Here is a 56,204-nt window from a genome sequence, read left to right as displayed (position 1 = left end):
CCTGGTCGCGCTGCGCGCGCCGGAGCAGGGGCCCTACGGGGCGCGGGCGCGCAACCTCACCGTGGGCGTGCTGATCGTCGCGGTCGGCGCCGGGGTGGGCGGGCTGCTCAGCGGGCATCTGTGGCCGGCCGTGATCGTGGTTCCGCCGCTGGTCGCGCTCGGCGTGGCGGTGCCGCGGATCGGGTCGACGGCCGGGCTCGCGGTGCTGCTGAGCGCCGTCCGGCCACCGTCGGCGGACGTGCTGAACATCGGGCTGCTGGAGCTGATGGGCGGGCTCCTGACCGCGGTGCTGCTGCTGGCGCCCTGGCCCGCGCGGCGGCTGCGGCCGCTGCGCGAGGCGCTGAGCGAGTCCGCGGACGCGGTCGCCGAGGCGCTGGACGCCGTGGCGCAGGACGTGGGCGCCCACGACGCCGGCCCCCTCGACGCCGTCGAACTGACGAACCCGGACCTGCTGGCGGTCACCCGGATCCCGGACTGGGAGGCCAAGCGGCGGGCGGCGTCGGAGTCGCTGACGGCGGCGCGCGCCACCTACGGCCTGTACCGGTCGGGACGCGCGGGGAACGAACCCACGCGGCCTGAGCGACTCATCGACGCGCTGGGGCGCGTGCTGCACGAGACGGTGACGCTCCAAGCCGTCCTGGAGGCGGCGAAGAACTATCCGCCGGACCGCGAGTGGCAGATGGAGACGCAGACGGCGATCTCAGCGCTGGCGGCGCGGCTGCGGCTGCTGGCGGGCGCGATCGCCACGGCGGGGGAGGCGCCGCTCGGCCGCGAGGAGTCCGCCGCCGTCCGGCGGATGGGCCGGGCCGCCGAGCAGATCAGGCGCGCCGGGCTCGCCGGCGACGAGGACCTCGTCGCGGTCGCACTGATCGGCCAGGTGCGGCGCTCGATCGACCGCATCGCCGGCGAGGTCGCCTCCACGCGCCGCCTCGTCGCGGGCGGGCTGCGCCTCAGGTTCGCGGCGCCGCGGATGCCGGGCACGCTCGACCCGATGCCGGTGTGGGACCGGATCCGCCGCGCCGTCCGCACGCGTTCGCCGACGTTCCGGCAGGTGTCGCGGGTGTACGTGGTGGCGGTCGTGTCGATGGCGCTCACCGCCGCGCTCGAGATCCCGCACGGCCACTGGATGACGATCACCGCGATGCTGAGCCTGCGCGCCACCTACGGCGAGACCGTCGACCGGCTCGTCCAGCGCGTCGGGGGCACCGCGGCCGGGGCCGCGGTCGCCGCGGTCATCCTGACGCTCGCGCCCGGGCAGCCGACCGTCGCGGTGATCGCTTTCTGCTTCGCGGGGGCCGGGTTCGCGATGCGGCCGGTGAACTTCTCCTACTGGGCGTTGTTCGGGACGCCCCTGGCGATGATGCTGCTGGACTTCTCCGCGCCCGCCGACTGGCGCATCGCGGGCGAGCGGATCGGGCTGACGCTCGCCGGAGCGCTGACGGCCTACCTCGCCGTGCTGCTGCTCTGGCCCGCCGGGCACCGCGAACGGCTGCCGGGCCAGCTCGAACGGCTGCTGCGCACGCACGCCGGTCTCGTCCGGACGACGGCGGACGTGCTCTCCGGGGAGCAGGTCCGGTTGCCGCACGACACGATCGTGTCGGCGGAGCGGGCGGCCGAGTCGGTCGCCGAGGCCCGCACGCGGATCGGCCACGAGCGGGTCCCCGACCTCGAGCTGATGGACCGGCTGCGCAGGGCCGCGGCCGCCGCGCACCGCGCCCGCGACCACCTCATCGCGGTCGCGAAGATGTCCAGGGAGCAGGCCGTGGACACCGGGCCGATCCCCGAGATCCTCGACCGTCTCGCCGACCAGCTCGAGGAGGCGGCCGGCGTGCTGGAGGAGCCGGGAGCGCGCGGCCCGGACGCCGGCGCGCCCGTGGAGGAGCTCGGTGCCGAGCTCGCCGAGCTCGACTCCTACCTGGCCACGCTCACGCGGCGCCGCCGCGCGGAGATCAAGGAGGGCGTCGGACCGGACGAGCTCACCCCGCTCCGGCACGCCCTGCTCCAGGTCTCGGGGACCCGCTACACGATCAGGGAGCTGCGCCGGGACGTGAACCAGGTCATCGAGTCGTCCCTGGAGGCCGCCGAGCCGCGCCGGTGAACCGTCAGTCCTTCGGGGTGTGGACGGTGCGGAGCGCGCCGAGGCCGGGCCGGACGTCCGTCCACTCGCCGGGAGGGAGGCCGATCACGGCGAGGGCGCAGGTGGGGAAGGCGTCGGGGGCCTCGCCGGTCAGGTCGTGGACGAGCTGGTGCACGGACGGATTGTGCCCGACCAGCAGGAGCCGGTCGGTCTCGTCCGGTACCTCGCGGATGAGGGCGAGGAGCCCTTCGGGTTCGTTGTCGTAGATGCCGGGCTCGAAGCCGGCCTCCGCGTCCAGCGCCAGGCGGGCGAGGGTCTCCCGGGTGCGCGCGGCGGGCGAGCACAGCACGCGGTCGGGGACGAGGCCGCCGGCGCGCAGCCAGTCTCCGGTAGCGGCCGCGTCGCGGCGCCCGCGGTCGGTGAGGACGCGGTCGATGTCGGGCTTGCCGAAGCCGGCCTCGGCCTTGGCGTGGCGGAGCACGATGAGCGTGGGCATGGCCGCCACATTAGGGGGCCGCGAGGGCCGCCAGGGTCCAGAGCACGAGCATGATGCCGAGCATTCCGCCGATCACGATGGCGAAGCCCTTGGGCCCCGACATCGCCCGCTTGCCGCCGCTCGCCACGGCCGCCTCCCGAGTCCGATCCGCCTGCGTCGGGGACGGCACGTCCCCGCTCTCCCGTACAGCGTACGACCAGCCCGGCGCGTTCGGGACGGCACCCCCGAAGACGCGCACCGGTCGGCGGCGAGGCGGAGAGCCCCCGCAGGGACGGGAAGCCCCCGGAGCCGCGGACGAGCCGCTGAAGACGCGCAACGGACCGCTGGAGACGAGGAAGGGGCCGGTGGCGCGTCGCCACCGGCCCCTCCCCTTTCAGACGGTCAGGACTTGCCTGCGGACGACTCCTCGGTGTCGGGCTCGGCCTTGGCCCCGGTTCCGCTCCCGGTGCCGTTGCCGGTCGGCTCGGCGGCGACCGCGGCCTCCTCCTGGCCCTTCTCGAGAGAGCCCGCGGGCTCACCGCTCTTCGCGGCGCCCGGCTCCGGCTTGCCGCCCTCGACGGCCGGATCGCCGGACGAGCCGCCGATCGGGTCGGCGCGCCGCTTGGAGATCACGACGGCCGCGACGACGACGGCGACGGACAGCAGGGTGACCCCGACGCGCAGCGCGGTGTTGCCCGCATAGGTCACCACCGCGTCCGCGATCAGCAGCGCGACCAGGTTCATCACCTTGATCAGCGGGTTGATCGCGGGGCCGGCGGTGTCCTTGAAGGGGTCGCCGACCGTGTCGCCGATGATCGTGGCCTCGTGCGCCTCGCTGCCCTTGCCGCCGAGGTGGCCCTCCTCGACGAGCTTCTTGGCGTTGTCCCAGGCGCCGCCGGAGTTGGCGAGGAACACCGCCATCAGCACGCCCGCCGCGATGGCGCCGCCGAGGTAGGCGCCGAGGGGCGCGTACCCGAGGCCGAAGCCGACCGCGATCGGCGTCAGGATGGCCAGCAGGCCCGGGGTCGCGAGCTCGCGCTGCGCGTCCCGGGTGCAGATGTCCACGACCCGGTCGTAGTCGGGCTTCTCGGTGTAGTCCATGATCCCGGGCTTGGTGCGGAACTGCTCGCGCACCTCGACCACGACCCGGCCGGCCGCGCGCCCCACCGCCATGATCGCCAGGCCGGAGAACATGAACACCACGGCCGCGCCGATGATCAGCCCGATCAGCACGTTCGGGCTGGCGATCGACAGGTTGAAGTTCAGGAAGTCGGCGCCGATCGCGTCCTTGGCCCCCTTCGAGGCGTCGGCGAGCGCCGCGATCACCGTCGTCCGGAACGAGCCGAACAGCGCGGTCGCGGCGAGGACCGCCGTCGCGATCGCGATTCCCTTGGTGATGGCCTTGGTGGTGTTGCCGACCGCGTCCAGCCGCTCCAGCACCGCGGCCGCCTCGCCCTGGACGTCCCCGGACATCTCGGCGATGCCCTGGGCGTTGTCGGAGACGGGCCCGAAGGTGTCCATCGAGACGATCACGCCGACGGTCGTGAGCAGCCCGGTGCCGGCCATCGCCACCGCGAACAGCGCGACGGTGGTGTTGCCGAAGCCGAGCAGGAACGCCCCGTAGACGGCGGCGCCGATCACGAGCGCGGTGTAGACGGCCGACTCCAGGCCGAGCGAGATGCCCGACAGGATGACGGTGGCGGGGCCGGTCCTGGCGCTGTCGGTGACCTCCTTGACCGGCTTACGGCTGGTCTCGGTGAAGTAGCCGGTGAGCAGCTGGATCGCGCTGGCGAGCACGATGCCGATCAGGACGGAGCCGAGCGCGACCCAGCGCGGGTCGGCGTCCAGGCCGGCGATGGCCTTGTCGCGGACGCCGTCCAGCTCCGAGAAGGACGAGGGCAGGTACACGAACGCGGCGACCGCGACGAGGACCGCGGAGATCGCCGCGGAGATGAAGAAGCCCCGGTTGATCGCGGTCATCCCGGAGCGGTCGCCGGAGCGGGGCGCCACCGCGAAGATGCCGATCACCGCGGTGATCACGCCGATCATCGGCACGATCAGCGGGAACACCAGGCCCTGGTTGCCGAACGCCGCGGTGCCGAGGATCAGCGCCGCGACGAGCATGACCGCGTACGACTCGAACAGGTCGGCGGCCATGCCGGCGCAGTCGCCGACGTTGTCGCCCACGTTGTCGGCGATCGTCGCCGCGTTGCGCGGGTCGTCCTCGGGGATGCCCTGCTCGACCTTGCCGACCAGGTCGGCGCCGACGTCGGCGGCCTTGGTGAAGATGCCGCCGCCGACACGCATGAACATGGCGAGCAGCGCGGCGCCGAAGCCGAAGCCCTCCAGCACCTTCGGCGCGTCGCCCTGGTAGGCCAGCACCACGACGGCCGCGCCGAACAGGCCGAGGCCGACGGTGAACATGCCGGCGACGCCGCCGGTGCGGAAGGCGATCCGCATCGCGGTCTTCTCGCCGCCCTCCTCGCGCGCGGCCGCGGCGACCCGGACGTTGCCCCGGACGGCCAGCCACATGCCGGTGAACCCGGTGACGGCGGAGAAGATCGCGCCGATGACGAAGAAGACGGACCGGCCGATCCGCTCGCCGGTGGAGTCGGCGGGCAGGAGCAGCAGGACGAGCGGGATCAGGACCACGAAGATCGCGACCGTCCGGAACTGGCGTTTCAGGTAGGCGCCTGCGCCCACCTGAACGGCGCGCGCGATCTCTTGCATCTTGTCGGTGCCCTGGCCTGCGGCCAGGACATCGCGTACGAGACCCGCGGCGACGGCCAGTGCGAGCAGTGCGATCACGGCGACGACGACGACCAGGGAAAGGTCGCCGCCGCCGAGATCCACTTCTGCGCTGGCCGGGCTTGACAGGGAAAACCCGGGCATCCGTCCTCCTCGACAGGGGCGTTGCGATCGCGACCGAGATAAAAGCGATCTTTACCGCGTACCCCACGAGTCATGATTTCGAACGCCTCGCACGGCAACGCGGGTGCCGGGAGTCTACGCACGCGTAAGTCGAATGTTAAGGCCGCGACGCCCTTCATGAAGATGTCGCCGAAATGAAACATGCGATACGCCGGAAATTGACCCATTGGCCTGATCAGACGACATCGCCCCAGGTCAGACCGGGCCATGCGCTTATTACCCCGCCGATACCTTGACGGGCACAGCGCATGGCCGGAACGTCGCCGCCACCACCGGCGTCCGCAATCAAGCTAGGCATTAACACGGAATATGTCCAGACCCAAATCGGATCCGATGCCCGACGATCACAAGAGAATCTCACACCACCCGCACCACCAGCCCCGCCTGCTGCTCACACAGCCCCGGCCCACTTCGCTCGCCTGGCGGCTGTGTTTCCGGCAGTCCCGGCCCACTTCGCTCGCCTTGGGGCTCGCTACGTGACCGTGCCTGGGCGAACGCGGCATCGCTTCGCGATCTGCCCGGTTCCGCTCGCCTCCGGCTTCGCTCCACCGGGCAGGTCACGCGTTCGCGTGCGGGGCCGAGGCGGCTTCGAGACAGGTCCCAGGCCCCCAGAACTCCAGGCATCGCAGCCACACTCCAGCAGGGGTGGCGTTCGCGACGCTCCGCGGCGGCGCCCGCTAGGAGTTCCGACCTGCCCCGGCGGTCATCTCATCTGCGGGTCCGCCATGAGCACTACGCGGTCGGCCGCGGGATCGAACCCGAGGACCGGGTTGCCGTAGTCGCCTTCGGGCGTCATGACCACCGGCTTGCCCAGGCGACGCCCCACAGCGGCCAAGAACCGGCAGAGGACGCCCAATCCTTCCTGGCCCTGCAACTCGCGCAGGTCGACATCGAAGTCGATCTCCCCTGCGGACATCGGGCGGAAGATCACCAGCACGCCCGGGACCGGCCAGACCCGCAGAGCGGTCGAAGAAGTTCCTGACGTCGCCCCACCCCAGATCCGGCACCCCGCCAAGACCGCGAACGCAGCCGATTCTCGATGACCCGCATAGGGAGACACCCCCGCAGCCTCCGCCGCCGGGAAGGCCGGAGAGGAAGTGCGCTGAGCAAGCCCAGCCGCCCACTCCCGGACCGCGCCGCTCTCAGCCGACGCAGCCCACCGAACAACAACCTCAGGATCGCGACCGCGTCCGAGGGAGGCTTCAAGCCCACAAGAACCAGCTAACGCAGCGAGCCCGCCAAGGCAAGCCCGGCGCACCACCCCGCACCCACTACTGCAACAACCTCAGCCCACACCGCAACCACGCGACGACCTCAATGGCCGCGATCGCGTCCGAAGGCAGGTTCAAGCGAAGCAAGAACCTGATCGCGCAGCGAGCCGCAAGGCGAGCCGGAGCGATGCCAGCGATCGCCGCAGCGCTCGACGATGGAGGGCCGCCAGGCCCGAAGGAGGAGAGCACTGCAATAAGCACAGCAGTGTTCTCCTTTCAGGCCCCGGAGGCCTGAAAGGAGAACACGGCGATGAACACCTCTAGATGGTCGCCTCGGCTTCGGCGGGCCAGCTCATGCGGATCTGGACCCCCTTCGGCGTGTTGGCGATCTCCACGTCGTCGGCGAGCCCGGCGATGACGGCCAGACCCAGTTCAGCGGTGCCCTCACCCAGGCCGTACTCGAACTCGTCCACTCCCTCGTCCAGGGCGGTCGCGGGGAGCCCCTCCGGGGGGAGGTCGCCGGGGACGGTGTCGCTCACGATCACCTCGAAGCGGCCTTTCTCGCCGCGCAGTTCGAGACTGACTGGTTCGTCCGGGCAGTGCCGGCGGTGCGCCTCCACGGCACGGGAGCACGCCTCGCCGACCGCGAGCCTCACCTCGTCCAGCAGAGGCTCGGCGACACCGCTGCGGCGGGCGACGGCGGTCACGATCAGCCGGGCGGTCCTGACGTGGACGGGCAGCGCGCTGAAGGACAGTTCAACGGTCGACATTTCAGCCGCGGGCCGCCTACTTGGCGCCCTTGCGCTTCTCCTCGGCCTCGGCGATCGAGTCGTGGATGCCGAAGACCTTGGTCAGCCCCGTGATCCGGAAGATCTTGAGGATGCGCTCCTGGGTGCAAACGAGCTCCAGGGAGCCGTCGTGGGCCCGCACCCGCTTCAGCCCGCCGACCAGGACGCCGAGCCCGGTCGAGTCGAGGAACTCCACCTTCTCCATGTCCACGAGCAGGTGGAACTTGCCCTTGTTTACCAGATCGATGAGCTTCTCGCGAAGCTTCGGCGCCGTGTAGACGTCGATCTCGCCCTCCACGTTGATGACGGTGAGGCCATCGTCGGTGGTGTAGTCGTTAACCTTCAGATCCACAGATCCTCCACGCGCCATGCAGCACTATCCGATCCCGCCGTCCGACCCCTTCGGAGGGCGGCCGAACGCCGAGACTTCGCCGTGATTCAACCACGCTCCGGCGTCGCGTACGCACGTAATCGCCCACACGGGCGAAAGTTCGCGCCATCCCGCCTGACCTGCTGATCTCAGGGTCAGAGCAGGGGGAACAGGCCCTCCGGCGCCGGGGCGTTCCCGTAGTTTTGCCCCGGCTGGCACACTGAAAACCTGATGGGCGCCCAAAGATCCTCAACTCCCCTGGACCGGCTGCTCGCCGACCCCTCACGGCGCGAGCGCATCACGCATGTAGAGCGCGTTCCCGCACGTCAGGGCCGCCCGGCGGCGTGGCCCGACTGGTCACCGCCGCTGCTGGTGGAGCGACTGGCCGCCGCCGGAATCGAGTCGCCGTGGACGCACCAGGCCGCGGCGGCCGAGCACGCCCACGCGGGGCGATCTGTGATCATCGCCACAGGAACGGCCTCCGGCAAGTCCCTGGCCTACCTGCTGCCCTGCGTCGAGGCCATCTACGCGGGTGAGGAGAACCCTCGCCAGGAGGGCACGGTCCTCTACCTGTCGCCGACGAAGGCCCTGGCCGCCGACCAGCTCCGTGCTCTGCGCGCGCTGCGGCTCACGCGCGTGCGCGCCGCCACCTACGACGGTGACACGCCGCAGGACGAGCGGACGTGGGTCCGCCAGCACGCCAACTACGTGATGACCAACCCCGACATGCTGCACCGGTCGATCCTTCCCGGGCACACCCGTTGGTCGTCCTTTCTGCGCCGGCTCCGCTATGTCGTCATCGACGAGGCCCACGGGTACCGCGGCGTCTTCGGGTCTCACGTCGCGCAGGTTCTGCGCCGCCTCCGCCGGGTGTGCGGGCGGTACCACTCGTCCCCCACGTTCATCCTCGCTTCGGCCACCGCGTCGGAGCCCGCCGCGGCCGCGTCCCGTCTGACGGGTCTCGACGTGGTCGCAGTGGACGAGGATGCCTCTCCACGCGGGCCCGCCACGTTCGCCCTTTGGGAGCCGCCCCTGACGGACCTGCGCGGTGAACAGGGCGCCCCCGTCCGCCGCACGGCCACCGCCGAGGCCGGCGACCTCCTGGCCGACCTCGTCGTCGAGGGCGTGCAGACGCTCGCCTTCGTCCGGTCCCGGCGAGGTGCAGAGTCGGTGGCGCTCAGCGCCAAGCGCGCTCTGCACGACGTAGCCCCCGGCTTGGCCGAGCAGGTCGCCGCCTATCGCGCCGGCTATCTGCCTGAGGAACGGCGGGCGCTGGAGTCCGCCCTGCGCTCTCGCTCGATCATCGGTTTGGCGAGCACGAACGCCCTGGAGCTCGGTGTGGACGTCTCCGGGCTCGACGCGGTCCTGGTGTGCGGCTGGCCGGGCACCCGCGCCTCCCTTTGGCAGCAGGCGGGACGTGCCGGACGTTCCGGTCAGGCGGCCCTGTCCGTCCTGGTGGCCCGTGACGATCCGCTCGACACGTTCCTCGTCCACCACCCGGAGGCGATCTTCGGGACGCCGGTCGAGGCGACCGTGCTCGACCCCGACAATCCCTATGTCCTGGAGCCGCACCTTTGTGCGGCGGCGTCCGAGATGCCGCTCACCGAGGACGATCTCCCTCTGTTCGGCCCCGCGACCGCCGACCTGCTCCCGGACCTGGTGCGCCGCGGCTTCCTGCGCCGCCGCCCCGCCGGCTGGTACTGGACGCGACGCGAGCGGGCCTGCGACCTGGCCGACATCCGTGGCGCGGGCGGCGCGCCGATCCAGGTCGTCGAGGCGTCCACCGGACGGCTCCTCGGCACCGTAGACGAGCCGTCCGCGCACACCACAGTGCACGAGGGCGCCGTCTACATCCACCAGGGAGAGTCCTTCATCGTCCAGACCCTGGACCTGGACGACTCCGTCGCGCTCGTCGAGGCGGCCGATCCCGACTACTCGACCACCGCCCGCGACGTCACCGACATCAGCATCGTGGAACGGCTCCGCTCCGTCTCCTGGGGCGAGGCCAAGCTCAGCTTCGGAACCGTCGAAGTCACCCGCCAAGTGGTCGCGTACCAGATGCGCCGCATGCAGACAGGGGAGATGCTCGGCGAGAAGCCCCTGGACCTACCACCCCGCACCCTCCGCACGCGAGCCGTCTGGTGGACCCTCTCCGAAGCCCAGATCTCCCGCTTGGACGACCTGGACCTGGCAGGCGCCGCCCACGCAGCGGAACATGCCTCAATCGGCCTGCTTCCCTTGTTCGCCACGTGTGACCGCTGGGACATCGGCGGCGTCTCTACGGCCGTCCACCCCGATACCGGCCTTCTCACCGTGTTCGTCTACGACGGCCATGAAGGCGGCGCCGGATTCGCCGAACGCGGCTACGGCGACGCCGCAGCCTGGCTAAGCGCAACCCGCGACGCGATCGAGTCCTGCGAATGCGACTCAGGCTGCCCGTCCTGCATCCAGTCCCCCAAATGCGGCAACGGCAACGACCCCTTGGACAAACAGGGCGCCCTAGACCTCCTAGCCGTCCTCCTAGCCGAAGCCCCCGAACAGCCCACCCCCTGAACACCCACGGGCCCCTGCCCCACCACGCCCCCAAGAAGGCCCCGTCCCACCCCAACCCCCGCTAAGACGCCGACCGGAGACCACCCTTGCCACCGAACGCCCTCCCCACCAGCCAACGCACCCCAGCCCGCCGCAGCCAGGGTCCTCCGGACGCGGAGCGGCAACCGAGCGCGGCCTAGCCAGTTGGGTTAGCTCGGCCACTGCTCACAACTCAGGCCGCGGACACGACGCAGAAACGGGCACGGCGCAGAAACGGACACGGCACGAGCAACGGACACGGCGCGGAAACGGACACGGCACGAGCAACGGACACGGCACGAGCAACGGACACGGCACGAGCAACGGACACGGCGCGAGCAACGGACACGGCGCGAGCAACGGACACGGCGCGACAACGAAAGCAGCTGGGCCAGGACGGAGACGGCCGACCAACCGGGTCAGCCAAATCACCGGGGGCAAGGCCGGTCTGCTAGGGACGCCCGATCAAAGTTGGGGGAGGTCAGCCCCGTCAGCGGGCATTTCGGGTCAGTTGGGTGCGACGCGCTGGGCCGGGACTGAGGCCTGATCATCCATCCCACGCCGTGCCTGGGCCAGCGCCTGCTGCAGCCTGCGCCGCTCCATCTCCAGCGTGTGCAGGGACTCCTCGTGCTCGTCCCGCAGGTCCCGCAGTTCCCGCCGCATGTTCATCGCGCGCCGGAACCCCAGCGTCGCGATCATCATCCCCGCCGTGAACACGATGGCGACCACCGCACCGGCCATGAACACCTGCCACTGCGACGTGATCCCCGGAACCTGGTCGCCGAACAGGGTCAGCCTGGCCGGACCCGCGTTGTCCAGCACCACGGCAACGCCGACCGCACCGGCGGCGAGCGCGACGAGCACTCCCAGGAAGATCATGCGGAGGGTCTCCTCTCCATCGGGCCTGACCGCCCGCACGGGGCCAGGCCGAGAGCTCGGACGACAGAACACGTTGCCGGACAAGCCAGACGATCCGATTGGCAAGGCAGCCTAGACCGTGCCCAGACCACCCGCCAGCCCCTCCCCCTCACCCGCCCCCGACACCCAGCGCCCCCGAGGACCTGAGGACCTGAGGCCCTGAGGCCGCGAGGGGCGAGGGGCGAGGCCGCGAGGGGCGAGACCCCCGACGGGCGAGGCAACCCCGGCCACACGGACAAGACGCCAACCAAAACGCCGCCATGCCGCACCTATATCCGTCACGACCAGCCACCGCCGTACGGCCCCCGCCGCCGCACGAACCCACCACCGCACCAACCCACCACCGTGCGGGCCCCGCCGTCGCACGAACCCACCGCCGTACGAACCCACCGCCGTACGAACCCGCCGTCGTACGGACGCTCAAGGGAGGGGGGACGCTATCGGTTCGCCGACGAACGCGACTGGTGGTTACTTGCGGCGGCGGCCGCGCTTGGGCTTCGGGGGCGCGCCGGGCTTGGCGAGGCGGACGTTCACTCCGCTGGAGGGCTTGCCGAGGGTCGCGGGGCGACGGCCGGCCTTCGGCTTCGAGTCGAGGACGGCCGTGCCGGAGGCCCGCTTGGACGAGCGGGCGCCCTTGGCCCTGGCCGCGACGACCGGGGCGGTCTTGGCGGCCGCCTCGGCGCGCGCGATCTGCTCGCGTGCCTTGCTCACCCGTCCACGGCCGGTACCGCTGCGTGCGATGCGGGCAGCCATGCCGTTGCTGCTCGTGCCCGCCTGAGCGACGCGGAGGCGCCGGGTCCAGGTCCCGAGGTGCGCGGCGACGATCAGCAGGACCAGCGCGATGCCGACGCTCTTGCCCCACTGGAGCCGGTCGGTCGCCGCGACGTTCTGGGCCTTCGGCGAGTCCGTGGCGATCTGCGGTGCGGGGTAGGTGAGGCCGGGTGTCGCACCGTCCGGCTGGACGGACGGCAGGGTCACCGGCGAATCGTTGTTGAACGGCGTCAGCGGCGTCCCGCTGCTGGGAACCCCCGAGCCGCCGGACGGAAGGCTCGGCGCCGAGCCGCCGGGCTGGGAACCAGTCCCACCTCCGAGCGAGGCGGTCGCCGAGGCGGTGCTCGAGTAGAGGGAGCCGCCCGTGCCGGTGGAGCGCCGCGCGCGGACGCCCACGGACACCGCACCGCTCGACTTGGTCAGCGAGAGAGTGGTGGAGCAGCTCGTCCCCCGGCAGAGCGAGCCGAGGGAGCCGGCCCTGGACTTCACGCCCGAACCGGAGAGCGCGTAACCGGTGAGATCGTCTTCGAGACCGCGGTTCCACTTCACGACGAGCTTGCCGCCGGACGCGCTGGCGGACACGCCGGTGGGGGCCGCCGGCGCGATGCGCACGGTGAAGGTGTTGGAGTCGTAGACGTGGTTGGTCTGCTTGCCCTTCAGGTAGACCTTGTAGCGGCCATTCCTGCTGATCGAGAAGGTCCCGGACATATCCCCGGAGAAGTCCTTCTCCTGGAGGAACGTGTCGCCGATCCCCGGGCCGTCCACTCGCAACTGCATCGTGATCGCGAAGTCGAAGTGGGCCTTGGCGGTCAGCTCGGACCCGCTGCTGATGACGGCGCCGTCCGCCGGTGTGATGACGCTCGTCGTGGCCGCCTGCGCAGGCAGGGCGGCGAGTACCGGGAAGCTCATCGCAAGGGGTGCCGCGAGTGCGATCGCACCGATCCTGCGAATGATGGTCACGGCCTCAATCCCTTCGACAGCTCGCGCCGGTCTCGTCCCGCCGAGCGCACCGCGCCTGGCGATAACTATGGGCTTACGGCAGCGTAACGTACCACCGGGTAGCAAAAGTCACAGGAGGATGACAAAGAGGAACGTGTTTTCACTCTCCGCCACCTCCTACCTCTATTGACACTCAGTGCAACGAGGCATGTGGCGTTAGGGTACGCCGTCCTGCTCCACAGGACCAGCCCTCGCCCGAGAAACGATCCGCCGACCCTTCAGTCCCGTGGGCATCACGATGTCGACGGCCACGGAGACGTCGACGACCTCGCCCTGCACCCGGCACCGCAACACCTGTGCGCGTGATTCGACCGCGATCTCCTTGGCCCTCGCACATGCCACCGCGCCTCCGTCGGCGACCCGCGCGGCGCCGGCCAGCGCAGCCATGTCGGCCGCCGCCTCGCCCCGATGCCGCGCGCCGCGGACCCCGCCGACCAGGATCGCCGCCACCCCCACCACCCAGACGAGGCCCGCGAACGCCAGCACCCAGACCGTCCCCGACCCTCGATCCCCCGGTCGCGGATTCATCGCGCTCCCCAGCTTCGCTCTACTCCTGCGAAGCCCGCCGACCGCATCGGACGCGGCCGTCACAGATCTCGATGCGCGCCCTCGGCGGACGTATCGTGCCGCGGCTGCGACACACAGGCACCTAGGAGCACTGCCTCGCATGGCCTCTCCAATCCATTGACATGACGAGCTGGGGCACCTCGTTCTGGCATGCCGTGACCAGCCTGGGAGCATGCTGCGATCCATTGCTCCTGCCGGCTCGGCCTACGGGTTCCACTGGTGGCGCGCTCACGGATCGGTGGTGGGTGGAACGCCGGGTTCTGCCTCGGCGGCCGTGTGGGCGTGGACGACGAAGGCCGGTAGGCCGATCGCGGATGCCGTGGCGACGGAGGCTGTGATGTCCACGCGGACGGTGGCCTCGTCGCGATCGACCCGGACGATCGCCCCCTCGGGGACGGCCTTCACCACCAGGTCCCGCACCGCGGTGAGGGACTCGCCTCTGGCCGCTGCACGGGCGCCGCTGCGGGCGGCGTCCGTACAGGCGAGCTGCACGGACACCACCCTCACGCCCCACAGCACGATCGCAGTGATCAGCACCAGGGAGGGGAGGGCCACCGCGATCTCCGCCGTGACCGTCCCGCGGTCTCTCAGCCCGCCAGGTTGAGGGCCTTCTCGATGATCTGTAAGAGCATCGTCTTCACCTGCGAGCTGGTCACGATCTTGAACAGCAGGCCGGCGAAGGCCGCCGCGGCGATGGTGCCGACCGCGTACTCGGCGGTGGACATCCCGCTGTCCTTGCAGGCTCCGGACCATCGCCGCACCACCGTTTTCCACGCCCTCATCGGGGCTCCTTTCGCTCGTGGTCGATTCAAGACTGCCGAGGTGCGACACCGGCTGAAGGGTGAACCGCGTTCTGTGGATAACCCGCTCACCAGGGCAGGAGGATCGTCGAGGCGATCCCGGCGATGGCAGGGACGACGCCGAGCAGGACGAAGGCGGGAAGGAAGCACAGGCCGAGCGGGGCGAGCGCCCGAATGCCCGCGGACCGCGCCCTGGCGGCGGCCTCCGAACGGGCCACCCGGCGCTGGTCGCGAGCGAGACGGCTGAGGGAGGGTGCCAGCGCCGCTCCCGTGGACGACGCCCGGACGGCCGCCCGCGCCAAAGGCGCGAGCATCGGCTCCTCCGTCAGGGCCAGCCAGGCCCCTGCCGGGTCGGCACCCAGCCGGATCTGGACGGACACGCCCCGCAACTCTTCGCCGAGCGGGCCTCCCACCGCGTCCGCGACCGCCGCGACCGCCTCATGCCAGGGCGCACCGCCGCGCAGGCAGGCGGCGAGGAGATCGACTGCGACGGGAAGGTCCGCGACGAGCCGCGCCCGTCTGCGGCGGCGGTCGCCACTGCCGAGACGGCTGAAGGACAGCCAGACGGCCACCGCGACCAGGACCCCGATCACACCGCCGGCCAGGCCGCCCAGTGTCAGCGCGGACAGGACCCCCGCCGCGCCCGCCGCCACCCGCCGGAGCATGACATCGCGGGGTCCGGTCCCCTCTGCGGGCCCATCCCGCTCCTTCACCTCCGCGGCCCGGACGGACGTCGCTCCTGAACGAGCACGATTCATCCCCCACCGGGGCCGCCGTTCGGAACTCGCATGTCTTCCCTGGGGCCCACCGAACCGACCGATCAGCCTCCGCGTGGCCGCACTCGTCTCCCTGGGAAGAAGGAAGCCCGATGCAGCTGCGCAGAACATGGCCATCAGCGCCGTCATCACTTCACCTGCCTCAAACTCGACTCGCCCGCCCGCAGCCCGCCAACGCCCGCCAAGACACCGCCGGAAGCAAGGCGTCAGATCAACCTCCACGCCAGAGCGCCTTGCCACGCTCAATCAAGCGCCCCGCACACGACCGGTTCGTTGTCTCGCAGTTGCGCCGGCCCCAGGCGAGACCCCGCTCCGGCGTGGCTGCACCGCCAACCACGGGACGCCCGGCGAGACCACCCGCACCCCGCACCCACGCGCCGCCCCGCCGCCGGCACCGAACCCGGCACCTCAGCCCCCAGCACGCCAGCCCTCAGGCACGTCGGCCGCCCCCGGCACGTCGGCCCCCGGCACGTCGGCCGCCCCCGGCACATCGGCCCCCGACACGTCGGCCGCCCCCGGCACATCGGCCCCCGACACGTCGGCCGCCCCCGGCACATCGGCCCCCGACACGTCGGCCGCTCCCGACACGTCGGCCCCCGGCACGTCGGCCCCCGGCACGTCGGCCGCCCCCGGAACGTGGGCCCCCGACACGTCGGCACCGGCGTCGGCGGGCCGCCCCGGCAACCCTCCTCATGGCTCGTCTTCGACTAGCTGCCCCGTGTACGCGACCGACTCAGCCAAACCGCCACAACGCGCAGGGATGGCGCCGCGTCGGCCTTGTCGGGCTGGCACGCACCGCGGCGCCTGTTGGACGCCTCTGCCACGGATTGGTCTTCCGCTTGCAGGTGGTGGCGGCCTTGCGGTTGGTGAGCGGCGCGAGCGCTTCCGGATGCCGGGGTCAGCGCGGGGATTCGGCGGATTTGGCCAGGTGGCGGGTCCAGTAGAGGCCGGTTGTGTTGAGGGCAACGCCCGCGATCAGGCAGGCGAGGCCGGGGAGGGTGGTGCAGAGGAACGGGATGGGGCGGGCGCCCAGGGCGGCGGCCATGGCTATGCCCAGGAGTGGCAGTGCGGCCAGGAGGCGGGCCGTCGCTCGGGGACCGGCGAGCTGAACGGAGACGTCCTGGCGTTGGGCCTCCTCGTCGCGAAGGGCACTTGCCAAGCCGTCCAGGACGGTGGCCAGGGTGCCACCGCGCTCGGAGCCGACCCGCCAGCAGGCCGCCAGGAGGCGCAGGCCCTCGGCGCCGGGCTGCGCGGCCAGTTCGTCCAGGTGGTCGGGAGGTGGGCGGGGCAGACTGAGCAGTTCCTCGGACACGTGTGGGTCGAGGACGGTTGCGGCCGCTGTGAACGCTTCGTCGGGGGTCCGGCCTGCGGAGAGTTCGGCGGCCATGGCATCGCAGAGTTCGATGATCGAGGTCCGGCGGCGTTGCGGAAGCGTCCGGCGTTCCTTCAGGTTCTCAAGTCTGGTGCGTAGTGGGCGTATCGGGTCGGCGGGTGGAGGGGCCAGCAGGTGGTCCAGGCGGTGCGCCGCTGGCGTGGGTGCCAGGTAAGTCCAGGTGGCCGTGGCCACACAGAGGACGGCCAAGGCGATCAACACAAGGCACCTCGCGGTCGGTCTCGATGGTGGAGTGCCATGGCTGGTGGCACGTAGGTCCATTCGGCAGCGATCGCACAAGGCCCGACTGCGACCGTCACAAGGCACCTCGCACGTGCTCTGGATGGTGGATCGGTGGGGCAGCGATCCCACTCAGCGCGACTGCGACCGTTACGGGGCAACTCACCCGCGGTCTAGATGTTGGAGCCCTAGGGCGGGGCAGCGGGGGCGTAGAGCCACCCAGCGCCAGCGCATGCGGGGCGGCTGCGATTGTCACGCGGCACCTCGCGAGTGGTCTGGGTGGGGGGCTTCTGGTGCGGGGGCAGGCCGGTTTGCACGATGGTGGCGCCCCGCGGCCCCGGGATCGCCTGCCAGAGCCCCGACATAGACGAGACCCCGACATCGCGAATTCGCCGGTCTGGCATGGAGTGACAGGAGGCCTCACGGGGTGCCTCGCAGGCGGGTTGTGAGGGCGTTTGCGCCCGAGGAGTGGATGACCTCACCGGAGGCTGTGAACGAGACGGCGGGGACGACGCCGACCAAACCGTCTGGGGCTCGTTGCAAGAGGCAGATCTCCGCTACCCGACGGCGGCCTCCGCCTGGATCGCGGACCAGGTGGACCACGATGTCCAAGGCGGCGGCCAGTTGGCTGTGGACGGCCTCCCGGGTCAGGCCCGCCGCGCAGGCCAGGGCTTCCAGCCGGGCAGGGACATCTGCTGCCGTGTTCGCGTGGAGGGTGCCGCAGCCGCCCTCGTGGCCGGTGTTCAACGCTTGCAGGAGAACCACGACTTCAGGGCCCCTTACCTCGCCTACGACCAGTCGGTCAGGCCGCATGCGGAGGGCTTGGCGCACCAGGTCGTTCAAGGTCACGCCTCCGGCGCCCTCCGTGTTGGGCGGACGCGCCTCCAGCCGGACGACGTGGGGATGGTCGGGCTTGAGCTCGGCCGAGTCCTCTACGAGGAGGAGGCGCTCGGACGAGTCGACCTGGGAGAGGAGGCTGCTCAGCAAGGTGGTCTTGCCTGTGCCGGTACCGCCGCTGATCAGGAAGGCTGCCCGGGACTCGATCAGGGCGGCCAGCAGGTCGGCGCCCTCGGGTGGGACGGTGTGGGCCGTGACCAGCTCGTCCAGCGTGAAGGCCCGGCGGCGGGGGAGGCGCAGGGACAGGCAGGTGCCGGTGGCGGCAACCGGGGGAAGGACGGCGTGCAGGCGCACGCCGCCCGGGAGACGGGCGTCGGCGTAGGGGGAGGCGTCGTCGAGGCGGCGGCCGGCGGCGGCTGTGAGGCGCTGGGCCAGGCGGCGGAGGGTCGCCTCGTCGGGGAAGCGCACCGCGGTTCGGACGAGGCCGGAGCCGGTGTCGATCCAGACCTCGTCGGGGCCGTTCACCAGGACGTCGGTGACGTCCGGCGAGCGCAGCAGTGGCTCCAGAGGGCCGGCCCCGACGAACTCGGCGCGTAACTCGTCGGCGAGGGCCAGTACCTCGCGGTCGCCGAGCAGCCTTTCCTCCGCGCGCAGCGCCGCGGCCACGCGGCCGGTCGTGGCCTCGCCACCGGTATGAGCGAGGCGGTCGCGGACGGCGCTGGAGAGATGTCCGGTCACGCGGCCTCCCGGTAGGCGTAGGGCTGGAGGGCGAGGTCGGCCAGGACGGTGGCGCAGAAGTCGGCCAAGGGGCCGCGGCGGCAGGCGCGTTCGAGATCGCCGCCGTCAAGGGCGGCGGGGAGGCGGCGGTCGCGGTCGAAGGACCCGGCGGACGGGAGAGCGAGGACGCTCGCGACCGCGTCGGGGGTGAGACCGCCCGGGGCGGGGCCCTGGACGACCAGGCGCAGGTCGGTGGTGTCACGGCGGAGGGCCGTGGCGAGGCCGTCGGCCGCCACGGTGGCCCGGACCTCGGCGGGGACGAGCAGAAGCGTGACGGCGGCGGCGCGCAGGGCGGCGCGGCCGAGGTCGCCTGGATGGCGGGGAACGTCGACGACGACGAGGTCGAACCCGCGGGCGGCGGCGTCGAACAGGGAGCGGATCGCCTCCTCGGAGATCGGGACGGGCTCGCCGCGCCGCCAGGAGAGCACGGAAAGGTCACCCGAGCTGGGCAGGGTCTCGCGTAGGGTCGCGGCGCTCAGGCGACCGCGGCGTTCGGCGAGGTCGTGCCAGCGGACGCCCTCGTGCGACTCCAGGCCGAGGACGAGGTCGATGCCGCCGCCGTACGGGTCGGCGTCGACCAGGAGGGTGCGTAGGCCCTGGCCTGCCGAGGAGAGGCCGAGCGCGGTGGCGAGGACGCTGGCGCCCGCTCCGCCGCGGGCGCCGACGACGCAGAGGGTGGTGGCCCAGCCGCCCTCGGGTTCGCAGGCGGCGGCGAAGGCGTCGATCAGCCAGTCCTCGTGGTCGGGCAGGGCGACGACGTCCTGCGCGCCTGCCTCCACTGCCAGCCGGTATGCGTCGGGGCCGGCGCCACTGGCGACGAGGACGACGCCGGGGCGGCGCTGGAGACCAGCGGAGGCGAGGTCCTCGGCGATGTCGGCGCCCACGAGGATGAGGGCGGGCCATGTCCAGGCGGGTCTCGCCTCATCGGCGCTGTAGGCGACTTCGGCGTGGGCGTCCGCGGCGGCGGCGAGGCGGAGGAGGTCGTCGGCGAGGGTGTGGTCGCCGGTGACGATCAGTGCCGCAAGGTTCATCGGATGCTCCTTCGACGTTCGGTTGGCTCCACCTTGCGGGCAGCGGGGAAGGCGGCGAGAAGGATCCGCCAACTGTGGATAACTTCGCCGCGCACACGGTCCGGGCGGCGGCGAAGGCCCACACGCGAACCGACCGACCGCGGGGCCTCAGACGGGCGATGGCGCGGATGGCGCGGATGGCGTCCAAGCTGCCGGGCGCGGGCCCAGGCGATGCCAAGGGCAGGCGACGACTCGCGGACAACGCCGCGGGCCGGAGATGACGCAGGCAGGCGGTGACGGCGACGCACGGGTGGCGGAGATGATGAGACGCGCGGGTGGTGATGCCGGGAAGGGCGGCGGGCGGGCGGTGGCTCGGGGAGGGTTCCCGGGGGCCACCGCCCGGCCGCCTCACGACAAGGCGACCCCCGCCGGGGGGGAGAGCGGGGGTCGCCGGCGGTCCGGCTCCGGGGGGGTAGAGCCGGCCCGCTTTCCCAGAAAAGTCTCAGGGAGTTCGGGCTAAGCCTCGTGTAAGTCCGCCCTATGGAAGAGGCAAACTCACCGACTCCAGTCTAGGCGGATACAACATATGCTGCCCGATCGTCGAGAGTTCCGTCGAGGCGCAAACTCGCCCGGCACATGGCGATTTTTCGCACCCGACGGCGACGATCCGCCGGGGCGACCGGCGCAGGGCGCCGCCCGGGCCCGGCAAGGCCCCCCGTTCCGGCGCACACGAAGTGCATCGGGACGGGAGTGGGAGCGTACAGCAGAACTAAAGATCTTTCCCGTGCCCCGGCGTGATCGGCGAGCAAATGGCGGCGATTACCCTGAGTGATCAATTTCGCGATCCGGACGATGGTTACGGAAGTCCGGAATATCCCTACATGGCCTCAGGAAGCACCGGAGTCCCGTCCGTCGCCGTCCCCGCCGCCGCGGCGCGCTTTCCGAATGGGGGCTTGTCAACTGGGCGAATGAGGCGTAGACAGGTCATACGGACCCAGTGTCCGGGCACGGCAGCCGGGTACCCACGCGCGATCAGCCGCGGGAGGCGCGTCGAGACGGGCTTGACCCGATCCGACGGATAAAGGTGCACGCTTGGTAACCCGGTGTGACGTGCTTAGTGGCGGCGCTCCAGTACGGGGCGCCGTTCGCTTGCGCCGCGCGCCTCGCCCCACTCGCGGACGTCCAATCCCAGCGCCGTCGCGAGGACGACCGCCTGGTACGGGTCGATCACCGCGCCCCGCAGTTCGACGGTGAGCGGGTCTAGCGACGACAGATCGCTGCCGCGCAGGTCGCAGTGGGACAGGTCGGCCTTGTGGAGCGCCGCCCCCGACAGGTCGACCCCGCGCAGTACCGCCCCGGCGCAGCGGGCGCCGGTGAGGTCGGCTTCGCGCATGCGCACGTCCGTGAACGACGCCCGCCGCAGGTCGGCGCCCGGCAGCCCGGTGAACGACCAGTCGCCGCCCTCGACCTTCATCAGGTCGTAGGTGCAGCCGTCGAACACGCTCCCCACGAGCTTGCACCCCGCGAAGGTCGCGTCGAAGAAGCCGCATCGGACGAACGTGCAGTTCAGGAACGCCCCGTCCCGGTGGCCGGACGCGTTGAAGCGCACACCCCGGAACGTGCAGCCGGTGAAGACGGCGCCGGTGCCCTCGGCCTCGGTCATGTCGACGTCCACGAACAGGACGCCGTCGTGCCGCTCACCGCTCAGATCACGCGAATCCCAGTTCGCCGACGAGATCGTGGTCTTCGTCGGCACCGCAGGGCGTCCGTACATGCGATCGGCCATGTGACCAGCATGGACCCACCGGGTGACAGTCTCAGCCGCGCATGAACGCTTCGCAGATGGCCTGCGAGTCGCGCGCGGCCGCGGCGATGGCCGAGGAGCAGTGGACGATCCACCGCGCCACGCCCTCCGCCGTGCCGGACGTGTAGGCGCGAAGGGCCTCGGCGTACTCGTCGGCCAGTTCGAGGTGGCCGACCTCGGGCGCGACCAGGGACTTGGGGTCGAGCCCACGGGCGACGAGGGTGAGCCGCTGGGCGCCGCGGGCGACGACGCCGTCCCCCCAGCCGAACGGGCGCAGGGCCAGGAGCTCGCCGTGCACGACCGACGAGACCACCATCGCCGGCGCCTTGGTGGGTTCGGTCAGCAGCCCGCTGAGGGCGTCCAGGCGCGCCGCCGCCTCGGACGGCGAAGGCGGCTCCCCGAGCCCGAGGACGTCCTTCACATCACCGTCGCCGGAGCGGGGACGTCCGAGATCGGCGCTGTCGACCGCGTCCGCGGCGGCGAGGACGTGCAGGCGGGCCAACGCCTGCCGCGGGGCCTTGCGCCAGACCTCGGTCAGCGTCCCGAGCTCGGCCGACACGCGCAGCGCCCCCTGCACGACGGGGTCGGACGGGGTGTCGGTGGTGCGCAGCTCGTCCAGCGTGACCGAGGCGCCGTCGAGGACGGCGGAGGCCCGGGCGCCGCGCAGCGCCGACTCGGTGGACACCTCGGCGCTGCGCCGCCGCAGGACGCGGTGGCCGAGCAGCCGGTCCACGGCTCTGCGCGCCTCGTCGACGGCGTCGGCGACGCCGGGAAGGTTCGCAACATCAGCTAGAGCATCGGTCACGGCCCGACCCTATGCCGTCGTCCAGAGCGCTCACGCAACGGCCCGCCAGGGCACGGAACGGAGGTGATTCCCCAGGGCCGGACGTGGGAAGGCCGTCGTGCCGGGTATCACACAGCGGGATCCGGAGCCGTGGGCGCCGGTCGCGCTCGTCCTCGACACCCGGGATCGCGGCCTTGTGGGGACCGGGACCTACCTGGTGGAGTGGGGATACCGGGCGACCCCCGCTTCAGCTAGCAAGGAGTTCGCGTTGAGCCAGAACCAAGAGACACTGTCGAACCTTCTGCAGGAGACGCGCCGCTTCCCCCCGCCCGCGGAGCTCGCCGCCTCCGCGAACGTCAAGGCCGACGCCTACGAGCGGGCCGCCGAGGACCGTCTCGGCTACTGGGCGGAGCAGGCCGACCGGCTCGCCTGGTCGAAGCGCTGGGACGACGTTCTGGACTGGAGCAACCCGCCGTTCGCGAAGTGGTTCGTGGGCGGGGAGCTGAACGTCGCCTACAACTGCGTCGACCGGCACGTGGAGGCCGGACGCGGCGACAAGGTCGCCTTCCACTGGGAGGGGGAACCGGGCGACTCCCGTACCCTCACCTACTCCGACCTCCAGCGCGAGGTGAACAAGGCCGCGAACGCCCTACTCGAACTGGGCGTCCGCAAGGGCGACCGGGTCGCGGTCTACCTGCCGATGATCCCCGAGCTGCCGATATCGATGCTGGCGTGCGCCCGCATCGGCGCGACCCACTCGGTGGTGTTCGGCGGCTTCTCCGCGGAGGCGCTCCGGACGCGCATCGACGACGCGCAGGCGAAGCTCGTCATCACCGCGGACGGCGGCTTCCGGCGCGGCAAGCCGTCCGACCTGAAGGGGATCGTGGACGAGGCCGTCGCGCAGACGCCGACGATCGAGCACGTCCTCGTGGTGCGCCGCACCGGCGAGCAGGTGGCCGAGAACGAGCGCGACCTGTGGTGGCACGACGTCGTGGAGCGGCAGAGCGACGAGCACACCGCCGAGCCCATGGACTCGGAGCACCCGCTGTACATCCTGTACACGTCCGGGACGACGGGTAAGCCGAAGGGCATCCTGCACACCAGCGGCGGCTACCTGACCCAGTGCGCCTACACGCACTGGGCGGTGTTCGACCTGAAGCCGGAGACGGACGTCTACTGGTGCTCGGCCGACATCGGCTGGGTGACGGGCCACTCCTACATCGTGTACGGCCCGCTCGCCAACGGCTCGACCAGCGTCATCTACGAGGGGACGCCCGACACCCCCAACAAGGGCCGCTGGTGGGACATCATCCAGAAGTACAAGGTGTCCATCTTCTACACCGCGCCCACGGCGATCCGCACGTTCATGAAGTGGGGCGACGACATCCCGGCCCAGTACGACCTGTCGTCCCTGCGCGTGCTGGGGTCGGTCGGCGAGCCCATCAACCCCGAGGCCTACGTCTGGTACCGCAAGAACATCGGCGCCGACCGGACCCCGGTGGTCGACACCTGGTGGCAGACCGAGACCGGCGCCATCATGATCAGCCCGCTGCCCGGGGTCACGGAGGGCAAGCCCGGCGCCGCGATGCGCCCGCTGCCCGGTATCGCCGCGGACGTCGTGGACGACCAGGGGCAGTCGGTACCGGACGGCGGCGGCGGGTTCATGGTGGTCCGAGAGCCCTGGCCCGGCATGCTCCGAACGATCTGGGGCGACGACGAGCGGTACGTCAAGACGTACTGGTCGCGCTTCGAGGGCCTGTACTTCGCCGGTGACGGTGCCAAGAAGGACGCGGACGGCGACATGTGGCTGCTCGGCCGCGTGGACGACGTGATGCTCGTGTCCGGGCACAACATCTCCACGACGGAGGTGGAGTCGGCGCTGGTCTCGCACCCGAAGGTCGCCGAGTCGGCGGTGGTCGGCGCGACGGACCCGGTCACCGGGCAGGCCATCGTGGCGTTCGTGATCCCGCGCGCGTCCGCCGGCGGCGACGTCGAGGGCGAGGACTTCCTGCGGGAGCTGCGCGAGCACGTCGCCAAGACCCTCGGCCCGATCGCCAAGCCCCGGCAGATCATGATCGTCCCGGAGCTGCCGAAGACCCGCTCCGGCAAGATCATGCGCCGGCTGCTGCGGGACGTCGCGGAGAACCGCAGCATCGGCGACGTGACGACACTCGCGGACAGCACGGTGATGGACCTCATCTCCGAGAAGCTGCCCAGCGCCAAGTCGGACGACTGACCCCGCCGCACCCTGCGCACGCTGCGGCCCGCGCCCGGCACACCAGCCGGGCGCGGGCCGCCGTCGTGTCCGAGGCAGGGGTCGGCCGGCCGGCGCATCGAGCGGGCCGGGTAAAGTATTCGCAGGTGCGCCGGGAAGTCTGGTCGGCAGGGGACGTCCCGTAGCGATTACGCGGGCCGTGGCCTTGTCCAGACCGCCCGCAACAATCCCCAGGGGTTTCCTTATGGCGCGCCCTCCCATGAAGCGCCGCGTTGCCGCAACGTGGCCGTTCCGCCCGACAGTCCGCTACAGCACCCAGGTCGCCAGTGCGCTGCGCACCGAGACGATCGGCGGCGTGGTGATGCTGCTCGCGGCGATCGCCGCGCTGGTGTGGGCCAACACTCCGTGGGACGACGCCTACAAGAGCCTCCAGACGTTCGAGATCAGCCCGCACTGGCTGCACATCGGTCACATGGACGTCCAGCACTGGGCGTCGAGCGGGCTGCTGGCGGTCTTCTTCTTCATCGCCGGGCTGGAGCTGCGCGAGGAGCTGACCCACGGCGAGCTGCGCAATCCGCGGGACGCGGCGCTGCCGATGATCGCCGCGGCGGCCGGGGTGGTGGTCCCCGCGCTGGTCTTCCTGGCGGTGAGCGCGGGCGAGCCGGGCGCGTTCAACGGGTGGGCCGTTCCGACGGCCACGGACATCGCGTTCGCCCTCGCGGTGCTCGCCGTGACGTTCACCTCGTGCCCCGCGCCGCTGCGCGCGTTCCTGCTGACCCTGGCGGTGGTGGACGACCTGATCGCCATCACCATCATCGCGCTCTTCTACACGCAGTCCCTGCACTGGACGCCGCTGGTCCTCAGCGTGGCGCTGATCGGTGTGTACGGGCTGCTCCAGCACCGGGGCGTCCGTTCGCCATTGGTGTACGTGCCTCTGGCCGTGGTGGCCTGGTACTGCCTCCAGCGGAGCGGGATCCACGCGACGGTCGCGGGCGTCGCGCTGGGGATGCTCACCAGTTCCAAGGAGACACCGGACGGGCGGCCCACGAACGCCGAGCGCGCCGACCACGCGCTGCGGCCGTTCTCCGCGGGGGTGGCGGTCCCGGTGTTCGCCTTCGTGTCGGCCGGCGTCGGGCTCGGCGCGGCGCAGCTCGGCGCGGTGTTCACCGACCGGGTGGCCCTCGGCGTGATCGCCGGACTCGTGGTCGGTAAGTTCATTGGCGTCTTCGGCGGGGCGTGGGCGGCCGTGCGGCTCGGCCTTGCGACGCTCGGGGAGGATCTGCACTGGCATGAGATCGCGGGGGTCGCGCTCCTGGCCGGGGTGGGTTTCACCGTTTCGCTGCTGATCGGCGGTTTGGCCTATACCGACCCGTCACAATTCGAGAGAGTGACGACTGCGGTCCTGATCGCGAGCGTTCTCGCCTCGGCGGCCGCGGCCGTCGTCTTCCGCCGAAGGGTGCGCGTGCGCGCGCGTCCGGACTAAGGAGCAAAATGTCCGAGGCACTACCGGGCGAGCGCGTCGAGGACAAGTCCCTCGGCGAGCTGGTCGCGCTGGCATCGAGCAGCGTCTCCGACCTGATCAGGGCCGAGATGGACCTGGCCAAGCTGGAGCTGAAGGCCGACGCCAAGAAGGCCGCGGTCGGCAGCGTCATGTTCACGATCGCCGGGCTGATCGGCGGGTTGATCGTCATCCTGCTGTCGATCGCGTTCGCCTACGGGTTGGTGGCCATGGGCTTCTGGCGCTGGGCAGCGTTCCTCATCGTGGCAGGCGTCTACCTGGTCCTCGCCCTGATCCTGATCGGCATCGGATACCTCCGCGTCCGCAAGATCGAGAAGGCTCAGCGGACCCGCAGGACGCTCAGGGAGGACTACAAGGCGCTGCGGCACCGGGGCGGCTCCGGTGATCCCGAGCTGACGGTCTGACCGGCGCCGTGTCCGGGCACGACGCGTCCCTGATCGAGGTCGACGGGCCGTGGACGCACCGGCAGGTCAGCGCCGGCGGGACGCGCTTCCACGTCGCCGAGGCCGGCGAGGGGCCGCTCGTCCTGCTGCTGCACGGGTTCCCCGAGTTCTGGTGGTCGTGGCACCACCAGCTCGTCTCGCTGCCGGCCGCCGGCTACCGGACCGCGGCCGTCGACCTGCGCGGCTACGGCGGCAGCGACAAGCCGCCGCGCGGGTACGACCTGGTCACGCTGGCCGGGGACGCCGCGGGGCTCGTCCGCGCGCTGGGCGAGGCGAACGCGACCGTCGTCGGGCACGACTGGGGCGGGCTGCTCGCCTGGACGATGGCCGTCTACCACCCGAAGATCGTCCAGCGGCTGGCGGTGGTGAGCGCGCCGCATCCGCTGCGGCTGCGGCAGGCCGTCGCCGGCGACCCGCGCGGGCAGGGCTGGGCAGCGCGCCACACGTTCGGCTTCCAGGTGCCGCTGTGGCCCGAACGGCGCCTGGTGCGCGACGACGCGGCGCTGGTCGGGAAGCTCCTGCACGACTGGTCGGGGCCGGGGTGGCCGGACGAACGCACTGAGCGGCTCGTGCGCCGGGCAGTGCAGATCCCCGGGGTCGCCCATAGCGCGCTGGAGTACCACCGTTGGCTCTTCCGCTCGCAGGCCCGCCCAGACGGCATTCGTTACGCGCACCGTATGCGCGCCTCCATCCACGCCCCCACGCTCCAACTGCACGGCGCGCTCGACACGTGCACCCTCCCGGCCAGCGCGCAGGGCTCCGGACGCTACGTGCAGGCCCCGTACCGCTGGGCGCTCCTAGAGGACGCGGGGCACTTCCCCCACCAGGAACGTCCAGAGGCGTTCGACGCGCAACTCCTCGACTGGCTGACCGACCCGGGGCCGGATCGCTGAGCCCGCGTACCGTAGAGGGATGCGCGATCGGGACGAGTCGGGACGCCCACGCAACGCACGCCCACGCGACGCCTACGGACGTCCACTGCCGCACGGCGCGACCGGCATACCCACGATGCCGGACGACATCGACATGCCCCCGGCGGAAGCCCTGGCCGAGGCGCAGCGCCTGCTGGACGCCGACCGCCCGTTCCACGCCCATGAGGTACTGGAAGCGGTGTGGAAGGCGGCCCCGGAGCCCGAACGGGAGCTGTGGCGAGGCCTCGCCCAGGTAGCCGTAGGGATAACCCACCTCCGCCGCGGCAACGCACGCGGCGCTGAAGCCCTCCTCAGCCGCGCCGCCGACCGGATAGTCCCGTACCAGGACGCCCCTCCGTACGGCATCGACGTCCGAGGGATCGTCGAGCGGGTACGGGATCTGGTCAAGCAACCCCAGGACGGCCCCATCGCCCTCCGCCTGACGACCACCCGGGCAGAGCGGCCGAGCTAGGAGAGCGGCCCGGTCAGTCGGAGCAGCTCTGCGTCGACACCGGCTTGGTGGCGGTGGCGCCGGTGCGCGCGTCGGGCGCGACCTCCGCCGCGGTGAGCGCGTACCCGGTGGACGGCGTGTCCAGCGCCGCGGCGAAGATGACGCCGTAGACGCGGCCGTCGGTGGACAGCAGCGGCCCGCCGGAGTTGCCCGGCTCGACCTTGCCGCGGATGGCGTAGATCTCGCGGCTGACCTGGCCGGAGTGGTAGATGTCGGGCCCGCGCGCCGTCTGCCGGGCGCGGATCCGGGCCGCACCGGGCGTGAACGGCTGGTTCTTCGGGAACCCGGCGATGATCGCGTCGTCCCGGACGCGGGCCTCCTTGGCGAACTCCAGCACCGGCGCCCGCAGTCCCGGCACGTACAGGACGGCGACGTCGCGCTTCGGGTCGTACAGCACGACCCGCCCCCGGTTGGTGTCGCCGTTGATCGTCGCCACCACCGAGGAGCCGCGCGCGCCGGCGACGACGTGCGCGTTGGTCATGATGTGCTGGGGCGCGAACACGAAGCCGGTGCCCTCGATGCGGCGCTGGCACTGCGGCGCCGTGCTGACCACCTTCACGATGCTGTTCTTGGAGGCCTTCAGGCCCTTGGTGTTCAGGACGGACTCGTCCGGCGGCGGCACCTGCACCACCGACTCGCCGCCGAGTCCGTTGAAGACCTGCGGGAACTCGCTGCTCTTCACGAACCCCTGGAACGAGGTGAACCACGTCTGCGCCTGCGGGGGCATCACGTCGTTGATGCCGTTGATGATCGAGGAGCCCTTGACCTGCGTCCGGACGGGCTTGAACTCGGAGTTGGCGACGAGGCTGCCGAAGAACCAGGCGACGATCAGCAGCGACAGCGCGCTGACGAAGGTGCCGCCGACCGCGTCGGCGGTGCGGGCGTTCATCCCGGTCACCCGGTTGCGCAGGACGGCGCCGACGGACGAGGCGACGAGCTGCCCGAGCGTGGCGGACAGGAACGCGACCACGATGGCGAGCAGCGCCTGCTGCGCGGCGCCGTCCACGGCGGCCTCGGCGATCGGCGGCGCGATCAGGACCCCGATGACCCCGCCGCCGACGAAGCCGACGAAGCTCAGCAGGCTCACGATGAAGCCCTGCCGGTAGCCCGAGACTCCGAACAGCACGACGAGCACGAGCAGGATCACATCGAGAACGTGGTCGTCCAGCACCGCTTCACCGTATAGGGCCGCGCCGCTGCTTCACGTCCCCTCGCTGGACCAGTTTGGGTCGAACCGGATAGCCGTCAGGGGTGATCCGGAGGCGTCACCCTGCCCGTACGCACCGCGAACGGGCGGCTGACCTGCGGCCGGGCCCGCGCCGGGGGGCCGGGGCGATTTCGTGGGAAACGACGAGGGCGTTCACTCTCGCGCGTCGAGGTTCACGACTTCCTGTGGGAGGTCCTCGACGCGCGAGGTGTCCCACGGCCTGTTCCAGCCGCCCGCGTCCAGCACCTGGGTCAGCAGCGCGGCCGTGAACCCCCACACGAGCATGTCGCGGACGTGGAACGCCGGGCCGACCCTGATGCCGGAGGGGTGCCTGACCATCACCCGGTTCTCCGGGTCGACCAGCTCGCTGATCGGGACCCGCGCGACCATCGCGACCTCCCCCGGGTGGCCGGGCGCGACCTCCGACGGCTCGCGCCACCAGCCGGCGACGGGCGTGACCCGGTGCTCGCTGTGCGCCAGGTACAGCTCCGGCAGGGTGCAGAGCACGTCCACGCCGGACGGCTCGACGCCGGTCTCCTCCCACGCCTCCCGCAGCGCCGCCGCGACCGGGCCGTCGTCCTCGGGGTCGATGCGGCCGCCGGGGAAGGCGGGCTGCCCCGCGTGCTTGTTGAGGGTGGCGGCGCGCTCGGTGAGCAGGACGTCCGGGCCGCCCGGCCCCTCGCCGAACAGGATCAGCACGGCGGCGGCGCGGGCGGCGCCGACGGGCCGGAACATGGGCGGGACGGCCAGCTTCGGCGCCTCGGAGCAGAAGCGGTCGAGCCAGGCGGGACGGCTGGGGGCGGGGTCGGTCACGACCGTCCCAACCCCGCGGCGCCCGCGTTCCTTCCCGGCGCGGCCCCGAGAACGGGCGCCCCCGCGAGAACGCGCACGATCACGAGAACGGGCCGGGCTTGACGAGCTTGCGCGCCGTCTCCTCGTCGACCGGCCCCTCGCCGTAGGACGGGCACAGCCGCGCCAGCGGGCACGCCCCGCAGGCGGGACGGCGCGCGTGGCAGATCCGGCGGCCGTGCCAGATCAGCCGGTGCGACAGCATGGTCCAGTCCTTGCGCGGGATGATGGCGCCGATCTCCTCTTCGACCTTCACGGGGTCGTCCTCGGTCGTCCAGCCGAAGCGGCGGGCCAGGCGGCCGAAGTGGGTGTCGACGGTGATCCCGGGGACGTCGAACGCGTTCCCGAGGACGACGTTGGCCGTCTTGCGCCCGACGCCGGGCAGCTTGACGAGGTCTTCGAGGCGCCCGGGGACCTCGCCCCCGAACTGGTCGCGCAGCGCGGCCGACAGCCCCATGACCGACTTGGTCTTGGCGCGGAAGAACCCGGTGGGCTTCAGGATCGCCTCGACGTCCTCGGGGTCGGCGGCGGCCAGGTCCTCCGGGGTGGGGTACTTGGCGAACAACGCCGGGGTGGTGAGGTTCACCCGCATGTCGGTGGTCTGCGCGGACAGCACGGTCGCGACCAGGAGCTGGAACGGGGTGCCGAAGTTCAGCTCGCAGTGCGCGTCCGGGTAGGTCTCGGCCAGGATCCGGTTCATCCGGCGCGCCCGGCGCACCAGCCCCAGCCGCGTCTCGTCCTTCCACTTGCGAGCCCGCGCCTTCGGGGAAGCCTCCGTCGCCATACGGGCCAGCCTAGAGGCTCCCGGCCTCGTTCCAGCCGAACGGGAAAGTCGCGCCGAACCCCGTAATCGGGGCGGGGGCGCTCCGTCTACCCGAGGGCACGACGTCCCCCGAAGGAGATCTCATGTCCGACCTCAGCCAGGTGGTCCGCCTTCCGCTGCGCCGGATCGAGCTCGACCTGCCGGTCGCGGGCGCCGCCCGGATCGCCGATGACCTTCGCGAGCTCGTCCCCGGCATCGCCGCGGAGGCGGTGGGCCGGATCGAGCGGCGGCTGCCGGAGTTCGTCCGGCCGAACGACCCCCGCTACGCCAAGGCGGTCCGGCTCGGCACGGAGCGCGCCATCGGGCACTTCCTGGAGCTGATGGCCGACCCCGCCGCCCCGTCGGCTGACGTAGCGGTGTTCTGGCGGCGGATCGGGGCCGGTGAGGCCGGCGAGGGGCGGACGCTGGACTCCTGGCAGGCCGCGACCCGGATCGGGACGGGGCTGGCCGTCGAGCGGCTCGCCGAGCGCGCCGAGCGGGCGGGCCACCGGATGGGCCCGGCGGTCATCGCGGCCATCGCCAACGCGGCGCTCGACTACGTGAACCAGGTGGCGGCGATCGTCGCCGAGGGCCACGCGGACGCCGCCGCCCGGTCCGCGGGCGTCCGCCAGGACCACCGTCGGCACATGCTCGACCTGCTGCTGAACGGCGCCTCCCGCGCGGAGCTGAAGGAGGCCGCCCGCGAGGCGGAGTGGCCGCTGCCCCGCACGCTCGCGGTCGTCGCCCTCCGCGAGCTCGGTCCGGACGCCCGGCATCCGGTGCTGCCCCCGGACGTCCTGGCGGGCCTGCATCTGGGCGACCCCTGCCTGGTCGTCCCCGACCCGGAGGGCCCCGGACGCGCGCGGATGCTGGAGCGGCAGCTGCGCGGCTGGACCGCCGCCATCGGCCCGGCGGTCGGGACCGGCGAGATCGGCACGTCCCTGCGGCTGGCGCGCGAGACGCTGGAGCTGGCGGGCCGGGGCCTGATCGGCGGCCGCGCGCCGATCCCTGCGGATCGGCACATGCCGCTCCTGGTGATGATGCGGGAGCGGGCGCTGGTGGAGAAGGTGATCGCCCGCCGGCTCGCGCCGCTGCTGCGGGCGCGCCCGGCACAGCGCTACCGGCTCGCCGAGACGCTGCTGGCCTGCCTTGAGCAGGGTTTCAACGCCACGGAGGTGGCCGGCCGCCTGCACCTGCATCCGCAGACCGTCCGGTACCGGTTGCGGCAGCTCGACGAGCTGTTCGGCGACGTGCTGCACGCGGCGCCGGACCGGCTGGAGCTCCACATGGCCCTGCGCGCGTGGCTGGCCCTCAACGCCGAGCAGGCAGCCGCGCGCGACGACCTCGGCTACGGGTGACCCGATGGGATCAGCCGGCGGCCTCGACGGCCCATCCCTGGGCCGCCATGCCCGCGTAGGAGGACGGCTTCAGTGTCACCGGTCTCAGGCCCGACCAGCTCGCCTGGAGGTAGTAGTCGTCTCCGTTGGCGAGGCGGTACACCGAGGGCGCGAACCGGACCAGCTTCCAGACCTGGTGGGAGCCGCCGCAGGAGACCATGACCACCGAGTACTCGCTGCCGCCCTCCCAGGGGACGCCCGCGGCGGCCGCACCGCGCGCCATGCATCCCCCGGTGGAGCTGCTCGTCAGGGTGAAGCCACCGGCGGTGTTCCTGCGCTTCCATCCAGTGGCCGGGTCGGAGCAGGGGCGCTGCACCACCGACGTGCCGCTGGGCGCCAGGCACGAGCGCAGGGTCGTGTTCCGCACGCGGAAGGGCCCGGACGCCGAGTCGGTGCCGCCTCCCCTCCGGCCCCGCTCGCCTCCGGCGGACCGCTCTCCGGTGGCGTAGTCGGGCTGTGCGGCGCGAGCCGGGGCCGAGCTCGCCGGAACGGGCGCCGCGGGAGGCGGGGCGGTCCGCGGGCCCTCGCCCGGGCCGCCTCCGACCGTCGTGAACAGGATGATCGCGCTGCCCGTGGCGACGCCGCCCGCCACCGCGGCCGGAAGCGTCCATCCGGGCAGGGACGCCGCCGGGGCCAGGGCCCCGAGCGGGCCGAGCGGCGCCGAGGGCGCGCCGAGCAGGACCACGCCGACCGGCAGGGCGCGCCTCAATCGCCCGTTGAGGTCGGCCATCTCCCTGGACGCCCGCCTGCACTCCTCGCAGGACTCCAGGTGCCGCCTGAGCGCGCGCCCGCGGCGGCGGCCCGGACGGCGCAGGCTCGCGGCGAGCTGGGCGGTGAACTCCGCGCATCCGGGCCGTCCCCCGGCACTGGCGGCGAGGAACGCCTGCCGGAGCCCTTCGCGCGCGCGGAAGGCGAGCTGGGAGACCGCGCCCTTCTCCATGCCGAGCAGGTCCGCGACCTGCCCGACGGGCTCGTCCTCGATGACCGTGTACCAGAGGACGGTCTGCCACCGTTCCGGCAGCGACCGGAAGGCGCGGACCAGGGCGTCCAGCTCGTCGAGGTCGGGCGGCTCGTCCTCGGGGGCCGACGCCCACTCGGCGACCTCGTCGGTCACGACGGTGCGGCGGGCGCCGCGCGCCCAGTCGGTGGCCGTGTTCCGGACGACCGTGTACAGGTAGGGCCGGCAGGCCTCCCTGGGCCCGCCGCCCTCGCGCATCGCCGCGAACGTGCGGGTGAACGCCTCGCTGGTCAGGTCCTCCGCGAGGTGCTGGTCGCGGACCAGCCCGCGCGCGTACCGCAGGACCGCCGTGTGGTGCCGCCGGAACAGCTCGTCCGACGCCTCGTCGTCACCCTCCCCGGCGGCCGCCAGGAGGTCGGCGTCCGGCCGCGTTCCCACGCCCGCTACCACCGCGCCATCCAATCTAAGGCCCGCATCTCACCACAACCTTCAGAGGTCGCTTGATCACCACATGTACAGACATCTACCTTTCGCCGGTATTACGGGGATTTGTTGCTAATCTTAAAAAGACGTGCCTGTTCCTCAGTGTTAGGGTCACCGCATGATCCTCGACTCCTCGCGGTGGACGGCGACCCTCGCCGGACGGCGCGTGCTGATCACCGGGGCCGCGCGGGGCATCGGCGCCGCGCTCGCCGCCCGCCTGCACGAGCGCGGCGCGCGCGTGGCGCTCGCAGGCCTGGAGCCCGAGCTGCTCTCCGCCGTCGCCGCCGAGTGCGGGGAGGCACCCTGGTGGACGTGCGACGTGACCGACCGCGGAAAGGTCGAGGAAGCCGTGAACGGCGCCGTCCGGGAACTGGGCGGCCTGGACGTGGTCGTCGCCAACGCGGGCGTGGCCGCGCAGATGCCGGTCGTAGGCGGAGACCCGTCCGTCATGGAGCAGAGCCTGCGGGTGAACGTGCTGGGCGTCTACAACACGCTTCGTACGGCCGGGCCCCACGTCAGCCATGAGCGCGGCTATGCACTGGCCGTGTCGTCCCTGGCCGCGGCCGTCAACGCGCCCCTGCTGGGCGCCTACAGCGCGTCCAAGGCCGCCGTGGAGGCGCTGGGCAACACATTGCGGGCCGAAATGCGTCCTTGGGGCGGCAAGGCCGGTGTCGCGTATTTCGCCGAACTCGACACCGACATGACCCGGCGCGGGTTCGGCACCGAGGCCGCGTCCGCCCTGATGGCGGCGGCGCCCCGGGGCAACATGGTCTCCGGCGTCGCGCCGCTGGAGGTGGGGATCGACGCGCTGGAGCGCGGGATCGCCCGCCGGTCCAAGCGGATCGTCGCGCCCTGGTGGGTCGCCGGCGTCCTGCCGGTGCGGATGGCCGTCCAGCCGGTCGCCGACCGCGCCGTGCAGCGCGGGCTCCGCGAGATCCTGGAGGTCGCGAGGAGGGAGCGGGTCGAGCTGACCACGCCGCAACCGGAGCCCGGCCCGTGACGGCGCCCCGGGCCGCTCCCGGCGGCCTCCGCGAGGTGGGGGTGGTCAACTGGCTCGCCTGCCGCGTCGCGGGCCGGGCCGCCGGGACCGGGCCGCCGAACCTGTTCCTGACCCTGGCGCGGCGCCGCGGGCTGTTCCGCGGCTGGCTGTGGTTCGCCGGACGGCTCATGCCCGGCGGCACGCTGCCGCGCCGGGACACCGAACTCGTGATCCTGCGCGTCGCCCACCTGCGCGACTGCCGCTACGAGTTCGACCACCACGTCCGGCTCGCGCGCCGCGCGGGCGTGCGCGAGCCGGACGTGGAACGCGTCAGGGCGGGCCCGGACGCCGACGGCTGGACGCCCCGCGAGCGGGCCGTCCTCGCCGCCGCCGACCGCCTCCACGCCGAGCGGGACCTGGACGACGAGACCTGGACGCGGCTGCGGGCCCACCTCACCGAGGGCGAGTGCGTGGAGCTGACCATGCTCGCGGCCCACTACGAGATGCTCGCGACCGTGATCACGGCGCTGCGCGTCCAGCCCGACCGGCCCCGCCGCCCCGCCGGGGGCCGCTGACCGGAACGTCCGACCGGAACGTCCAGGAGGCCCCCATGCGCATCCGAGCCCTCTCGGTCACACTGGCCCTGGCCGCGACCTCCGCCGGACTCGCCGCGCCCGCCCGCGCCTCCGGACGGACGGCCGGGTTCACCGACTCCGACGGCATCCACGTCGTGGGCGTGCGGCGCGTCGACGACCGCCAGTACGCGCTGCGCGTCAGCACGGCCGCGCTGGGCCGGGCCGTGGACGTCCGCGTCCTGCTGCCGACCGGCTACGACCGGCGCCCGGGCGCCCGCTACCCCGTCCTCTACCTGTTCCACGGGACGTCCGGGCGCGCCTCCGACTGGGTCGACCGCGGCGGCGCCGAGAAGACGACCGCCGGACGCCCGCTGATCACCGTCATGCCGGACGCGGGCTTCGACGGCGACGGCGGCGGCTGGTTCACCGACTGGGCCGATCCGCGCACGCGGCTCGGACCGTCCAGGTGGGAGACCTTCCACGTCGACCAGCTCATCCCCTGGATCGACCGCAACCTGCGCACCGTGCCCCGGCGGGAGGGCAGGGCCGTCGCGGGCCTGTCGCAGGGCGGGTTCGGCGCCATGAGCTACGCCGCCCGCCATCCCGCCCTGTTCGTGTCCGCCGCGTCCTTCTCGGGCGCGCCCGACATCGCCTACGACCCGGTCGTCTCCGTCGGCGCGACCGGCGTCGTGTCCTACATCGCGGCCGTCGAGGACGGCGTGAGCCCCGACGCGATCTTCGGTTCCCGGACCGCGAACGCGATCAACTGGCGCGGCCACGACCCGGCGACCCTGGCGCCCAACCTGCGCGGGATGCGGCTGGAGCTCCACACCGCGACCGGCGCCCCGGGGCCGCTCGACCCGCCCGTCCCCGACCCGGTCGCGATCGGCATCGAGGCCCTCACGCACGTCTCGACCGTCAGCTTCCACCGGCGCCTGGACGCGCTGGAGATCCCGAGCCGCTACGACGACCACGTGCTCGGCACCCACACCTTCCCGTACTGGGCCCGCGACCTGCGGGAGCACATCGGACCGCTGATGCGGACGTTCGCCGCGCCGCCGCGCCCGCCAGCGAAGACCTCCTACCGGTCGGTCGACCCGGCCTGGTCGCAGTGGGGCTGGACGATCTCGCTCAAGCGGCCCGAGGCCCAGAAGTTCAGCGTGCTCTCGGACGCCTCCTCGGCCGGGTTCGCCCTGCGCGCCTCCGGGACCGCCACCGTCACCACCCCCGCGTACTACCGGCCCGGCACGCGCGTCGTCATCGGCGTCACGCGCGGGAGAACCCACAAGGTCATCAAGACCGCCGCAGGGCCGTCCGGCCGGCTCACCTTCACGCTCCCGCACGCGCGCGGCACCGCGACCGCGCTGGTGGGGATCAGCCGTCAAGGACCCCCGAGCGCAGCAGGAGCCGCACGTGCTCGATGACCGGGGGCCCGACCGCACGCAGCGCCTCCATGTCGCCCGCCGCGACGGGCGGCGTCACCATCGAGCTCACCGCCGACACGATCATCTGGCACGCGAACCGGGCCGACTCGCCCGTCACGCCCATGAGGTCGGCGACGCCCGCCGCCAGCTCGCGCTGGACCTCCGTCCGCCGCCGGACGGCCTCCGGGCCGGCCGCGTACACCTCCACCAGGAACAGCCGCGCGTAACCGGGCTCCGAGGCGAGCGCCTCCAAGTAGGCCGTGAAGACGTACTCGAACCGCTCGGCGGGGTCGGCGGGGTCGGCGGACCCGGAGTCGGCGCCGCCCTGCGCCACCGCTTCCAGCAGCCGGAGGCGCAGCAGTACGCTCGCATGGTCGAACGCGGCCATGAAGCAGTCGAGCTTGGACGAGAACAGCGCGTAGAAGCTCTGCCGGGACACCCTCGCCCGCTTCAGGACGTCCTCGACCGACGTCCCGACGAACCCCTTCTCCGCCATCGCCGCCGCCATGGCCCCGCACAGCCGGTCGCGGTGCAGGCGCTCGACCTCCGAGCGCGAAAGCGCGTGGCGCCCCCTGGGCAGGCGGCGCGGGGTGGACCCGGGCTCGGACGGCTGCATCGACTCAGGTTAAGGCACGGCCGCTACCCTGCCCGAGCTGTCGCATAACAGGTGATGAGACCGGTGTGACGGCATTCACCCGGTGGTCCGTACACTGGGCGAACGGGACCGCGGCCGCCCCTCGGGGCGGATCACCCCTGGTCCCGCGTTTCGGCGCGCCGTGACCCTGCCTTCACGTACGCGGTGGGACGTACGTCACACTAGGAGTAGGTGTTCGAGGAGGAATAGCGTGACCGACCGCGATGTGGACGTTCTGAGCAGAGCCCCGCTCTTCGAGGCGCTCGACGAGCAGGGCGCCAAGGCGCTGCGCGCCAACGTGACCGAGGTCCGCCTCGCCCGCGGGCAGACGCTGTTCAACGAGGGGGAGACCGGCGACCGGCTCTACGTCGTCCTCGAAGGCAAGATCAAGCTGACCAGGACGGCGCCGGACGGCAGGGAGAACCTGCTGAGCGTGCTCGGCCCGAGCGAGATGTTCGGCGAGCTGTCGCTGTTCGACCCGCGCCCCCGCACCGCGAGCGCCATCGCGGTCACCGAGTGCCGCCTCGCCGGCCTCGGCCACGACGACCTGCGGCCCTGGCTCACCGGGCACCCCGAGGTCGCCGTGCAGCTGCTCCGCGCGCTCGCGCAGCGGCTCCGCAAGACCAACGACGTGATGGCCGACCTCGTCTTCACCGACGTGCCCGGGCGCGTCGCCAAGGCGCTGCTCGACCTCGCGGAGCGGTTCGGCCAGCCGTCCGAGGCGGGCCTGCACGTCCACCACGACCTCACCCAGGAGGAGCTGGCGCAGCTCGTCGGTGCGTCCCGGGAGACGGTCAACAAGGCCCTCGCCGACTTCGCCCAGCGCAACTGGCTGCGCATCGAGGCCCGCGCCGTCGTGATCCTCGACATCGAGCGCCTCCGCAAGCGCTCCAAGTAGGCGATCGGACGGAGCGGAACCGGTCAGACAGCCCCACGCTCGGCGAGGTAGTCGAGCTGGGACTGGACCGACCACTCGGCCGCGGGCCAGAGCGACCTGTCCACGTCCGCGTAGACGCGCTCGACGACCTCGCGCGCCGTGCGCGCCCCTTCCGCGACCGCGGCCTCGACCTGGGCGAGGCGCTCGCGACGGTGGTCGATGTAGTGGTCGAGGACGGCGATCGGGTCGTCCAGCTTGGGCCCGTGACCCGGGAGGATCGTCGCGGCCCCCATGTCGGCGGAGAACCGGCGGAGCCGGTCCAGCGAGCCGAGGTAGTCGCCGAGCCTCCCCTCCAGCACGGTCGTCCCGTATCCGAGGACGGTGTCTCCGGTGAGGACGGCGCCGTCGGCTGGAAGCCAGAACGTCAGCGAGTCGTCGCTGTGCCCGGGCGTCTCCAGGATCCGCAGCTCCAGGCCGCCCGTGGTGACGACGTCGCCCTCCGCGAGGCCCTCCTCCCCGAGCCGGTGCCGGGGGTCGAGCGCCCGCACCTTCACCCCGCCGCCCGCCAGCTTCGCCAGCTTCCCGGCGCCCGCCGAGTGGTCGGGATGCCCGTGCGTGAGCAGCACCAGGGCCACCCGCAGCCCCTGGGCCTCCACCGTGTCGAGGACGCGCCGGAGGTGCTCGCCGTCCTTCGGACCGGGGTCGACGACGACGGCCTCGTCCGCCCCCGGTTCGGCGATGATCCAGGTGTTGGTGCCGTCCAGGGTCATGGCGGACGGGTTCGGGGCGAGCACGCAGGTCGCCCGTTCGGTGCCCATCCCGTCGATCTCGGTCATGTCCCCCATCCTGCCCGAGGCCCGATCGGGGTGGCGGGCCGGGTTCCAGCCGAGCCGCTCCAGCCGCCGGAGCACGGAGGTGCCGGCCAGCCGCCACAGGACGGCCTGGCTCAGCGGCACCCGGCGGGGCACCTCGTCACCCCTGCGGGTAGTGCCGCGCGGCGTCCTCGGGCAGCACGAGGTAGGCGTCGCCGTCGATGATCTCCGCGACCGGCTCGTGCACGACGATCTCGCGCCGCGCCGCCAGCACGCCGGCCACCGTCTCGAACTCGGCGAGCTCCGCCAGCGTCGCGACCGTGGGCGGGAGCATCATCCACTCGCCGCGCCGGGCCCGCTCGGCCGCCTCCGCCGGGCGCACCCAGGCGACCTGGTCGGCCTCGGTGCTGACGTCCCTCGCACGCTGCCCCGCCGGCATCGCGGCGACGAAGAAGCGGGTGTCGTAGCGCTTCGGCTCGATCTTCGGGGTGATCCAGTGCGCCCACGGGCGCAGCAGGTCCGAGCGCAGCACGAGCCCGCGGCGGTCGAGGAACCCGCCGAACGACTGGGAGCGGTCGAGCAGCGCCTGCCGGTCGGCCTCCCAGTCGTCGCCGCGGGTGTCGTCCACGACCGTCTCGCCGGTCGGCCCGGCGAGCAGCACGAGCGTCTCCTCGAACGTCTCCCGGACCGCCGCGCAGACCAGCTCGCGCGCCAGCGTCTCGTCGGCGTTGAACGCCCGGCCCCACTCGGCGGGGGACGGCCCGGACCACGCCAGCGCCGCCTCCCCGTCGCGCGGGTCGACCGAGCCGCCGGGGAACACGTAGGCGCCGGGCGCGAACGCCATCGACCGGACCCGGCGCAGCATGAACGCCTGCAGCCCGTGCTCGTCGTGGTCGCGCAGCACGACCACCGTCGCCGCGTCCCTGGCGGGCGGCGGCTCGGTCCGGCCCGCAAGGATGTCCTCGACCTGGCCCCGGAACGACTCGGGCAGCTTGAGCCCGTTGGTGATCCCCATGGCGAGTCATTCGGACATACCGAATGGCGTTCCGTCAAGCCCGGAGTCTCACGACACCTCGGCGATCAGCTCCACCTCGACCGGGACGTCCCGCGGCAGGACCGCGACGCCCACGGCGCTGCGCGCGTGCTTGCCCGCGTCCCCGAACACCTCGGCCAGCAGGTCGCTCGCCCCGTTGATCACCTGCGGCTGGCCGGTGAAGTCCGGCGCGCTGGCGACGAACCCGACGACCTTCACGATCCGCACGACCCGCGACAGCTCGCCGACCTCGGCCTTCAGCGCCGCGATCGCGTTCAGCGCGCAGATCCGCGCCTGTCGGGCCGCCTCCTCGGCGCTGACCTCGGCGCCGACCTTCCCGGTGGCGCCCAGCTCGCCCTTGACCAGGGGGATCTGGCCGGCGGTGTAGACGAGCGATCCCGTCCGCGCCGTCGGCACGTAGGACGCCACCGGCGGGACGACCTCCGGCAGCTCGATCCCGAGCTCGCGGATCCGCTCTTCAGGCGTGCTCATCGCCATTCCTCCTCGTTGAGGCCCGTTACGACGGTGGTGTTGCGGCAGGGCCGCTACGACTGGACTTCGCGCTTGAAGTAGGCGACGAGGTTCTCCGGGTTCGGACCCGGCATGACCGTGACGAGCTCCCACCCGTCCTGGCCCCAGTTGTCGAGGATCTGCTTGGTCGCGTGCACCAGCAGCGGAACGGTCGCGTACTCCCACTTCTTCATGGCCCTCACCCTAGCGATCGCCGTACCCGAACCCCGCTCGAACCCGCTGTTCACGGGACGGCCCCGAGCGCGGCGGCCGGTCCCCTGAGACCGCGTCCGCCGACGCCGCCCGGCCGCGCGCTGACCGGCCGGCCGGTGGACGTTCAGCCAGTGGTGCGGCGTCGGTCGCTGCTGACCACGGGCCCGTTCATCAGGCTCCTCAACAAGCTGACCACGCAGGCCGCCACGTCCATCGAGCTGAGGGAGTACCCGGAACCGGCGCGGTCGGCCGCGTTACAGGGCTACACGCCGGCAGGGGTCCCGTCGTAGCGCTCGCGCGCCGCGTGGATCTCCTCGATGTGGCGGCCGGCCCACTCCTTGATGGAGTCCAGCAGGGGCACGATCCGTTCGCCCAGCAGCGTCAGCGTGTACTCGACCTGGACGGGCACGGACGGGGTCACGCTGCGCGCGACCAGGCCGTCCCTCTCCAGGGAGCGGAGCGTCTGGGTGAGCATCTTCGCGCTCACGCCCGGGAGGGCCCTGCTCACCTCGGCGTACCTGCGGGCTCCCTGCGCCAGGTCGGTCAGGACCAGCATGCTCCACTTGTTGCCGATGATCCCCATCAGCTGGTGGGTGGGGCACCCGTCCACGTAGGCGCCGAACGCCGCCTTCTCCTCCTCGCGGCGCTCCGCCGCCGTCATCGTCGCCATCCTGCGGGCTCACCTCCGGGTGCCGTACGCACTGCGAAGTAACTTCTTCCGGCCCGCGGCTGTTCCGGCGAGAGTGGCACCGGTGCGGGCTCTCCCGCCTCAACCCCACTTCCCTTCAAGGAGTTGCCGTCATGCGCGCGATCGTCGTGAGGACCCCCGGCGGGCCCGACGCATTGGAGTTGACCGACGTTCCGGAGCCCGTCCCGGGCCCCGGCCAAGTGCGGATCCGGGTGGCGGCCGCGGCGGTCAACCCGGTCGACGCCGTGACCCGCTCGGGGGCGCTGGCCGACGCGGGGCTGATGCCGCCGTTCGGCTCGCGGCCCTCGGTGGGCATCGGCTGGGACGTCGCCGGAACCGTGGACGCGGTCGGGGACGGCGTGGCCGGGTTCGCCGCCGGCGACGAGGTCATCGGCCTCAAGGACCGGCTCGACGTCCCGCTGGGCGCCTACGCGGAGGCGATCGTCCTGGACGCGGGCGCGGTCGCCCACGCCCCGCGGTCGGTCCCGGCGGTCGAGGCGGCGACGATCCCGCTGAACGCCCTGACCGCCTTCCAGGCCCTCGACCTCCTCGGTCTTCCGCCCGGCGGCACGCTGCTCGTCACGGGCGCCGCGGGGGCCGTCGGCGGGTACGCGGTGGAGCTGGCCGCCCACCGCGGCCTGCGCGTGGTCGCCGCCGCCTCCGCCGCGGACGAGTCCGAGGTGCGCGGATTCGGCGCGGAGATGTTCGTCCCGCGCGGAGAGTACCTGGGCGACTCCGTCCGCGCCCTCGTCCCCGGCGGCGTGGACGGCGCGCTGGACGCCGCGCTCCTCTCGGTCGCGGCCCTCGACGCCGTCCGCGGCGGTGGGACGTTCGCGGCGGTGAACGGCGGCCCGGCCACCCCGCTCCCGCTGCGCGGCATCACCGTCCACAACGTGTGGATACGCGCGGACGCCGCCCAGCTGGCCCAGGTCGCCGCGCTCACGGACGAGGGCCGCCTCACGCCCCGTGTCGCCGACGTGCTCCCGCTGTCCGAGGCCCCCAAGGCCCATGCGCGCCTGGAGGCGGGCGCCCTCCGCGGCCGCCTCGTCCTCACCCCTTAGGGCCGTCTGAGTGGTCGTCTTCCGAAGCCCGCAAGCCCCGGGCCCGGCCGCAGGCAGGCGGCTTGCGCTGCCGCCTCGTCCTCAACCCTTAGGGGCCTCGGGGTGCTCGGGCTGCTCGGCTCGGAGCATGACGCGGCGGAGGAGGTCCGACAGGGCGCGGCGCTCGGCGGGGTCGAGCGCGCCGAGCAGGCGGTGCTCCTCGACGCCCAGGCCGTCCATCGCCTCGCGCCAGGCGGAGCGCCCCGCGGGGGTGAGCTCGACGACGACCCGGCGGCGGTCGGTGTCCGAGGGGGACCGGCGGACGAAGCCGCGGCGCTCCAGCGCGTCGAGCCGCCCGGTGATCGAGTTGGGCGGCATGGCGAGGTCGGCGGCGAGCTGGGAGGGCGCCGCGGTGCCGTAGCGGCCGGCGAGCGCGTGCAGCGTGTCGAACTCGTGCCGCTGAAGGCCGCAGGCGGCGAGGAACTCCTCGCGGACCTGCCTGATGTGCTTGACGAAGAAGACCATCCGGGTGACGGCGCCCTCGATGTCGGGGTCGAGGTCGGACACGATCGGCGTCCACCGCGCCACATGGTCGTCCGTCCGGTCCCTGTCTCCCATGCGGGGATCGTAGTCCTCCCAGTGATTCCATGGAGAATAATTCGTTGCCGATTAGTTCGGTGACGAACTACATTGGCGCCCATGGACCACCCCCTGCGCGGCCGGGACTTCCGGCTGCTGTTCGCCGCCCGCGTCCTGTCCCTGACCGGGGACGCCGCCGTCCCCGCCGCCCTGGCGCTCGCCGTCCTGCGCGCGACGGGCTCCACGTCCGCGCTCGCCCTCGTGCTCGGCTGCGCGATGGTCCCCCGCCTGCTCCTGCTGCCCCTCGGCGGCGTGCTCGCGGACCGCCTCAACGCGCGCGGCGTCGCCCTCGCGACCGACCTCGCCGGCGCCGCGGCGCAGCTGTTCGCCGCGCTGGAACTCCTGAGCGGCGAGCCGCGGCTGTGGCACCTGGCCGCCGCCCAGGTGGTCGGCGGCGCGGCCTCGGCCTTCCAGGCGCCCACCATCTCGCCCCTGGTCGCCGGGACCGTCCAACCGTCCGGGCTGCAGAAGGCCAACGCGCTGATGGGCGTCGCCAACGGCGCCACGCGGCTCGCCGGCCCGGCCCTCGCCGGGACCTTCGTGCTGACCATCGGCCCCGGCTGGACGTTCCTGCTGGACTCGGCGTCGTTCGCCGCGAGCGCGGCGCTGCTCGCCCTGACCCGCGTCCGGCACGTCCCGATCCCGCGACGCTCGCTGCGGGCCGATCTGGCGGAAGGCTGGTCGGAGGTCCGTTCGCGCGACTGGTACTGGACGAGCCTCATCGCGCACGGGGTCTGGAACGGCACGTCCGCCGTCCTGCTCACCCTCGGCCCGGCCCTCGCCGTCGAGCGGCTCGGGGGCGAGGGGGTCTGGATCGCGACCGTCCAGGTGGGCGCCGTCGGGCTCCTCGCGGGGGCGCTGCTCGCCGCCCGCGTCCGTCCGCGCCGCCCCGTCCTCGTCGCGAACCTGGGCCTCGCCGCCCTGGCTCTGCCGCTCGCCCTGTTCGCGGCCGCCGCGCCCGCGCCCCTGCTCGTCGCGGCGTACGGGCTGGCGCTGACCGGGCTCGGCGTCCTCAACCCGACCTGGGAGACCGTCGTGCAGCTGACCATCCCGCCGCGGGCGCTGGCGCGCGTGACGTCCTACGACTGGCTGCTGTCGCTGGCCGCGGCGCCCCTCGGCTACGCGCTCGCCCCGTGGGCGGCCTCCACCTGGGGCGCCTCGGCCCCGCTGTGGACGGCGGCCGTCCTCGTCGGGGCGACCTGCCTGGGCACGGCCGCGGTGCCGGGCGTCCGGCGCCTGACCATGCCCCGGGCCATGCCGGACGCCGCGGCGGTGTCACCTCGGCCGTGACTCCGGCAGGTCAGCGGGGAGGCTGCGGGCCCTCCTCGCCGCGGCCTTCCGGGGTCTCGGACGCGCCGCGGCCTTCCGGGGTCTCGGACGCGCCGCGGCCTTCCCGGACCTCGGGCATCCCGGGGGTTTCCGGGGTCCCGGACGCGCCGCCGATGCCGCGCCGCTGCTCCTCCTGCGGCGCGGCCACGGCGGACTCGCCCCGCTTGGGCTCCTCCAGCCCGATGACCGGCGGGACGTCCTCGGCCGACTCCAGCGTCGACGGCTGCTCCGCCGCCCTGGCCAGCTCCTCCTCGGCCCTCGCGAGCCGCTCGCCGAGGTCGGGCTTGCCCTCGCCGCCGTCCTCGGAGCGGCCGGGGCCGCCCGCGGCGCGCTCGAAGAACCGCAGGATCTCGACCGGCAGAGGCATGACCAGCGTGCTGTTCTTCTCGGCGGAGACCTCCACGACCGTCTGCAGCAGCCGCAGCTGGAGGGCCGCCGGGTCCTGCGACATGATCTCCGCCGCGGCGGCGAGCCGCTTGGACGCCTGGAACTCGCCGTCCGCGGTGATGATGCGGGCGCGGCGCTCCCGCTCCGCCTCCGCCTGCCGGGCCATCGACCGCTTCATGCCCTCCGGCAGCGACACGTCCTTGATCTCGACACGCTCGATCAGGATGCCCCACGGCCCCTCGGTGATCTCGTCGATGATCGCCCGCAGCCGCATGTTGATCTTCTCGCGCTCGCCCAGCAGCTCCTGCATGTCGGCCTGCCCGATCACCGACCGCAGCGAGGTCTGCGCCACCTGCGAGACCGCGTACCCGTAGTTGTGCACGTTCACGATCGCCTTCACCGGATCGATCACCCGGAAGTAGACGACCGCGTCGACGCGGACGCTCACGTTGTCCTGGGTGATGCCGTCCTGGCCGGGCACCCCCATCGTGATCGTCTGCCGGCTGACCTTCTGCATGCGCTCGACGATCGGCACGATCACCGTCAGGCCCGGCGCGCGCACCGCGCCCGGGCGCAGCTGCCCGTTGCGCTGCACCTGCCCGAACCGGAACACGATCCCGTGCTCGTACTGCTGCACGATCCGGATCGACGACGACAGGACGATCAGGCCGACGACGACGAGGACGAGCAGGATGACCAGGGCCACCGCTTCCATCCCGGCACCTTCTTTCCCGTGGGAGCCGGGCCCCGGGAACCGCCCCCGGAGCTCCGGCGGGCATCTGGACCCGCGAGGGCCCAGACGGAACCGTCCATCGCACGGTTCACGTTTTCCAGCTAACCGCGCGGGCAGGCCGAATGACAACGTCCGGGGGGCGGAACCGTGTCAGGGATCACTTGCATGAGGCCGACCGCCCCCTCAAGTGTTTGACGAGTGAACGATATGGTCGATCGGGTGAGCGCGAGAGACACCGACTGGGACGGCGTACGCCTCCATGTGGTCACCGGCAAGGGCGGCACGGGCAAGACGACCGTCGCCGCCGCCCTCGCCCTTGCCCTGGCCGCCGGCGGCCGCAAGGTCCTGCTCGTCGAGGTCGAGGGGCGCCAGGGCATCGCCCAGCTGTTCGACTGCCCGCCCCTGCCCTACGAGGAGCGCCGCGTCGCCGTCGCCCCGGACGGCGGGGACGTCTACGCGCTCGCCATCGACACCGAAGAGGCGCTCATCGAGTACCTCGAGATGTTCTACAACCTCAAGCGCGCCGGGAAGGCGATGACCAAGCTCGGCATCGTCGACTTCGTCACCACCATCGCCCCCGGCCTGCGCGACGTCATCCTCACCGGCAAGACGTCCGAGTCGGTGCGCCGCAAGAAGAAGGACGGCTCGTTCGTCTACGACGCCGTCGTGATGGACGCCCCGCCCACCGGCCGCATCACGAAGTTCCTGAACGTCAACGACGAGGTCTCCGGCCTCGCCAAGGTCGGCCCCGTCCGCAACCACGCCGACACCGTGATGAAGGTCGTGCGCAGCCCCGAGACCGCGGTGCACTTCGTCACGCTCCTGGAGGAGATGCCCGTCCAGGAGACGATGGACGGCGTCCGCGACCTCACCGCCGTCGGCCTCCCCGTCGGCGGCGTGATCGTCAACATGGAGCACCAGCCCGTCCTCACCGAGGACGACCTCGCCGTGGCCGCCGCCGGAGCCCTGGACCCGGGCGAGATCGTCCGCGGCGTGAAGGCCGCCGGCCTGGAGAACGACGCCGAGGCGATCGCCGCCGTCCTCGCCGAGGAGGCCGCCGACCACGCCCGCCGCACCGCCCTCCAGCGCCGCGAGAAGGAGCGCCTGGAGTCGGTCGACCGGCCCCAGTACACGCTCCCCCTGCTCTCCGACGGCATGGACCTGGCCGGCCTCTACGAACTGGCCGCCGCCCTCCGCGGCCAGGGCGCCGCATGACCGCGCCCGCCCACCCGCACGTCCCCCGCCGCGGCGTCTCCTGGGTGAGCCTGACCGCCCGCCAGGGCGAGGACCGACCGGCAGAGGTGAACCGATGAGCCAGACCAGCAAGACCCCACCGGTGCTCGACGTCGACGGGCTGCTCGACGACCCCCGCACGAAGATCATCGTGTGCTGCGGGTCGGGCGGCGTCGGCAAGACCACCACGGCCGCGGCCCTCGGCGTCCGCGCCGCCGAGCGGGGACGCGACGTCGTCGTCCTCACCGTCGACCCGGCGCGCCGGCTCGCGCAGTCGATGGGCCTGTCGGAGCTGGACAACAACCCGCGCAGGATCGAGATCGACGGCGACGGCGAGCTGCACGCCATGATGCTCGACATGAAGCGGACCTTCGACGAGATCGTCGAGGCGCACGCCGACCCGGACCGGGCCAAGCAGATCCTCGCCAACCCCTTCTACCAGTCGCTGTCGTCCAGCCTGTCGGGGACGCAGGAGTACATGGCGATGGAGAAGCTCGGGCAGCTGCACCGCTCCGGCGCCTGGGACCTGATCATCGTCGACACCCCTCCGTCCCGCAACGCGCTGGACTTCCTGGACGCCCCCGAGCGGATGGGCCGCTTCCTCGACGGCCGCTTCATGAAGATCCTCGCCGCCCCGGCCAAGTCCGGCGGCCGCCTCGGCGTCAAGGTGATCAGCGCCGGGTTCGGCGTGTTCACCGGCGTCATCAACAAGGTCCTCGGCGTCCAGCTGCTGCGCGACGTGCAGACGTTCGTCGCCGCCTTCGACACCATGTTCGGCGGGTTCCGGGAGCGCGCCGAGAAGACGTTCAAGCTCCTGCAGACGCCCGGCACCGCGTTCCTCGTCGTCGCCGCGCCCGAGCCCGACGCCCTGCGCGAGGCGTCCTACTTCGTCGAGCGCCTCGCCGAGGAGCGGATGCCGCTCGCCGGCCTCGTGGTCAACCGCGTCCACGAGTCCGCCGCCGACACCCTGTCGGCCGCCCGCAGCCAGGCCGCCGCCGAGACGCTGGAGGAGCGCGGCGAGCACACGCTGACCGCGGCCCTGCTGCGCCTGCACACCGACCGCATGCAGCTCGCCGCCCGAGAGGAGCGCCTGCGCGACCACTTCGCCTCCACGCACCCGAACGTGCCGGTCACGGCCGTCCCGGCGCAGGCCGAGGACGTCCACGACCTCGAGGGCCTGCGCCAGGTGGGCGAGGACCTGGCCGCCCCGACCGCGGCCCCCAGCGCGGCCTGACGCCCGGGAGAGATCGGTCGTCCGCGTGGACCGTCCACCGGGAGGCCTGACGCCCGGCGGGCCTGGCCGGGCGGGCGGCCCGGGCCGGGTCATCCTCATGACCATGACTGCGGGGTCGGCCATGCGCCGTGCGCAGAACGGGTACCCGGCCGCCGCTTGATCACCTCGCGGGCGAGAGCCCGCCCCGCCGCCACGAGACGTGCGAACAGCCGCTCGTGACGGAAGGAGGTGAAACATGAGCTGGCAGGACTTCCTCGCACGGCACCCGGTGGGTGACGTCATCGAGGGCGTGGTGACCGAGCAGGTCCCGTTCGGATCGTTCGTCGAGTCCGAGGGCTTCACCGGCCTCGCCCCCGAGCACTCCTGGCCGGTCGGCAGCCCGCGTCTCGGTCCGGATCCTCGCGATCGATCCGGAGCGTCAGCGGTTCAGCCTGGCCCCGGCCTAGCCCGCGCGGCGTGCTGATCCGGGAGAAGCGCACTCTCCCGGATCAGCACTACGGGAACTGTACGCATGCGGCCCGCCGCCTGTCGCAGAGCCCCGCGCACTCTGATCAGCGGAAACGGGCGAACGCGTGCAGGCAGACCCGTACCGGAAAAGGTGGTACGGGTCTGCCCGTCACGCTTTATTTGGACCGTGCCGGTCCTTGGACCACTACTGCCGGACGAGCCGTGCGGCCCGGCCGGACTCAGCTTGCGACGAGCTCTTCCTCGTCGACCTCCGCCGACCGCTCGTACTCTTCCTTCGCGGTCTCCAGCAGGTCGCGCCACGAGCGCACATCCGGCCGCCGCCGAAGCAGAGCACGCCGCTCCCGCTCCGTCATACCGCCCCACACGCCGAACTCGATCCGGTTGTCCAGCGCGTCGGCGAGGCACTCCGTGCGCACCGGGCAGCCGCGGCAGATGAGCTTCGCTCGGTTCTGCGCCGCACCCTGCACGAACAGAGCGTCCGGATCCGCGTTACGGCAGGCGGCGCGGGCGGTCCAATCCGTGATCCACATCTTGGCCCCACTCCCCTAGGGTCTGTGTCGATTTGCGCTCCTTGGCCGGACGGGCGCGGACGTCAGGCCGCCAAACGAAAGCCGTGGGGAAGAACTTACGGAAGCGAGGGACGTTTCAACAGCCCCCGTTGGGCCCATTCTCGATATAGCCCACCGGGGCCATACCGCCGGAACGGACTAGTTACCTGTAGTTGACGCGCCAGACACGGCAGGGGTTGTCGCGATGCGGGCATAACGGACGAAGATCCTGATCGCCCGGCCCGGAAAGCGGGACCCCTGGGGGACCTGTCCCGAATGCACTGCTCGTCCCGCGTACCCTAGACCCCGTGCGCGTAGCGAATACTGATCGGGCCAAGACCGTGTCCAAGCTGTTCGACCTGGTCGCGCTCGCGGCGGCGGCGGGCATCATCGTGGCGCTGATCGCGCTGCCCGCCGTCGGCAGCGCCGGGCTGACCGCCCGCGACGCGGCCAACAACTTCAAGGACATGGACAGCCAGCTCAAGACGACGCCGCCGTCCGAGAAGACGGTGATGTACGACGCGCAGGGCAAGCAGGTCGCCACGTTCTTCGACAAGTACCGCGAGTCCGTCCGGCTCGACCAGGTCGCCCCCATCATGCGGCAGGCGATGATCGACATCGAGGACTCGCGCTTCTACGAGCACGGCGCGCTCGACCTCAAGGGCACCATCCGCGCGCTGGCGTCCAACGTCGAGTCCGAGCAGACGCAGGGCGGCTCCACCCTCACCCAGCAGTACGTCAAGAACCTCCTGGTCGACAGCGCCAAGACCGAGGAGGAGTACCGCGAGGTCACGGCGCCGACCGTCGGACGCAAGATGCGCGAGCTCCGCTACGCGCTCGACATCGAGCAGCGCCTCACCAAGGACCAGATCCTTGAGGGCTACATGAACGTCGCCTACTTCAGCGCCGGCGCGTACGGGGTCCAGGCCGCGTCCAAGCGGTACTTCAGCGTCCCCGCGTCCAAGCTGGAGCTCGGCCAGGCCGCGCTGCTCGCCGGCATCACCCAGAACCCCTCGGCCTTCGACCCCATCCGCAACCCCAAGGACGCCCGCAAGCGACGCGACGTCGTCCTCTACCGGATGGCCCAGCTCGGCCACATCAGCAAGGCGCAGGCCGACGAGGAGGCCGCCAAGCCGATCCAGCTGAACCGCACCGACCCGGTCGGCGGCTGCGAGACGAGCAAGGCGCCGTACTTCTGCGAGTACGTGAAGTACGACATGCTCAACATCCTGTCGGACGGCAAGTACTGGAAGCTCAAGCCGAAGCAGCAGCAGAACGTCGTCAACAAGCTGAACCGCGGCGGCTACACCATCCGCACCACGCTCGACATGGAGGACCAGCACGCCGTCGACAAGGCCCTGCGCGGGACCGTCGCCCCCGGCGGCAACCGCGTCGGCGCCGAGGCGATGGTCGAGCCCGGCACCGGCAAGGTCCGGGCCATCGGGCTGAGCAAGCGGTACGGCGCCGGCAAGGGGCGGACGACCATCAACCTCCCGGCCGACTCCGCGCACGGCGGCGGCAGCGGCGTCTCGGCGGGCTCGACGTTCAAGGTCTTCACCCTCGCCGCCGCCATCGACCAGGGCATCCCGGTGAGCACGACCATCAACTCGCCGCAGACCACCACGATCACCGGCTTCCAGCCGTGCCGCTACACCGGCAAGTTCGAGGACAAGATGGTCAAGAACGCCATGGTCGGCGGCGGTCCCTGGACGCTGTCGAACGCGGGCGACAGCGAGAAGGGCAACTTCGACCTGAAGACCGGTACCTGGCACTCGGTCAACACCTTCTACGCCGTCCTGGAGAAGCGCGTCGGCGTCTGCAACGCCGTCAAGATGGCCGAGAAGTTCGGGATGAAGCAGGCCAGCGGCTACCCCCTGCTTCCGATCGCGTCCCAGGTCCTCGGCGTCAACGACATCGACATGGTGCACCTCGCCGCCGCCTACGCCGGCTTCGCCGCCCGCGGTAAGTACTGCGCCCCCGTCTCGGTCACCGAGGTCGTCGACCCGCAGGGCAAGAAGCTCAAGCTGCCCAAGCAGGACTGCCACCAGGCCCTCGACCAGGACGTCGCCGACAAGGTGAACTCCATCCTGCAGGGCGTCCTCACCAAGGGCACCGCCGCCGGGCGCGGTATCGGGCGTCCCGCCGCCGGCAAGACCGGAACCTGTGAAGAGTTCACCTGCGCCGTGTTCGCCGGTTTCACCCCGAACCTCGCCGCCGCCACCGCCTACTGGGACTTCCGCGGCCCCTGGACCTACAAGGTCTACGGCGTCTACGGCGCGGACATCCCCGGCGGCATGTGGCAGCAGTCCATGCGCAACGCCCTGGCCGGCGAGCCCGCGCCCGGCTTCCAGACCCCGTCCCGCGACTTCGGTGACACCACCAACGTCCCCCAGGTGAAGGGCCTCACGGTCGCCGCGGCCACCGCCAAGCTCAAGGGCGCCGACCTGAAGGTCCAGCTCGCGTCCGGATCCGTCGACTCCGACCAGCCGAAGGGAACGGTCGTGTCGACGTCACCCGACGCGGGCACCTCCGTCCCGCCCGGTACCACCGTCATCCTCTACGTGAGCGCCGGCAAGAAGAAGGACGGGCCCCAGAGACGCCGGGGCAACTGACGCGAAAAGGGCCCGGCGCCATGCCGGGCCCTTCCTCGTTCCGCCGCTACTGCGCGAGCTGCCGCTTCACCTCCGCCGCGACGCGCCCGCCCTCCGCGCGCCCGGCCACCTTCGGGTTCACCGACTTCATGACCTGACCCATCGCGCGGGGCCCCGCCGCACCCGTCTCGGCGATCGCGTCCGCCACCAGCGCCGCCAGCTCCTCGTCGGACAGCTGCGCGGGCAGGTACCGCTCCAGCACCTCGCCCTCGTCCCGCTCCGCCTGAGCCTGCTCCTCGCGCCCCGCGTCACCGAACGCCGTCGCCGCCTCCCGGCGCTTCTTCGCCTCCCGCGCCAGCACCTTCACGACGTCGTCGTCGGACAGCGTGCGCGACTGCTTGCCGGCGACCTCCTCGTTCTTCACCGCCGTGAGCGCCATGCGCAGCGTGCGCGTGCGAAGCTCGTCGCGCGCCTTCATCGCCGACGACAGGTCGGTCTCCAGCTTCTCCTTCAAGGTCATGCCCCACATCATGCCCGTCCGCGACCCGGGGCCTCATCAGGATTACCGAGCGGCGCCCATGTCTGAAAGCATGGGACCCTGAGAAGGGAGAGCCGTGCGAAAGATCCACGCCGTGCCCCTGGGGATCCTGGGCGCGGGGGCCGCGACCTTCGGGTACGCATCGTTGATCGAGCGGAACTGGTTCCGGCTGCGCCGCTTCGACGTTCCGGTGCTGCCACCGGGCCGCCCCTCGGTGAAGATCCTGCACATCTCCGACGCGCACCTCACCCCCGGCCGGTCCCGCCTGATCCACTGGGTCCGCTCGCTGGACGCCCTGGAGCCCGACCTCGTCGTCAACACCGGCGACACCCTCTCGCACCGCGACGCGATCGGCCCCTTCCTGGACGCCCTCGGCCCCCTCCTCGACCGCCCCGGCGTCTTCGTCTACGGCTCCAACGACCTGTACTCCCCGGTCTTCAAGAACCCCCTGCGCTACATCTGGCGCACGAGCAAGACCGACTACGCCCGCCGCCGCCGCGAGCCCGACCTCCCCTACCGCGAGCTTGGCTCGTCCCTCCAGGCCGCCGGCTGGCTCGACCTCAACAACCGCATCGGCCGCCTCAAGGTTGGCGAACTGGACGTCGAGTTCGGCGGCATCGACGACTCCCACATCAACCGGGACCGCTACGACAAGATCGCCGGCCCCGTCGACCCCCAGGCCGACGTCCACCTCGGCGTCATGCACTCTCCGGAACCGCGCAACCTCGACCGCTTCACCGCCGACGGCTACGACCTCCTCCTCGCCGGCCACACCCACGGCGGCCAGGTCTGCGTCCCCTTCTACGGCGCCCTGGCCACCAACTGCGGCATCGACCGCCCCCGCGTGAAGGGCCTCCACAAGCACCGCGGCTCCTGGCTGCACGTCTCCGCGGGCCTGGGCACGTCCCCGAAGGCCCCCATGCGCTTCTGCTGCCCACCCGAGGCCTCCCTGCTCACCCTCGTCCCCCGCCGGTGAACTGGAAGACCGCCCCGCTCCTAGCCTCCTTCTACGACTTCGCCGTCCAGAACCGCGCCCTCTCCCGCCTGGGAGCCCGCGCCCTCTGGAACTACGACATAAACGACCTACAAACACTCATCACCTCCCAGGACCCTTCAGCCCTGACCCTGGACATCCCCTGCGGCGGCGGCCTGGCCGTTCTCGACAACCCCCGCCACGTAGCCGCAGACATCTCCCCCACAATGCTCAAGAGGGCCCGCCGCAAGACGACAACCCTCGTCCAGGCAGACATCTACAACCTCCCCTTCCCCACCGACACCTTCGACGCCTGCCTCACCTACAACGGCCTGCACTGCCTAGAGGACCCCCAGGCCGCCCTGCACGAACTAACCCGGGTCCTACGCCCAGGCGGCACCCTCCAAGGCACAACCCTCGTCAGAGCAGCCGGCCGAGACCTCCTGATCACCCTCCTGCGCCGCCAAGGCGCCTTCGGCAACCCAGGCACCAGAGCCGACCTCCGAACCTGGCTCGAGGCCGCCGCCCTGACCAACATCACCCTCGAGACCACCGGCGCCGTGACCGCCTTCACAGCCCAAAAAACAGGGACGCAGCACCCCCCGGCATCCGCTAAGGTGGACTAGGCGCCGGGAGAACGTACACCTCCCGGGCAGCCACCACCGGGGTGTAGCGCAGCTTGGCAGCGCGCTTCGTTCGGGACGAAGAGGTCGTGGGTTCAAATCCCGCCACCCCGACACAAAGGTGCAGGTCAGAGGCCGGTTCTCCCCCCAGGAGACCGGCCTCAAGATCTTTTGTCCGCCATCCGTCCGCGAACTCCGCCACCACCCACGGACACCGTCCGCCCCGCACCAGCACCGACCGGACCACCTCCATCCGCCGCAGGTTCAGATCCACAGCCCCTCCGCCCGCCGCCTGCACCCACTCACCCAGACACCCCTCCGCCACTCGGGACTTGCTCAGCAGGCTCCTGAACGCCGAGGTTGCAGTCGGGTCCGGCCTGCCAGGGACCCCGCATCACCTCGGCTCCATCAGCCTGGGATGCTGATCGCCGGTTTGCGCCCCTCATCTGCACTCGCACCGTTGCATTAAGTGCTCTCGGCCCACCACCGCCATCGATGCAGTTTCAGAGGGTCGCCGCGTCGCTACATCCCGACTCGCCTACAGCGGTCAGCGACGGGACTTCGTACGTGACAGACATGCGAGACCTCAAGCGCATGGCGAATTGCGGCCGTCCCGCGCACGTAACTACACTCGACCGGTTAGCTATGAGGCTGCAGTTTCCGCGCAGTGCGCAGGATGGGGGAGCGACAGGTGAGCACGGACAAGCGCAGGGCAGTGGTCCTGCTGAGTGGTGGCCTCGATTCGACCACCGTGCTGGCGATCGCCCGGGATGAGGGATACGAGACATACGCCCTCAGCTTCCGGTATGGACAGCGGCACACCGAGGAGCTCGACGCAGCGAAGAAGGTGGCTCGCGAGCTGGGCGCGACCGACCACGTGATCGCTGACATCAATCTTGCCGTCTTCGGTGGCTCGGCACTCACTGATGAATCCCTGGATGTCCCTCACCACGCCAATGCGGACGAGTTGGGCGAGGAGATCCCGATCACCTACGTGCCTGCGCGTAACACCGTCTTCCTGTCGTTCGCGCTCGCCTGGGCCGAGACCCTGGGCTCATCGGATGTGTTCATCGGTGTCAACGCCATGGACTACAGCGGCTACCCCGACTGCCGACCGGAGTACATCGAGGCGTACGAACGCATGGCGAACCTCGCCACCAAGGCCGGCGTCGAAGGCACTCAGAAGCTCAAGATCCACACCCCGCTGATCGATCTGACCAAAGCTCAGACCATCGAGCGAGGTCTGTCCCTCGGCGTGGACTATGGCTGGACGCACAGTTGCTACGACCCCGTCGACGGCCGCGCCTGCGAGACGTGCGACTCGTGCCTGCTTCGCAGTCGGGGCTTCGCCGAACTCGGCCTTGCGGACCCCTCCTTCACGTCAGCAAAGGCTTGACGGGCCCTATGTACCGAGTCAAAGAGATCTTCTACACGCTTCAGGGCGAAGGGAGCCACGCGGGGCGTCCTTCCGTGTTCTGCCGATTTACCAGCTGCAATCTGTGGACCGGCCGCGAGAAGGACCGCCATCGGGCAATATGCCAGTTCTGTGACACTGACTTCGTCGGAACCGACGGCCCAGGCGGCGGCCGGTTCCAGACAGCCGCCGATCTCGCAGCGGCCGTTGCCAAGACCTGGCAGGGACGCGCACACCCGCGCAGCCGCCCTTACGTGGTCTGCACAGGCGGCGAACCACTCCTGCAACTGGACCGCGAGGCTGTAGATGCCCTGCACACCGAAGGTTTCGAGGTCGCGATCGAGACCAACGGGACACGCCCCGCCCCGGAGGGTCTCGACTGGATCTGTGTCAGCCCCAAAGCCGGCACCGAGATCGTGCTGACCTCGGGAAATGACCTGAAGCTGGTCTATCCCCAGGTTGGGGCCGAGCCCGAACGCTTTGAACACCTTGCCTTCGACCGGCTGCTCCTGCAGCCGATGGACGGTCCTGATCTCGTCGCCAACACACAGGCGGCGATCGACTACTGCCTCGCCAATCCGCAGTGGCAGTTGAGCGTCCAGACCCACAAGACCCTTGGAATCCGTTGATGGAGATCTTCCGCGAGTTCACGTTCGAGGCTGCCCACCGGCTGCCGAACGTGCCCGACGGCCACAAGTGCGCTCGACTGCATGGCCACAGCTACCGCTTCGAGGTGCACGTAAGCGGCGAAGTCGACCCGGCCATGGGGTGGCTGATGGACTTCGCAGAGATCAAGGCCGCCGTCAAGCCACTGGTCGCACGACTCGACCACTACTACCTTAACGAGGTGCCGGGGCTGGAGAACCCGACCAGTGAGGTGCTTGCTAAGTGGATTTGGGACAGGCTGGTCGACAAGTTGCCGCTCTCGGCCGTCATAGTGCGTGAAACCTGCACTTCCGGCTGCGTCTACCGGGGGGAAGAGTGATTCTGCAGGACGTTCAGGCCACGCCGGACTCGCGTGGTGTCCCGCTTGACGAGGTCGGCGTGGAAGGGCTTCGTTATCCCGTCCTGGTCGCCGACGGCCAGGGCGCCAAGCGTGAGACCGTCGGCACCGCCGCCATGTCGGTCAGCCTCGGCCCAGAAGTCAAAGGAGCGCACCTTAGCCGCTTCATTGAGGTGCTGCACGAGGCTCGTGAGCAACTCAGCCTCAGCAGCATCGCCACCCTCGCCGAGGACCTGCGGCAACGTATGTCCAGTCCCACAGCGCGTGTCAGCCTCGGCTTCCCCTACTTCCTTGAGCGGTCTGCCCCGGTGACCGGGGCGCGCGGCTTTGTTG

Annotated in this window: 56 protein-coding genes and 1 tRNA gene (2 of these 57 running past the window's edge); 26 read left to right on the top strand and 31 right to left on the bottom strand. The window is 71.8% G+C overall.

What is annotated here, in order from left to right; all coding sequences use genetic code 11:
• Positions 1-2,098: the 3' portion of an FUSC family protein gene (locus FKD65_RS25615; RefSeq protein WP_141579895.1), read on the top strand. 155 nt of this gene lie to the left of the window's left edge; only the last 2,098 of its 2,253 coding nucleotides appear in the window; its start codon lies off the left edge, out of view; its stop codon occupies positions 2,096-2,098.
• Positions 2,099-2,102: 4 nt separating this feature from the next.
• Here the strand turns inward: FKD65_RS25615 and FKD65_RS25610 are convergent, their stop codons facing one another.
• From FKD65_RS25610 to FKD65_RS25590, 5 genes are all read right to left on the bottom strand, one after another.
• Complete coding sequence (locus FKD65_RS25610) at positions 2,103-2,573, bottom strand: histidine phosphatase family protein (RefSeq protein ID WP_141579894.1); 471 nt, start codon at positions 2,571-2,573, stop codon at positions 2,103-2,105.
• A gap of 381 nt (positions 2,574-2,954) precedes the next feature.
• On the bottom strand, positions 2,955-5,444 hold the full coding sequence (locus FKD65_RS25605) for a sodium-translocating pyrophosphatase (protein ID WP_141579893.1): 2,490 nt from the start codon (positions 5,442-5,444) through the stop codon (positions 2,955-2,957).
• A 742-nt stretch (positions 5,445-6,186) separates the two neighbouring features.
• The gene (locus FKD65_RS25600; protein ID WP_141579892.1) at positions 6,187-6,420 is read right to left on the bottom strand and encodes a hypothetical protein; all 234 of its coding nucleotides are present in this window, start codon (positions 6,418-6,420) and stop codon (positions 6,187-6,189) included.
• Positions 6,421-7,014: 594 nt separating this feature from the next.
• Positions 7,015-7,464 carry an ATP-binding protein gene (locus FKD65_RS25595; protein ID WP_141579891.1) on the bottom strand — a complete coding sequence of 150 codons (450 nt, stop codon included), beginning with the start codon at positions 7,462-7,464 and terminating at the stop codon, positions 7,015-7,017.
• A gap of 16 nt (positions 7,465-7,480) precedes the next feature.
• Complete coding sequence (locus FKD65_RS25590) at positions 7,481-7,834, bottom strand: STAS domain-containing protein (RefSeq protein ID WP_021597910.1); 354 nt, start codon at positions 7,832-7,834, stop codon at positions 7,481-7,483.
• Between the two features lie 249 nt (positions 7,835-8,083).
• On the opposite strand from FKD65_RS25590, the gene FKD65_RS25585 reads away from it, so the two are divergent.
• Positions 8,084-10,405: a DEAD/DEAH box helicase gene (locus FKD65_RS25585; protein WP_141579890.1), complete on the top strand. Its 2,322-nt coding sequence runs from the start codon at positions 8,084-8,086 to the stop codon at positions 10,403-10,405.
• Positions 10,406-10,930: 525 nt separating this feature from the next.
• On the opposite strand, the gene FKD65_RS25575 is transcribed toward FKD65_RS25585, so the two are convergent.
• From FKD65_RS25575 to FKD65_RS25520, 12 genes are all read right to left on the bottom strand, one after another.
• Positions 10,931-11,302 carry a hypothetical protein gene (locus FKD65_RS25575; protein ID WP_141579889.1) on the bottom strand — a complete coding sequence of 124 codons (372 nt, stop codon included), beginning with the start codon at positions 11,300-11,302 and terminating at the stop codon, positions 10,931-10,933.
• A 507-nt stretch (positions 11,303-11,809) separates the two neighbouring features.
• The gene (locus FKD65_RS25570; RefSeq protein WP_141579888.1) at positions 11,810-13,072 is read right to left on the bottom strand and encodes a hypothetical protein; all 1,263 of its coding nucleotides are present in this window, start codon (positions 13,070-13,072) and stop codon (positions 11,810-11,812) included.
• 195 nt (positions 13,073-13,267) lie between these two features.
• Entirely contained in the window at positions 13,268-13,639 is a 372-nt protein-coding gene (locus FKD65_RS44420; RefSeq protein WP_168221190.1) for an Rv3654c family TadE-like protein, read from the bottom strand.
• A 267-nt stretch (positions 13,640-13,906) separates the two neighbouring features.
• Entirely contained in the window at positions 13,907-14,269 is a 363-nt protein-coding gene (locus FKD65_RS25560) for a TadE family type IV pilus minor pilin (RefSeq protein WP_141587064.1), read from the bottom strand.
• On the bottom strand, positions 14,266-14,460 hold the full coding sequence (locus tag FKD65_RS25555; RefSeq protein WP_141579886.1) for a DUF4244 domain-containing protein: 195 nt from the start codon (positions 14,458-14,460) through the stop codon (positions 14,266-14,268). Before FKD65_RS25555 ends, FKD65_RS25560 begins: the two co-directional genes overlap by 4 nt.
• Before the next feature lie 86 nt (positions 14,461-14,546).
• A complete protein-coding gene (locus tag FKD65_RS25550) occupies positions 14,547-15,131 on the bottom strand; it encodes a type II secretion system F family protein (protein ID WP_240809594.1) in 585 nt (194 codons plus the stop codon).
• Positions 15,132-15,662: 531 nt separating this feature from the next.
• Entirely contained in the window at positions 15,663-15,938 is a 276-nt protein-coding gene (locus FKD65_RS25545; RefSeq protein ID WP_141579884.1) for a hypothetical protein, read from the bottom strand.
• Between the two features lie 214 nt (positions 15,939-16,152).
• A complete protein-coding gene (locus tag FKD65_RS25540) occupies positions 16,153-16,845 on the bottom strand; it encodes a type II secretion system F family protein (protein WP_240809593.1) in 693 nt (230 codons plus the stop codon).
• Between the two features lie 441 nt (positions 16,846-17,286).
• Positions 17,287-18,441, bottom strand: a complete 1,155-nt coding sequence (locus FKD65_RS25535; protein WP_141579882.1) for a TadA family conjugal transfer-associated ATPase — start codon at positions 18,439-18,441, stop codon at positions 17,287-17,289.
• A complete protein-coding gene (ssd, locus tag FKD65_RS25530) occupies positions 18,438-19,511 on the bottom strand; it encodes a septum site-determining protein Ssd (RefSeq protein WP_141579881.1) in 1,074 nt (357 codons plus the stop codon). The genes FKD65_RS25535 and ssd overlap by 4 nt, the downstream gene beginning before the upstream one ends.
• Positions 19,512-20,604: 1,093 nt before the next feature.
• Entirely contained in the window at positions 20,605-21,276 is a 672-nt protein-coding gene (locus tag FKD65_RS25525; protein ID WP_141579880.1) for a pentapeptide repeat-containing protein, read from the bottom strand.
• Positions 21,277-21,307: 31 nt separating this feature from the next.
• Positions 21,308-22,099 carry a Fic family protein gene (locus tag FKD65_RS25520; protein ID WP_141579879.1) on the bottom strand — a complete coding sequence of 264 codons (792 nt, stop codon included), beginning with the start codon at positions 22,097-22,099 and terminating at the stop codon, positions 21,308-21,310.
• A 247-nt stretch (positions 22,100-22,346) separates the two neighbouring features.
• Between FKD65_RS25520 and acs the strand changes: the two genes are divergently transcribed.
• From acs to FKD65_RS25495, 5 genes are all read left to right on the top strand, one after another.
• Positions 22,347-24,314: an acetate--CoA ligase gene (acs, locus tag FKD65_RS25515; RefSeq protein WP_141587063.1), complete on the top strand. Its 1,968-nt coding sequence runs from the start codon at positions 22,347-22,349 to the stop codon at positions 24,312-24,314.
• Positions 24,315-24,552: 238 nt separating this feature from the next.
• Positions 24,553-25,776 (top strand): Na+/H+ antiporter NhaA, encoded by a 1,224-nt coding sequence (gene nhaA, locus FKD65_RS25510; protein WP_141579878.1) that lies wholly within the window; start codon positions 24,553-24,555, stop codon positions 25,774-25,776.
• Between the two features lie 8 nt (positions 25,777-25,784).
• Positions 25,785-26,216: a phage holin family protein gene (locus tag FKD65_RS25505; protein ID WP_141579877.1), complete on the top strand. Its 432-nt coding sequence runs from the start codon at positions 25,785-25,787 to the stop codon at positions 26,214-26,216.
• Between the two features lie 8 nt (positions 26,217-26,224).
• Complete coding sequence (locus tag FKD65_RS25500) at positions 26,225-27,148, top strand: alpha/beta fold hydrolase (RefSeq protein WP_141579876.1); 924 nt, start codon at positions 26,225-26,227, stop codon at positions 27,146-27,148.
• Between the two features lie 19 nt (positions 27,149-27,167).
• The gene (locus FKD65_RS25495; RefSeq protein WP_141579875.1) at positions 27,168-27,638 is read left to right on the top strand and encodes a DUF309 domain-containing protein; all 471 of its coding nucleotides are present in this window, start codon (positions 27,168-27,170) and stop codon (positions 27,636-27,638) included.
• 13 nt (positions 27,639-27,651) lie between these two features.
• Here the strand turns inward: FKD65_RS25495 and FKD65_RS25490 are convergent, their stop codons facing one another.
• The 3 genes from FKD65_RS25490 to nth form a co-directional block, all read right to left on the bottom strand.
• A complete protein-coding gene (locus FKD65_RS25490) occupies positions 27,652-28,848 on the bottom strand; it encodes a MarP family serine protease (protein WP_205718254.1) in 1,197 nt (398 codons plus the stop codon).
• Positions 28,849-29,037: 189 nt separating this feature from the next.
• Positions 29,038-29,619: a CoA pyrophosphatase gene (locus FKD65_RS25485; protein ID WP_141587061.1), complete on the bottom strand. Its 582-nt coding sequence runs from the start codon at positions 29,617-29,619 to the stop codon at positions 29,038-29,040.
• Between the two features lie 157 nt (positions 29,620-29,776).
• Complete coding sequence (gene nth / locus FKD65_RS25480) at positions 29,777-30,517, bottom strand: endonuclease III (RefSeq protein ID WP_141579874.1); 741 nt, start codon at positions 30,515-30,517, stop codon at positions 29,777-29,779.
• A 122-nt stretch (positions 30,518-30,639) separates the two neighbouring features.
• On the opposite strand from nth, the gene FKD65_RS25475 reads away from it, so the two are divergent.
• Positions 30,640-31,893, top strand: coding sequence for a CdaR family transcriptional regulator (locus FKD65_RS25475; protein ID WP_141579873.1), 1,254 nt, complete (start codon positions 30,640-30,642; stop codon positions 31,891-31,893).
• A 10-nt stretch (positions 31,894-31,903) separates the two neighbouring features.
• Here the strand turns inward: FKD65_RS25475 and FKD65_RS25470 are convergent, their stop codons facing one another.
• Complete coding sequence (locus FKD65_RS25470) at positions 31,904-33,328, bottom strand: sigma-70 family RNA polymerase sigma factor (RefSeq protein WP_168221189.1); 1,425 nt, start codon at positions 33,326-33,328, stop codon at positions 31,904-31,906.
• 163 nt (positions 33,329-33,491) lie between these two features.
• On the opposite strand from FKD65_RS25470, the gene FKD65_RS25465 reads away from it, so the two are divergent.
• The 3 genes from FKD65_RS25465 to FKD65_RS25455 are packed head-to-tail and all read left to right on the top strand — an operon-like array spanning position 33,492 to position 36,351.
• A complete protein-coding gene (locus FKD65_RS25465; protein ID WP_141579871.1) occupies positions 33,492-34,373 on the top strand; it encodes an SDR family NAD(P)-dependent oxidoreductase in 882 nt (293 codons plus the stop codon).
• Positions 34,370-34,927 carry a carboxymuconolactone decarboxylase family protein gene (locus FKD65_RS25460; RefSeq protein ID WP_141579870.1) on the top strand — a complete coding sequence of 186 codons (558 nt, stop codon included), beginning with the start codon at positions 34,370-34,372 and terminating at the stop codon, positions 34,925-34,927. The genes FKD65_RS25465 and FKD65_RS25460 overlap by 4 nt, the downstream gene beginning before the upstream one ends.
• A 35-nt stretch (positions 34,928-34,962) precedes the next feature.
• Entirely contained in the window at positions 34,963-36,351 is a 1,389-nt protein-coding gene (locus FKD65_RS25455) for an alpha/beta hydrolase family protein (protein ID WP_141579869.1), read from the top strand.
• On the opposite strand, the gene FKD65_RS25450 is transcribed toward FKD65_RS25455, so the two are convergent.
• Positions 36,302-36,967: a TetR/AcrR family transcriptional regulator gene (locus FKD65_RS25450; RefSeq protein WP_240809592.1), complete on the bottom strand. Its 666-nt coding sequence runs from the start codon at positions 36,965-36,967 to the stop codon at positions 36,302-36,304. The two genes, FKD65_RS25455 and FKD65_RS25450, sit on opposite strands and share 50 nt — an antisense overlap.
• A 229-nt stretch (positions 36,968-37,196) precedes the next feature.
• Between FKD65_RS25450 and FKD65_RS25445 the strand changes: the two genes are divergently transcribed.
• Positions 37,197-37,883 carry a Crp/Fnr family transcriptional regulator gene (locus FKD65_RS25445; protein WP_067483689.1) on the top strand — a complete coding sequence of 229 codons (687 nt, stop codon included), beginning with the start codon at positions 37,197-37,199 and terminating at the stop codon, positions 37,881-37,883.
• Between the two features lie 23 nt (positions 37,884-37,906).
• Here FKD65_RS25445 and FKD65_RS25440 read toward each other — a convergent pair whose 3' ends face one another.
• From FKD65_RS25440 to FKD65_RS25425, 4 genes are read right to left on the bottom strand one after another with little or no spacing between them, the layout of a single operon-like run.
• The gene (locus FKD65_RS25440) at positions 37,907-38,830 is read right to left on the bottom strand and encodes an MBL fold metallo-hydrolase (RefSeq protein ID WP_240809591.1); all 924 of its coding nucleotides are present in this window, start codon (positions 38,828-38,830) and stop codon (positions 37,907-37,909) included.
• Between the two features lie 4 nt (positions 38,831-38,834).
• Positions 38,835-39,689: an NUDIX hydrolase gene (locus FKD65_RS25435; protein WP_141579868.1), complete on the bottom strand. Its 855-nt coding sequence runs from the start codon at positions 39,687-39,689 to the stop codon at positions 38,835-38,837.
• A gap of 48 nt (positions 39,690-39,737) precedes the next feature.
• Positions 39,738-40,199 (bottom strand): RidA family protein, encoded by a 462-nt coding sequence (locus tag FKD65_RS25430; RefSeq protein ID WP_141579867.1) that lies wholly within the window; start codon positions 40,197-40,199, stop codon positions 39,738-39,740.
• Positions 40,200-40,252: 53 nt separating this feature from the next.
• Positions 40,253-40,411: a DUF4177 domain-containing protein gene (locus tag FKD65_RS25425; RefSeq protein WP_141579866.1), complete on the bottom strand. Its 159-nt coding sequence runs from the start codon at positions 40,409-40,411 to the stop codon at positions 40,253-40,255.
• Between the two features lie 150 nt (positions 40,412-40,561).
• On the opposite strand from FKD65_RS25425, the gene FKD65_RS44415 reads away from it, so the two are divergent.
• Entirely contained in the window at positions 40,562-40,720 is a 159-nt protein-coding gene (locus tag FKD65_RS44415) for a hypothetical protein (RefSeq protein ID WP_205718253.1), read from the top strand.
• Here the strand turns inward: FKD65_RS44415 and FKD65_RS25420 are convergent.
• Entirely contained in the window at positions 40,693-41,100 is a 408-nt protein-coding gene (locus FKD65_RS25420) for a helix-turn-helix domain-containing protein (RefSeq protein WP_141579865.1), read from the bottom strand. The two genes, FKD65_RS44415 and FKD65_RS25420, sit on opposite strands and share 28 nt — an antisense overlap.
• Before the next feature lie 131 nt (positions 41,101-41,231).
• Between FKD65_RS25420 and FKD65_RS25415 the strand changes: the two genes are divergently transcribed.
• The gene (locus FKD65_RS25415; protein WP_141579864.1) at positions 41,232-42,179 is read left to right on the top strand and encodes an NADP-dependent oxidoreductase; all 948 of its coding nucleotides are present in this window, start codon (positions 41,232-41,234) and stop codon (positions 42,177-42,179) included.
• A gap of 81 nt (positions 42,180-42,260) precedes the next feature.
• On the opposite strand, the gene FKD65_RS25410 is transcribed toward FKD65_RS25415, so the two are convergent.
• Positions 42,261-42,776: a MarR family winged helix-turn-helix transcriptional regulator gene (locus FKD65_RS25410; protein WP_141579863.1), complete on the bottom strand. Its 516-nt coding sequence runs from the start codon at positions 42,774-42,776 to the stop codon at positions 42,261-42,263.
• Positions 42,777-42,857: 81 nt separating this feature from the next.
• Between FKD65_RS25410 and FKD65_RS25405 the strand changes: the two genes are divergently transcribed.
• Positions 42,858-44,087 carry an MFS transporter gene (locus FKD65_RS25405; RefSeq protein ID WP_141579862.1) on the top strand — a complete coding sequence of 410 codons (1,230 nt, stop codon included), beginning with the start codon at positions 42,858-42,860 and terminating at the stop codon, positions 44,085-44,087.
• Between the two features lie 10 nt (positions 44,088-44,097).
• Here the strand turns inward: FKD65_RS25405 and FKD65_RS25400 are convergent, their stop codons facing one another.
• Positions 44,098-45,228: an SPFH domain-containing protein gene (locus FKD65_RS25400; RefSeq protein WP_141579861.1), complete on the bottom strand. Its 1,131-nt coding sequence runs from the start codon at positions 45,226-45,228 to the stop codon at positions 44,098-44,100.
• A gap of 237 nt (positions 45,229-45,465) precedes the next feature.
• Here FKD65_RS25400 and FKD65_RS25395 point away from each other — a divergent pair, with 237 nt between their 5' ends.
• The 3 genes from FKD65_RS25395 to FKD65_RS25385 all read left to right on the top strand — a co-directional run bounded on the left by FKD65_RS25395 (position 45,466) and on the right by FKD65_RS25385 (position 48,176).
• Entirely contained in the window at positions 45,466-46,461 is a 996-nt protein-coding gene (locus FKD65_RS25395) for an ArsA-related P-loop ATPase (protein WP_141579860.1), read from the top strand.
• Positions 46,462-46,555: 94 nt separating this feature from the next.
• The gene (locus FKD65_RS25390) at positions 46,556-47,713 is read left to right on the top strand and encodes an ArsA family ATPase (RefSeq protein WP_141579859.1); all 1,158 of its coding nucleotides are present in this window, start codon (positions 46,556-46,558) and stop codon (positions 47,711-47,713) included.
• Between the two features lie 235 nt (positions 47,714-47,948).
• On the top strand, positions 47,949-48,176 hold the full coding sequence (locus FKD65_RS25385) for a S1 RNA-binding domain-containing protein (protein ID WP_205718252.1): 228 nt from the start codon (positions 47,949-47,951) through the stop codon (positions 48,174-48,176).
• Between the two features lie 223 nt (positions 48,177-48,399).
• On the opposite strand, the gene FKD65_RS25380 is transcribed toward FKD65_RS25385, so the two are convergent.
• Positions 48,400-48,711, bottom strand: coding sequence for a WhiB family transcriptional regulator (locus tag FKD65_RS25380; protein ID WP_141579858.1), 312 nt, complete (start codon positions 48,709-48,711; stop codon positions 48,400-48,402).
• A 326-nt stretch (positions 48,712-49,037) separates the two neighbouring features.
• Here FKD65_RS25380 and FKD65_RS25375 point away from each other — a divergent pair, with 326 nt between their 5' ends.
• Entirely contained in the window at positions 49,038-51,341 is a 2,304-nt protein-coding gene (locus tag FKD65_RS25375; protein ID WP_141579857.1) for a transglycosylase domain-containing protein, read from the top strand.
• Between the two features lie 46 nt (positions 51,342-51,387).
• On the opposite strand, the gene FKD65_RS25370 is transcribed toward FKD65_RS25375, so the two are convergent.
• Entirely contained in the window at positions 51,388-51,840 is a 453-nt protein-coding gene (locus tag FKD65_RS25370; protein ID WP_205718251.1) for a GatB/YqeY domain-containing protein, read from the bottom strand.
• A 94-nt stretch (positions 51,841-51,934) separates the two neighbouring features.
• On the opposite strand from FKD65_RS25370, the gene FKD65_RS25365 reads away from it, so the two are divergent.
• The 7 genes from FKD65_RS25365 to folE2 form a co-directional block, all read left to right on the top strand.
• Positions 51,935-52,834, top strand: coding sequence for a metallophosphoesterase (locus FKD65_RS25365; protein ID WP_141579855.1), 900 nt, complete (start codon positions 51,935-51,937; stop codon positions 52,832-52,834).
• On the top strand, positions 52,831-53,457 hold the full coding sequence (locus FKD65_RS25360; RefSeq protein ID WP_168221186.1) for a class I SAM-dependent methyltransferase: 627 nt from the start codon (positions 52,831-52,833) through the stop codon (positions 53,455-53,457). Before FKD65_RS25365 ends, FKD65_RS25360 begins: the two co-directional genes overlap by 4 nt.
• A gap of 37 nt (positions 53,458-53,494) precedes the next feature.
• A tRNA-Pro gene (locus FKD65_RS25355) sits at positions 53,495-53,568 on the top strand.
• 577 nt (positions 53,569-54,145) lie between these two features.
• Positions 54,146-54,850: a 7-cyano-7-deazaguanine synthase QueC gene (gene queC / locus FKD65_RS25350; protein WP_240809590.1), complete on the top strand. Its 705-nt coding sequence runs from the start codon at positions 54,146-54,148 to the stop codon at positions 54,848-54,850.
• A gap of 8 nt (positions 54,851-54,858) precedes the next feature.
• Entirely contained in the window at positions 54,859-55,497 is a 639-nt protein-coding gene (gene queE / locus FKD65_RS25345) for a 7-carboxy-7-deazaguanine synthase (protein ID WP_141579852.1), read from the top strand.
• The gene (gene queD / locus FKD65_RS25340; protein WP_141579851.1) at positions 55,497-55,853 is read left to right on the top strand and encodes a 6-carboxytetrahydropterin synthase QueD; all 357 of its coding nucleotides are present in this window, start codon (positions 55,497-55,499) and stop codon (positions 55,851-55,853) included. Before queE ends, queD begins: the two co-directional genes overlap by 1 nt.
• Positions 55,850-56,204 carry the 5' portion of a GTP cyclohydrolase FolE2 gene (folE2, locus tag FKD65_RS25335; RefSeq protein WP_205718250.1) on the top strand. The gene runs 446 nt beyond the window's last position, so only the first 355 of its 801 coding nucleotides appear in the window; the start codon lies at positions 55,850-55,852; its stop codon lies beyond the right edge, outside the window. The genes queD and folE2 overlap by 4 nt, the downstream gene beginning before the upstream one ends.

This window comes from Actinomadura sp. WMMA1423 (assembly GCF_006547145.1).
In the GTDB taxonomy this organism is placed as follows: domain Bacteria; phylum Actinomycetota; class Actinomycetes; order Streptosporangiales; family Streptosporangiaceae; genus Spirillospora.
The sequence above is the reverse complement of the archived record's forward strand: the minus strand, read 5'-3'. Positions and strand labels throughout refer to the sequence as shown.

What these genes read in the sequence shown, in the direction of transcription:
- FKD65_RS25610 (WP_141579894.1), bottom strand. Translation starts at nt 2,573, where the DNA reads ATGCCCACGCTCATCGTGCTCCGCCACGCCAAGGCCGAGGCCGGCTTC.
- FKD65_RS25605 (WP_141579893.1), bottom strand. Translation starts at nt 5,444, where the DNA reads ATGCCCGGGTTTTCCCTGTCAAGCCCGGCCAGCGCAGAAGTGGATCTC.
- FKD65_RS25595 (WP_141579891.1), bottom strand. Translation starts at nt 7,464, where the DNA reads ATGTCGACCGTTGAACTGTCCTTCAGCGCGCTGCCCGTCCACGTCAGG.
- FKD65_RS25585 (WP_141579890.1), top strand. Translation starts at nt 8,084, where the DNA reads ATGGGCGCCCAAAGATCCTCAACTCCCCTGGACCGGCTGCTCGCCGAC.
- FKD65_RS25575 (WP_141579889.1), bottom strand. Translation starts at nt 11,302, where the DNA reads ATGATCTTCCTGGGAGTGCTCGTCGCGCTCGCCGCCGGTGCGGTCGGC.
- FKD65_RS44420 (WP_168221190.1), bottom strand. Translation starts at nt 13,639, where the DNA reads ATGAATCCGCGACCGGGGGATCGAGGGTCGGGGACGGTCTGGGTGCTG.
- FKD65_RS25555 (WP_141579886.1), bottom strand. Translation starts at nt 14,460, where the DNA reads ATGAGGGCGTGGAAAACGGTGGTGCGGCGATGGTCCGGAGCCTGCAAG.
- ssd (WP_141579881.1), bottom strand. Translation starts at nt 19,511, where the DNA reads ATGAACCTTGCGGCACTGATCGTCACCGGCGACCACACCCTCGCCGAC.
- FKD65_RS25525 (WP_141579880.1), bottom strand. Translation starts at nt 21,276, where the DNA reads ATGGCCGATCGCATGTACGGACGCCCTGCGGTGCCGACGAAGACCACG.
- nhaA (WP_141579878.1), top strand. Translation starts at nt 24,553, where the DNA reads ATGAAGCGCCGCGTTGCCGCAACGTGGCCGTTCCGCCCGACAGTCCGC.
- FKD65_RS25505 (WP_141579877.1), top strand. Translation starts at nt 25,785, where the DNA reads ATGTCCGAGGCACTACCGGGCGAGCGCGTCGAGGACAAGTCCCTCGGC.
- FKD65_RS25495 (WP_141579875.1), top strand. Translation starts at nt 27,168, where the DNA reads ATGCGCGATCGGGACGAGTCGGGACGCCCACGCAACGCACGCCCACGC.
- FKD65_RS25485 (WP_141587061.1), bottom strand. Translation starts at nt 29,619, where the DNA reads ATGTTCCGGCCCGTCGGCGCCGCCCGCGCCGCCGCCGTGCTGATCCTG.
- nth (WP_141579874.1), bottom strand. Translation starts at nt 30,517, where the DNA reads ATGGCGACGGAGGCTTCCCCGAAGGCGCGGGCTCGCAAGTGGAAGGAC.
- FKD65_RS25475 (WP_141579873.1), top strand. Translation starts at nt 30,640, where the DNA reads ATGTCCGACCTCAGCCAGGTGGTCCGCCTTCCGCTGCGCCGGATCGAG.
- FKD65_RS25465 (WP_141579871.1), top strand. Translation starts at nt 33,492, where the DNA reads ATGATCCTCGACTCCTCGCGGTGGACGGCGACCCTCGCCGGACGGCGC.
- FKD65_RS25455 (WP_141579869.1), top strand. Translation starts at nt 34,963, where the DNA reads ATGCGCATCCGAGCCCTCTCGGTCACACTGGCCCTGGCCGCGACCTCC.
- FKD65_RS25450 (WP_240809592.1), bottom strand. Translation starts at nt 36,967, where the DNA reads ATGCAGCCGTCCGAGCCCGGGTCCACCCCGCGCCGCCTGCCCAGGGGG.
- FKD65_RS25435 (WP_141579868.1), bottom strand. Translation starts at nt 39,689, where the DNA reads ATGGGGATCACCAACGGGCTCAAGCTGCCCGAGTCGTTCCGGGGCCAG.
- FKD65_RS25430 (WP_141579867.1), bottom strand. Translation starts at nt 40,199, where the DNA reads ATGAGCACGCCTGAAGAGCGGATCCGCGAGCTCGGGATCGAGCTGCCG.
- FKD65_RS25425 (WP_141579866.1), bottom strand. Translation starts at nt 40,411, where the DNA reads ATGAAGAAGTGGGAGTACGCGACCGTTCCGCTGCTGGTGCACGCGACC.
- FKD65_RS25420 (WP_141579865.1), bottom strand. Translation starts at nt 41,100, where the DNA reads ATGGCGACGATGACGGCGGCGGAGCGCCGCGAGGAGGAGAAGGCGGCG.
- FKD65_RS25415 (WP_141579864.1), top strand. Translation starts at nt 41,232, where the DNA reads ATGCGCGCGATCGTCGTGAGGACCCCCGGCGGGCCCGACGCATTGGAG.
- FKD65_RS25410 (WP_141579863.1), bottom strand. Translation starts at nt 42,776, where the DNA reads ATGGGAGACAGGGACCGGACGGACGACCATGTGGCGCGGTGGACGCCG.
- FKD65_RS25405 (WP_141579862.1), top strand. Translation starts at nt 42,858, where the DNA reads ATGGACCACCCCCTGCGCGGCCGGGACTTCCGGCTGCTGTTCGCCGCC.
- FKD65_RS25400 (WP_141579861.1), bottom strand. Translation starts at nt 45,228, where the DNA reads ATGGAAGCGGTGGCCCTGGTCATCCTGCTCGTCCTCGTCGTCGTCGGC.
- FKD65_RS25390 (WP_141579859.1), top strand. Translation starts at nt 46,556, where the DNA reads ATGAGCCAGACCAGCAAGACCCCACCGGTGCTCGACGTCGACGGGCTG.
- FKD65_RS25385 (WP_205718252.1), top strand. Translation starts at nt 47,949, where the DNA reads ATGAGCTGGCAGGACTTCCTCGCACGGCACCCGGTGGGTGACGTCATC.
- FKD65_RS25380 (WP_141579858.1), bottom strand. Translation starts at nt 48,711, where the DNA reads ATGTGGATCACGGATTGGACCGCCCGCGCCGCCTGCCGTAACGCGGAT.
- FKD65_RS25370 (WP_205718251.1), bottom strand. Translation starts at nt 51,840, where the DNA reads ATGACCTTGAAGGAGAAGCTGGAGACCGACCTGTCGTCGGCGATGAAG.
- queE (WP_141579852.1), top strand. Translation starts at nt 54,859, where the DNA reads ATGTACCGAGTCAAAGAGATCTTCTACACGCTTCAGGGCGAAGGGAGC.
- queD (WP_141579851.1), top strand. Translation starts at nt 55,497, where the DNA reads ATGGAGATCTTCCGCGAGTTCACGTTCGAGGCTGCCCACCGGCTGCCG.